This is a genomic window from Chondromyces crocatus (assembly GCF_001189295.1).
GTDB classification, from domain to species: Bacteria; Myxococcota_A; Polyangia; order Polyangiales; family Polyangiaceae; genus Chondromyces; species Chondromyces crocatus.
On sequence record NZ_CP012159.1, the window covers coordinates 10,022,504 to 10,080,174 of the forward strand.

The window sequence follows — 57,671 nt, forward strand, 5'->3', positions numbered from 1 at the left end:
GCCGGACCTGAAGCACCACCTGCGAAGGGCGCGCCTCCCGCAAAGGGAGCCACGCCCGTCTCGCCAGGGCGCGGATGCTGCCCGAAGCCCGCCACCGGCGACGGACCGAGCAGGCCCCCCTGAGGAGGCATCGCGCCAGGGAAACCCACCGGAGGCGCTGCGCCTCCGGAGAACCCCACGCCACCATGCCCACCGAAGCCGGGCGGTGGCCCTCCCCCCTTCGAGGGATCACCAGGAGAGCCCCCTGCCGCCCCTGGTCCCCCAGGCGCGACCCCGCCGTACCCTCCAGGTTGTGGTGTCGGCCCGCCGTACCCTCCAAGTTGTGGTGTCGGCCCGCCGTACCCTCCAGGCGACGGTGAAGCGTTGGGGGCCACGCCTCCATAGCCCCCTGGTGCGCCGTACGGTGCCGAGCGCGGAAAGGCCCCACCAGCAGCGGGGCCCGGGCCCGGGAATGCCCCCGCACCGCCCCCCTGCGGAGACGGCGCGAACGCCGCCGCAGCACCGAAACTTGCGTGACCCGTCGCCGCTGACGAAGCACCGAGCCCCGGCATCGCGCGCTGCAAGCCCGCAGCGAGCGAGGCATCGGGCGACCCGTCACGCATGACGGTGCGCACATCGTCGTCGTCGTCTTCCGCGTACGAGGCGGGGAGCCCCTGCATCGGAGAGAGTCCCGCGCCGCGGCTCGCCCACGGCGCATCAGGCATCCCCGGCGAAGCCGACATGTCGAGCGCGACGGTGCTCCCCAGGTGCGCGCTCGCCGACGCTGGCAATGGCAATCCCGGCCTCGCCGCGGACGGGCCCGCCCCAGGTCCCCCACCACCTCGTGACGAAGGCGCTGGCGCAGGGATGTTCACATGGCCGCTGTTCTCCAGGAGCCGCTGCACGGGGTACTCGCGCATCACGGTCGCGGCGCTGTCGTCGTCGTCGTCGTCCGCGAGGGGCTGCGCAACGCGAGGGAGAGCGTGAGGCGCAGCGCCGAACGCCGGCAGCCCCCCGGGCTGCCCTGGTGGCGCGGCGGGCTGACCGAAATGCCCCGCAGGGACACCTGCGGCTGGACGCTGCATGGGCTGCCCCGCAGCAGGTCGCACCCCGTGCCCTCCAGCGCGCGTGTGCTCGGACGCGTCCGTCGATCGCATCACGGTGCGGACGTCGTCGTCGTCATCCTCGTCGTTGGTGGCGTCTTCGTCTTCGAGCGGTCCCAGCGAGCGTACGGTCATGTCCGGATGCCATTCCTCCAGGGCGCGCCGCAGCGAAGCTGCATTGCGAATGCGATGCTCGGGTTCTCGCTGGAAGGCGCTGTCGAGGATGTGCTGGAGATCGTCATCCCCGACGTCGAACACGGCGAGGGGTGCCGGCGAAGCGGCAGCGAGGCGCTGCCTGGTCTCCACATCATTCGCGCCACCGAACGCCGAGGTCGCGGTGAGCATCTCGTAGAGCGTGGCGGCGATGGCCCACACGTCGTCCACGACAGAGAGATCGCCTCCAGCAGAGCGCTCGGGCGACTGATACGCGAGCCGCCCAGGGATCCTACGTACATCGACGAGTATCCCCTTCGATGAGCGGTCGACCGCGCTGGTGACGACACAGGCTGGCGAGATGCTGCCGTGGGCCACGCCCAGCGCATGCAGCGCCTCGACGCGCTTCGCGAGACGGATCGCCCAGCCCACCGCGTCGAGCTCGTTGAGCGGTCCATCGCGCGAGATTCGGTCGGCGAGCGTTTCCACGGAAGGCCCGAGCCTAGTACCGCTCACGCGAAGTTTGTATCAGGAAGCGCGCTCTTCGCGTCAGTCGAGCGACTGTGCCCGCGGCGTTCCATCGGGCAAGGATCCTGATACAAAGCAGAGGATGGGTTCCTCTACCCTCACGACGAGAGGTCACTCCACGGGTCAAAAACCCCGCAATTTGCCCTCTCCGCGTCTGCCCTCGAAGACACACGCGTCCACCGACGCGAGCGCACCGAACGGCGTGAAAAGCGGGCTCAACCAGCGTCGAGCCGCAGTGCCGAAGCGCACGAGATGGGTGCTCTTGGCCGCCGTGACCGTCTTTCCGCTCGGCTGCGGACACACGCTGGTCATGAAAGAAACCCGCGACCCCGAGCAGCCGGCAACCACGGTTCGCTACCTTGGCGTACGCGGGGGGACACGGCTTTACCCGGACTACAGCGCCCTGAAGGCCAGCATCCTCGCGCCCCCCGGAACTCCCTCTGCCTCCGGAAGCACCATGCCAGCAGGTGCGCCCGCACGACCTTCCACTGGAGTCACGCGATGAGGCAGCGCGTCATGACGCTCCTGGTCGTGTTCACCGCAGGGTGCGTCAGCAAGCAAGCGCTCACGGACCGCCTGGTCTCCGCCGCCCAGCCAGCACATCTCCCGCTCGTCGTCGCGTGCTGGGAGAAGCAAATCGAGACCGACGGCTTCCAGAGCGACTACACCGCCAGCCTGGATTTCACGGTCGAGAAGAAGACATCCCGCATCCTCCGAGCCCGTACCCGCAGCGTCGAACCGGATGACGCACAAGGGCGAGCGCTCGCCGCGTGCGTCGAGGAAGCCCTGGCCAGGACGACACTTCCCCGCGAGGCCGACGCCGAAGGACCAGGGTTCGTGATGGCCTCCGATGTCGAGGTCCGAGGCTATCGGATCGCGTTCGTCGGGCCGAAGGCAGAGACGCGGGAGCGCGCCGCAGAGCGTCAAGCGCACGTGCTCCTCGGCCCGCGCGCCGACCGCTGCCAGGGGCTTTACCAGTATGCCCCCCCCCGGGACGCCGCCACGCTGTCTGCCGAGCTGTCCGAGCGGGAGCGAAAGGTCGACGCCACCGCGAGCGGCGATCGCGACCAGCACGCGCGCGAGCTCCAGAAGACCTACGACACCCAGCTCGAACTGCGGGAACGCCTGCGGCTCGACGCGGCCCACCCCGACGTCCCCTTGCCGAGCCAGAAGCGCCTCCTCGAGGCGATGCAGCAAGTCGAGCAGGATGCCCGCCGTACCGGTGCGTTGATCCGCTGTGAGCCCCCCCTGTCGCGTCGCTGAACGTCACTCCTTGGGCGGCGGCGCTGCCTCTGCTTCGGTCGGCACGATGCGCACCCGGCGCACTCGGCGCCCCGCGACGTCGATCGCCACCAGCGTGTACCCATCACACTCGACGCGCTCCCCGGCCTCCGGAGGGTGCTCAAGGCGCGCGATCATGTACCCGCCGACCGTCTCCACGCTCTTCATCTCGGGCAGCAGCACGATGTGCGCATCCCTCTCCAGATCGGCCAGGAGCACCCGCCCATCGACATCGACGATGCCACCACCCCGCCGGTGGATCGGCGGCACCTCCTCGTCATTCTCGTCACGGATCTCGCCGACGATCTCCTCGAGCAGATCCTCCATCGTGACGAGACCGATGAACTCCCCCGTGGCCGAGGTGATGATCGCCACGGGGACCTGGCGCGCCTGCATCTCCAGACGCAGCCGCTCCACGGTGGTGTTCTCTCGCGCGAAGATGGGCTTCCGCAACAGCTCCGCCACGCGCGACGCGCGGCGCCGCCCGCTCAGCACGTCGAACAGATCGCGCAGGTGCAGGTAACCGAGCACCGTCTTGCCCGTCTCGTCGAGCACCGGGTAGCGCGAGTAGCCCGCGTCCCCGGCAAGCTTGACCGCCTCGTCGATCGTCATGTTCCCGCGCAACGTGGCCGCGTCCGTGCGCAGCGACATCACGTTACGCGCCGTACGACGACGCAGATCGAAGATCCGGACCAGCATGCTGCGGAGCGCCGGATCGAGGCCTGCGGGGCTCCGCGTGAGCAACAACCGCAACTCCTCGGAGGTGTGCGCGATCTCTTCCTCCTTCGCAGGCTGGAGCCCGAGGAGGCGGACGAATGCATTCGCCAGTGAGTTCAGAACCCAGATGATCGGCCAGGCGAAGAGGAAGAAGCCGTGCAGCGGCCAGGCAGCGAACAGGGTGACTTGCTCGGTTCGCTGGATGGCGAGCGACTTCGGCGCCAGCTCTCCGATCACGGTGTGCAGCGCGGTGATCACGATGAACGAGATCGCGATCGCAATTCCGTGCGCACCGATGCCGGACCAGCTCCCGAGCGGCTCCAGGAACGGCTCGATGAGGTGCGCGATGGCCGGCTCGCCGAGCCAGCCGAGACCCAGAGAGGCGAGGGTGATGCCCAGCTGGTTTGCCGAGAGATACGCGTCGAGTCGCTGCGAGATGCGCAGGGCCAGCCGCGCACGCGCATTCCCTTCGCGCACCAGCTGCTCCAGCCGCGTCGGACGCATCTTCACGATCGCGAACTCCGACGCGACGAAGAAGGCGTTCAACAGCACGAGGAGCGCGGTGGCCAGGAGATAAACGATCGTCATGACGGGGGTGCTCTCCCCTGACGCCGCGTCACCTCGGGGGCTTCGCGGCGCAGAGGCGGGAGCGTGTCAGATCTTGGCCAGCTCGAGGATACGGCGCCTGGGGTCGAGGCCACCGCTGCCGAACTGCTCGAGGAGAGCGTCTGCGGGCGACTGACCACGCGAGACCAGAGAGCTGAGCCGCTCCAGGTGCACGCGCTCGTCTTTCCCGTTCTTGTTCAGACGATTCCGACGCTCCAGTCCCCCCGACGCGATGTCGAGCAACCGCTCGGCGTACACGGCGAGCTTCTCGCCTCGGAAGGTCGCCGTGAGCGCCTGCTCGGCGATCGCCGGTCGGAGCGCCATCAGCTCGTCGTACGTGAAGCTCTCCGAGAAGGCGTCGGCCGCATCGAGCGCACGCTCGTCGTACAGGATGCCCGCCCAGAGCGCGGGCAGCGCGCAGATGAGGTTCGTCGGCAGCGAGTCGGCGCCACGCACCTCGATGGTCCGCTTCAAGCGCACCTCGGGGAACATGGAGTTGAGGTGCGTCTCCCAGTCGGTCCGCGTCGCCCGGTAGCCGCGGTGGCCTTGAGCCATGAACTGGCGGAACGTCTGGCTAGTGTTGTCGATGACGTGCCCATCCCTCTTGATGAGGAACATCGGTGCATCGAGCGCCCACTCGACGTAGTCGACGAAGCCTCGTCCTCCCTCCAGCACGCGCTGGATCAACCCTTGCCGCGAAGGATCCACGTCGAGCCACACGCGCGCGCGGTAGCTCCTGCCTCCCCACGCCTTGCCCTCGTAGAAGGGAGAGTTCGCGAACATCGCGGTCACCAGCGGCGACAAGCGGAGCGACACCCGCAAGGCGCGCATGGCCTTCTCCTCGCTCGCGTAGTCGAAGTTGGCCTGCACGGTACACGTCCGGCGCATCATGTCGTGCCCGTACTGCCCTCGCGTGGGCAGGTAGCTGCGCATGATCGGATAGCGCCCCTTGGGCACCCAGGTGAGATCCTCTTGCCGTGCGAGCGGATGGAACCCGATCCCCAACCAGATCAGGTTCAGCTCGGCCGAGATGTCGCGCAGCTCGGCCAGGTGGCCGCTCATCTCCAGACAGATCTGGTGAACGTTTTCCAGCGGAGCACCGGACAGCTCGAGCTGCCCTCCCGGCTCCAGGGTCACCGACGCGCCACCGCGGTGGAGCGCGAGCAGCGGACCACCAGGCACCTCGGGCTCCGGCGACCAGCCGTGCCGCTCGATCAGAGCCTCGAGCACCGTGACGACGCTGCGCGCGCCGTCGTACGGGAGCGCTGCTCCCGTCGTCGAATCTACGCCGAACTTTTCTGCTTCTGCACCGATCCGGTGAAATTCCTCGGGCTTCATCGCCTCGAAGAACGGAGTGAGGAGTTCGTCCCGCGAGCTCAGGACCTGCTCATTGGAATCGCTCGCCAGGCTACCTTCGGCCATCTTCAACCTTGCTCTGGTGCATCTTTGTGCGGCTGGTAGTCCCTCTCGGGCAAGTACGCCGCTCAGACCGTTCGTCGCCAGACAGGCGCACGCCGGGATTCGCGGAGGACTTTCGAGAGCGACGCGAGGTGCTCCACCGTCGTCCCAGGACCACCGCCAACGATGCGCGCACCCGCATCGATCAGCCGCATCGCGGCCGCAACCCACGCTTCGAGAGAGATCGGATCGTTCAGCAAGGCCGAACCAGCCGACCCATCCGGGAGGCTCACAGGATGAGCTCCCTGAGCGTTCGAAACCGTTTCGAGCGGCTGTTTCATCCCGACCGATGCATTCAGCAAGAAACCGATCTGTCCGTCGTACTGGACGTGCTTCAGCCGATCCATGGCGCCGATGGCAAGCTCGGCCGAGTCCACATCGAACACGATCGAGTCCGCCCCACCCTCGATCGCCGACCTGACGGCGTCTTCCAGCGACTCACCATCCGCGGTCCGGTAGCCCGACGTGAGCTCGAGGTGAACCCAGGTTGCCAGCTGGGTCGCGTTCGCGCTGACCATGGCCGCACGTCGCGCCAGCTTCGCCAGCCCGGACGGCACCGCCGAACTCGCGTCGAAGCCGCATGCCAACAAGATCTCACACCCGGCCGCGGCCATCCGCGTGGCGTGGGTAGCGTAATCTTCCGCGAGTCGCTCCGCCTCGGCGCTCGACAAGCTCGACGGGAAACGCCCGAGCACCCCTGCAACGGCCACCCGCCGGGAGACCGTCGCGGTCGCTTCCAGCGCGAGGTCGACGGCCGCCCCCGTCAACGCGGCAGCTCGAAAGGCCATGCCGATCGGCGCGAGTGCCCGCGGCGCAGTCCCCCACGTCAGCGCGCAGAGCACGTCGACGCCGGCCTCGATCTGCGCCTCGTAGAGGTCGCGAACCACCTCCGGTGTCTCGCGGATCAACCGTCCCAGCGGTGCAGCCGGGTCGAGCCGGACCCCGAGCGCACGCAGCGCAGCCAGCGCATCACAGCTCATCAACAGCGGACGCATGCTTGATGGACGAACGGCCGACGCTTCGTCCGCGCTGACGCTGCTGGTCGCTTGTCCGGGCTCCCCGATCACCTGAGCTACTCGGGAAACTAGCCCAAGACGGCTCCCGCGCATCGCGAAATGGTGCACACGGAGCCCCGGACCGCGCAGGGCCCCCCACCCGACGAGCGGTCCGTACGCCCGGACCTGATGAAAGTCGGGCCTGGTGGCCGGCGTGACCGGTGCAGCGCGCCGGACATCACCCGACCCACCCCTCCTCGCAGGACCTCACGACGCCAGGCGCGTTTTGCGGCCGGCGCCGTCCGTCCGCACCCGCCGTGCTACAAATTTCCGGTCGAACAGCCGCACCCGCCGCACCAGCAGATCCAGCAGGAACACCACGATGGCCGCGTAGATGAAGCGACGCCACAGCTCCTCGTGGAAGGTGACCTTCTCTCCACCTGGATCGAACACCGCTGCCACGCTTGCAGGATCGACGCTCCCTCCCGTCGCGGCCGCCGCCTTCTCCAGCGAGAGCACGTCCGGCTCGAAGCTCGCGTACTCGCGCGGGTACGGGTTCGACACGTGACCGTAGCTCACCGCCGCTTGCTTCATCGAGCCGTCGGCCGCCTCGCGCATGTGCTCCGCGCGCAGCAAGAACGAGCCGAACTTCTCGAGCGGCACCGCCACCTCGTACCGCCCTGGCGCCGTCTGCCGCATGTCGACGACACGCGTCTCTCCGCCGGGCTCCGGCCCGATGATGCTCAGCTTCGAGCTGAGGTTGTTCTCGAACCGCTCATCGACCGCGAACGCATCGACGGAAGCACGCAGCTCGCCGCCGACGATCTCCGCCTTCATGTCCAGCTCACGCCGGTGCTTCTGCCGCATGTGCTCGTGGACGAGCTGCCCCCAGAACCGCTCGAACCCTGGCCAGCGCAGCCACTCGACCGCCCAGCGCGCCTTCACGTCGCTGGTCCACGCCAGCGTCCACCCGAGTCCGATCCTCCAGCGCGCCAGGATCGGCTCCCCCGTATCGCTGCTCAACAGCTCCTGCGCCGGCGTCGGTTTCATCTTCGTTGAGACATAGCCGTGCAGGTACGGCGCCGTGCGCACGTCGATGCCACGCAGGAACGCCGCGTCCCCTACCTGCGTCACCGGGAACCATTCCTCGACCGCGGCCGCGCGCGCGATCATCTCCGTCTCCTTCGTGAAGATGCGCGGCAGGTTGTTCGGGTCCGCGACCGCGTGGTAACGCCCGCCACTCGTGTCGGCGATCATTTTCAGGAGCTGCTCGTCGACATCGCTCCCGAGGCCCACCGTGGTGACCGTGATCGACTCGGCCGTCATCGCCGAGACGAGGTCGCGGATGCCACCCGTGGGTGCCTTGCCGTCCGTCAGCAGGATGACGTGCTTCTTCCGCGCCTGGGTGACCGTCATGTCCTGGTAGGCCGCGTCGAGCGCAGAGAAGATCTCCGTCCCGCCACCAGGCTGGATGCGCGCAATCTCGCCGACGATGCGCGACCGGTTGCGCGCCGGCTGCATCTTCACGTAGCGCGTCGGTGACGTGTCGAACGCGACCACCTCGATCAGATCATCGGAGCCCAGCACCCCCGCCGTCGCCTTGGCTGCGGCCTTCGCCATCTCCAGCGGCAGGCCGGTCATCGACCCCGAGCGATCGATGACCAGCGACAACGCCACGCTCGGCATCTCCTTCTTGCGCTCGTTGTCCATCCGGACCGGCAGGATCCGCTCCATCGTCGTGCGGTACCACCCGCCGAGCCCGTAGCCGCTCTCGCCTCCTGCGAAGAGGAAGCCTCCGCCGAGATCCCGCACATACGTCTCGATCAGCTCCTGCGCCTGAAGACTCATCGCCTCCTTCGGCGTGTCGGAGACGATCAGAAAGTCATAGCGCTCCAGCTCCTTGATCGACCCCGGGAACCCGGCCGGCGGACGCACGTCGACATCCAGCTGCTGCGCCGTGAGCGCGCTCGACAGCGGCCCCGCATGCTGCGGCGTCCCCTCGACGTAGAGCACCGCAGGACGACCGGGCACATCGATCGTCGTCGCCCAGCGGTTGTTCTCCTTGAACGTGTCGTCCTTGATGTCCTCCAGATCGAGCGCGTACGTCACCTGACCCGCGACGCGCACGACGCTCTTGAACACCACGTCGTTCGGGCCCGCCTTCAGCTCGAGCTGCTTCACGCCCTCCAGGCCATTCAGCATCTCGCCCTGCTTGAGCTTCGCTCGCGCCGTCGTCGCCCGGCTCGCGTAGATGTCCGCGTGGATCTCGAAGGTCTCCCCCACCTTCACCCGGTCCGGCATCCGCAGATCGCGCAGCGCCACCTCGGGCGGAGCCGGCCTCCGGTACGGGATCGTGTGAAGTCGCACCCCGAAGTCGCGCGCCCGGTTCGCCTCCGCGATCACATCGCCGTCGGTCTGCACGCCATCCGACAGCAGCACCGCACGCTTCAAATACCCGGGCGGATACAGACCGTACGCGAGCTGAAGCGCCGCCTGCAGGTTCGACCCTGCACCGAGGTCCGCCTGCGCACCGCTCGCGTCGACATGACGCGCGATCGGCGGCAGCTGCTTCTCTGCGTCCTCCGTCGCCTCTGCATGCTCCACCAGACGCGGCCTGCGCGCGAACGTGATCACCTTGATCACCGCGTCCTCGGGCTTCTCCGCGTACGCGCGTGCGAGCGCCGCCCGCGCATCCACGAGCGACTCCTCGGTCACCGAGTCGGAGACGTCGACGAGGTACACCGTCGCCACCTTCTCCGTCGTCGCCGTGCGCGCCAGCCGCGAGAGACCGAGCGCGATGAGCGCCACGAACGCGATCCGCAAGAACACCGACAGGATGCGCTGCTGCCACGGCAGATCTGCGAGCGACGCCCCCAGCACCGCCACGAACCACGGCGCCAGGAGGACGGCGCCGAGCATCCGCGGATTCAAAAGCTCGTACTTCACCCCGCTCCGCTCCCACGTGAGCGTGGGATCGGGGTGCAGCAGCACGTACCTTCGGTACGCCCAGAAGAGCAACCCCGCGAGGGCGACGCAGGTGATCGTCCACGCGATGATCCGGAAGCGACGGCTCATGAACGCGCTCACACCGTCACCCTCCTGTGATAGGTCAGCCACTCGATCGCCGTCATCAGCAGCACCGCCGCGAGCAGGTACACCCAGATCTCGCGCCGCACGCCGATCTTGAACTCCCCCACCTCGCCCGCCGTGCGCCCCTGGACCTTCAGCTCTGGCACCGGCGTGATCGAACTCTCCGTCGGCGACGAGAGGTTCGCGGCGAACATGCTCTTCTCTTCGGCCCCTGGCTCACCGACCGCCAGCGTGTAGAACCCCGCCTGTTGCCCGAGGAACACCGCCCGCCCTTCCTTGATCGGCACCGACCGCTTCGTTCCGTCCGGCAGCTCCAGCATCCCTGACTCGGCATTCGAGGGTGCCGGGATGTGCCACACCAACCCGGTGCGGAACGACGAGACGTAGCCCGTGTCCTCCTCGACGAAGTCGTTGATCGTGTTGAGGAGCATGAGCGGCCACGAGATGCGGAGCGGCAGATCGCTCTCTCGCACATCGAACCCGAGCGCGACGAACTTCACTCCCGCACGACGCCCCTGGATCAGCAGCGGCCCCTTGTAGCTGCTGCCGATGACCTTGTCTTCCTTCTCTCCCTTGAGCACGCGAGCACGCGCGATGTTCACATCGCTCAGCGCCGTGTACCGCACGATGGGATGCTTCGCGTCCAGCTCGTCGAAACCCAGACGGTAGTTCGCGTCGGTGTCCTCGATCTCCTTGCTCACCTCGAACGGCACGTTCGTGCCCGTCGGGTTCAGGTAGAGCAAGCTCCCGCTCCCTGGCGCCACGTTCGGGGTCACACCATCGAAGATCGTCACATCGAAGTTGCCGTTTCCCGGGTATCGCTGCGGATCGATGACGGTGACGTCGAGGTACTCGTCGAGCAGCAGCGCCGCCTCCAGGTACATGTTCCCCGTCGACACCACCTGCACCCGCGCGCGCCTCCGCTCCGGCAAGAGCGCGTACGCCCTGTCGTCGGCGGGAAGATCGTCCGCCCCCCCGTCGGCGAGCGCGAGCTTCGCCTCCAGCGTGCGCGAAGCGCCCGACAGGTTCGGATAGAACCGAGGCAGCCTCTCCTGCGGCTGCAGCTTGAGCCGCGTCAGATCCGTGAGCTGACCGTCACCGAAGAGGCTCAGCTCCAGATCCAGCGCCTCGTCGCTGGTGTTGGTCACCTCGAGCATCACCTCGTAGCGGCTCTTGTCGAGCGGGTAGCGCCGCACCGAGAACTGCGTGATCGCCGCGTTACGACCGCCCTTGCCCACCGGCACGAACGCGAGCTTCGTCTCCCCCAGCTCCACGGGCCCCGCGGCGTCCGACGCCTCCCCCAGCGCGCCATCACTCACCACGATGATCTCGGGCGACGACATCCCCCGCAGTGTGTCCGTCGCGAACCGCAGCGCGCGAGCGAAATCCGCCGTCGCGTCCGTCGCCTTCACCTCGGCGACCGCAGCCTCCAGATCGGAGACCTCGCTCGTCAGCGTCGACAGCGGCGTCACCGCGGCGTCCATCTGCGCGATCAGCATGCGATCGCTACCGGACAGACCGCGGACCATCTTCTTCACCTCCTCCTTCGCCACGTCGATGCGGGAGGCAGGCACGTCCGACGCCTTCATGCTGGCGCTCGCGTCGATGAGCACCACGATGTTCCGCCCCTCGATCGTGTTCGCCGCCGTGCGCGGATCACCGAGCGCGAACAGCAGGAGCGCGAGCAGCGCGAGCTGGAGGAGCAGCGACAGGAAGCGCTTGAGCTGAGAGAAGAGGCTCGTCGCCTCCTTGTCGCGGAGGATGCGCTCCCAGATCCGCGAGAACGGGACCGGGACGGGCCGCCGCTTGAGCTTGAGGATGTAGAACGCCACCACGAGCGCGCCGGCGAGGGCGCCGATCTGCAGCAGGGTCGCGAGAGGCAAACCGGTGAGGTGCATCGTCCTTTACCGCAGGAACCCGCCGCGCCGGAACACGCGCAGGATCAGCTCGTCGAAGGGCACGGACACGTCGGCGCGGAAGTAGCTCACCTGCCGCCCCGTGCAGAAGCGCTGCACCTCTTCCAGGTACTCCTCGTAAGCCTGGCCGTAGCGCTCCAGCACCTTCGCGGTCACCGTCACCTCGCGCTCCTCCCCCGTCTCGCAGTCGTACACCCGCACGTCGCCGCGCAGATCCGGCCGGGCCTCACGCGGATCGACCACGTGCAGCACGAAGGGCTCGAACTTGTTGTACCGGAGCACGTTGATCCCGCGCTCGAACCCGGCCGGGTCGTACAGATCGCTCACGATCACCGCCAGGCCCCGCCGCTTGTGCTGGGCCACGAACGTCTTCATCGCCTCGCCGAGATCCGTCTCACCCTCGGCGCCCGCGCCGCGCAGGAAGCGAAAGATCCGGAAGATCCTCGCCTTGCCGCGCGTCGACGGCATCCGCCCGCTGATCTCATCGGTCGCGGTGACCACCGTGATCCGATCGAGGTTCGCGAGCCCCACGTACGCCAGCGCCGCGCACAGGCGCTTCGCGTGCCGCAGCTTCTCCCCGTCGCCGAACGCCATCGACGCCGAGGTGTCGAGGATGAAGTAGATCGCCAGATCTTCTTCTTCCTCGTACAGCCGGATCAGCAGCCGATCGAAACGCTGGTACGCCGCCCAGTCGAGGTAACGAATGTCGTCACCCGGCGCGTAATCGCGGTGATCGGCGAACTCCACGCCGGAGCCGGTCTTCTTGGTGCGGCGCTCTGCGCGCATCGCCCCCGAGAAGACGCGGCGGCTCACCATCGCCAGGTAGTCGAGCTTCCGCTGAAACTCGTCGTCGAAGAGGTCGTCGTCGACGTTGACCGACGCGCCCTTCCGCGCCAGCGGCGCCGTGGCCTTCTTGAAAACGTCGAGCAGACCCATGGCCGCGCGGGACCGTTACTTGGTGCTCTCGGGGAGCTGCTTCAGGATCTCCTGCAGCACCTCGTCCGTCTTGATGCCTTCCGCCTCGCCCTCGAAGTTGAGCAGCACGCGGTGACGCAGCGCCGGCAGCGCGCTCGCCTTCACGTCATCGATCGACGGCGCGAACCGCCCCTCGAACAGCGCCCGGATCTTCGACGCGAGCAGCAGCGCCTGCGCACCACGTGGCGAGGCACCGAACTTCACGAAGCGCTTCACCGTCCCCGAGCTGTCGTCCACCGTCGGGTGCGTCGCCTGCAGCAGCCGCACCACGTAGTCCTGCACGTGCTTCGACGCGGGCACCTCGCGCACCAGGCGCTGCATCTCCAGGATCCGCGCCCGGTTGAGCACCGGCTGCACCGTCGGCGTCTCCGCACCCGTCGTTCGCTCCAGGATCGCGTTCAGCTCCTCTCGCCCCGGGAAGGCCACGTGCAGCTTGAAGAAGAAGCGATCCAGCTGCGCCTCCGGCAGCGGATACGTCCCCTCGCTCTCCAGCGGGTTCTGCGTCGCGAGCACGAAGAACGGCTGCTCCAGCGTGTGGCTCTGCCGCGCGATCGTCACCCGGTGCTCCTGCATCGCCTCCAGCAGCGCGCTCTGCGTCTTCGGCGTCGCGCGGTTCACCTCGTCGGCGAGCACGATGTTCGCGAACAGCGGCCCCTTGCGGAACGAGAAGTTCCGCTGCCCGCCGGCGCCTTCCTCGATCAGCGTCGTGCCGATGATGTCGGCCGGCATCATGTCGGGGGTGAACTGGATACGGGAAAACTGAAGCTCCAGCGCCTCGGCGACCGTGCGCACCAGCATCGTCTTCCCGAGCCCGGGCACACCTTCGAGCAGCGCGTGCGAACCTGCGAGCATGCAGGTGAGCACCCCGTCGATGATCTCCCGGTTCCCGACGATGACCTTGCCGACCTCCTCGCGGAGCTCTCCGATGCTCCGCTGGAAGTCCCCCACCTCGGCCCGCGCTCCCTCTTTCGTCTTCTCGGCCATGATGTCCTGCTTCCGGATCCGCCTGCGCGGTCCTCGCTAAAGCGCGCTCGCGAGCGGGCTACCGCTACTCGCGCGGCCTGATGAGCTGGAAGTAACGGTTCACGTAGAACCGATAGCCGTCGGGGATCTGCTCCTTGTTGATCTGCTCTTCCGCGACGGTCTTGTACTGCGTGAACACCTTCTTGTAGGGCCCGCCCTTGAAGCCACGCTCCGCGGCGCTGAGGATCACCTCGCTGTTCGACGGGCCCTGCTGCGTGTCGACGCCCTGCGCCTGCACGTCCTGCGTCCCCATCTTGGGATCGGTGCGCTTGCCCGCGACTTCAGGCCCTCGCCCCGTCCCTGCGCCCTTTCCCCCGGGCTGGTTCCCTTCGCCACCACCCTGCTGCCCTTGGCCTTCGCCGCCAGGCTGACCCTGGCCTTGCCCACCGGGCATCAAGATCTTCTTCCCCCCAGGCCCGAGCACCCAGACCTGCCCCTCACCCGGCTTGCGGCCCTGCCCCTGGCCTTGCCCCTGCTGGCCGTTCTGCCCCTCTTGCCCGTCCTCGCCTTCCTCGCCGTCCTGCCCCTCGCCCTGCTGCCCCTGCCCTTGCTGGTCCTGCCCCTGCCCTTGCTGACCGCTCCCGCCGCGGGCTCGCTTCCCGAAGCGCATCATCCGCGTCATGCGCTGCTTGCCGCCTTGCCCCTGCTGACGAAGCAGCTCCCGCAGCTCTTCGAGCCGCTGACGAAGCTCCTCCTTCTCCTTCTGGGACATCTCCTCTTCCTGGAGACGGTTCAGGTCCTCGGCAGCCTGCTCGAGATCGTCGGCCGACATCCCGAGCTCACGCATCAGATCCTGCGCAGCTTTGGAGAGTTCCCGGTCGAGCCGATCGAGCTGCCTTCCGGTCCGCTCCTTCTGCTCGGCCTCGCGGTCGAGGCGTTCCAGCTCGCGCTCTTTCTTCTTGAGCAGCCGCTCTTCTTCTTCCCGCTTCTGGGCGTCCTCACTCTTCGGCTTCTGCTTCTGCTTGAGGAGCTGCTCCTGGGCCTCGGCGCGCTTCTCGTTCAGCGCCTGCATCGCCTCCTTGCGCCGCGCCGCCGCGCGCTCGAGCGCCTTCTGGAGCCGCTCCAGCTCCGCCTTGTCGGGCTTCTTCTTGTCGCGGAGGCGCTCGGCGAGATCCTTGAGATCCTTCTTCGCCTTCTCGAGATCGTTCTTCTCCAGCGACTCGCCGACCTGCTTCGCGAGGTCGCTCTTCTTGAGATCGATCCCCGTCTCGCGCAGCTCCTCTTCGAGGGCCTTGAGGTCCGCCTCGGCGCCCTTGAGCAGCTCGCGCTCCAGCGCTTCCATCCGTCGGAAGGCCTCGGTGCGGTCGAGCCGCTTGTTGGCGATGTCGTCGATGAGCTGGTTGAACCGCTCCACGGCGGCCTTCGTCTCGGGGCTCTGATCCTGCCGGTCCAGCGCACGCGCAGCGTCGCGGAACAGCTCCAGATCGTCAGGCGCCATGGTCAGCGCGTCGATGGTCTGCGCGACCGGCATCTCCCGGCGCGGGATCCGCACCTCCAGCAGCGCCACCCCGAGCAACCCCACCCCGGCGAGCGCAGGCGCCCAGAGGTGCTCCGGGAGCGGCAGCGGCGCGGCCTTGGCAGGCCGGAGGGTCGTGGAGAGGGCACAGGCGTCGTCGATCGCCGCATCCATCAGCGGCGTCCGCTTCGCTTCCGGGAGGGCCTCGAAGGCCACGGCGTTCGTCAACCGATCATGCAGGTCGTGATGCCGATCGAGCCGCATCGTCCCCGCCCGAGGTGGCAGCCGACGCAGCATCGACACGACCACCACGATCACCACCAGCGCCGCCGCGCCAATCAGGATCTGCCAGGTACGCTGCTCGGAGAGCAGCGACGGCATCACCTTCCTGGCGGCGAGCGCCCCGGCGGCCAGGGCGAACGCGGCGGTCGACACCGGCGGGAGCGCCTGGAGCGCCCGAGCGAGGCGCAGCCTCAGCTCGACCAGCCGTGCGGCGCGATGAATACGACCCAGGTGCTTGATGCGGGAATCGCTCACGATGCTCGGCTATCCGGGCGGGATCGCCCGTTTCTGGGGGAGTTGCATGGCGGGGTTGCCACACGAAGCCCGCCAGGAAAGGACACCTCGACGCACGAACAGGGCGCCATTGTACCTGCTGACGCGCGTCATGCCCGAAAGTTCCTCGGATGAACGCGCTGTCTGCAGAGACCTTACGCCCTGCGGTGCGGTGCTATTCCCGATGGCGGGCCCCCCGGGGGCGGAGCCTTACCCCCTGGAGCGCTTCTTCGCGGTCCGTCGAGCGGCAGGCTTCCGGCCCGACGCCCTCGTCGAGGCGTTCCTGGCGCCCGTCGCCTTGCGCGCGGGTGCCTTCTTGGTGGCCCGGGTGGTGCGCTTCGCGGCCGTCGTCTTCGTGGCCTTCCTGCCAGTCTTCTTGGCAGCGCCACGCTTCGCCGTCGTCTTGGCAGCGCCGCGCTTCGCCGTCGTCTTCTTCGCAGCGCCGCGCTTCGCCGTCGTCTTCTTCGCAGCACCGCGCTTCGCCGTCGTCTTCTTCGCAGCGCCGCGCTTTGCCGTCGTCTTCTTCGCAGCGCCGGTCTTCTTGGCAGCACCGCGCTTCGCCGTCGTCTTCTTCGCAGCGCCGCGCTTCGCCGTCGTCTTCTTCGCAGCGCCGGTCTTCTTGGCAGCACCGCGCTTTGCCGTCGTCTTCTTCGCAGCGCCGCGCTTCGCGGGAGCTGCCTTCTTCGTCACCCGGCGCTTCGCCGCGCCAGCCTTCTTCGATGCCCGGCGCCTGGCCGTCTTGGGCTCTGAATCGCTCTCCATGGATCCCTCTGCGTCGGACTCTTCGTCCGCTTCGTCAGCGTCTTGGGCTTCGTCGCCGTTGGCCTCGACGTCGTCGTCGTCGCCGCCGCGATCTTCCTCGGCGTCGTCGTCCTCGTCGTCTCCGCCCCCGTCGTCCTCATCGTCGACGTCGTCCTCGTCGTCTTGGTCCTCGACGTCGTCGTCCTCGTCGCCTTGGTCTTCGGCATCGTCGTCCTCGTCGTCTCCGCCCTCGTCACGGGCATCGTCGTCTCGGTCCGATTCCGCCTCGTCCTCGGCGCCTTGGTCCGTGCCGCCGTCGTCCTCGACTGCCGAATCCTCGCCTTCGCGATCCTCGGTGTCCAGGTCTCCGTCGTCACGGTCCTCGATGTCTTGGTCCTCCACGTCTTGGTCCTCCACGTCTTGCTCCTCGGCGTCTTGGCCCTCGTCGATGCCCGAGGTCCCAGGCTCCTTGTTGTATCGGCGCAGGGTTTCCCGCACCCGATCGTCCAGATCGGCGAACTCGAACGGCTTGTTCAGCCAAGCGTCCGCCGAGAAGAGGGGCGAGGTCATCTCGTTCAGGTTCTCGCCGATCCCGGTCAGCATGATGACGCCGGTCCGGGCGAAGGGTTTGCCCTCGCCGGCCTCCCCCTTGATCCGCCTGCAGACCTCCCACCCACTCATTCCAGGCATCATCACGTCGAGCAGGATGAGATCGGGCAGGTGCTCCTGCGCCAATCTCCATGCGACGTCTCCCTCGGAGGCTTCCACGACTGAGAAGCCCATGTTCTTGAGGTGACGAGAAACGAGGCTCAGCATTGCCGGCTCGTCCTCGGCTACCAGTACGCGAAGCGGCGCGGTGCTCGCAGCAGACATGATGGGCGGATGAGAGTACGTGGCGGCGGCTCGGTCAAGAGGGACGATTCCCCATCGATGCCGGGGTGAGCCTGCGCAGGTCACCGGGCAGGACCCGAACGGCGAGCGTGAAGAGCGCGCGTTCGGCGCTACATCAAGGCGATATGCTCGATGAATGAGCGAGATCGTCGCCGTCAGCGGAGCGTCTGGTTTCATCGGCTCGGCGCTCGTCAGGAAAATCATCGAGGGTGGTCGCGCGGTGCGAGCCCTGGTCGAGCCAGGCACGAGCACGCGAAACCTGGACGGACTCCCTCCGCACCAGATCGAGCTGGTTCCCGTGGATGTATGCGATCACGTGGGAATGGCCCGAGCCCTCGACGGCTGCGCAGCCTTTCATCACCTCGCCGCCGTCTACAAGACGTGGATGCCCGACCCGCGCCCGCTGTACCGGGTCAACGTCGAGGGCACCACGACCGCGCTGAACGCTGCGCGTGCAGCCCGCATTCCCCGCGTGGTGTTCACTTCTTCGATCGCAGCGATCGGCCTCCGCGACGATGGTGAGCCGAGCGACGAAACCGTGGCCTGGAACCTCCACACCATCGCCAGCGACTACGTGCTCACCAAGCACCTCTCCGAGCGCATCGCGCTGAGCTTCGCCGAAGCTGGCCTGCCCCTGGTCGTGGTGAACCCCGGCTTCCCCTTCGGCGCTGGCGACATCGGCCCCACGCCCACCGGCAGGTTCCTGCTGTCGCTCCTCCGTCACGAGACGCCCGCCCTGGGCGCCGGAGGCATCGCCGCCATCGACGTGGACGACGTCGCGGTCGGACACCTCACCGCAGAGACGCGCGGCCGCATCGGCGAGCGGTACATCCTCGCCAACCACAACGTGAGCTTCATCGAGCTGGCGCGCCTCGTCGAGGAGGTGGCTGGCGTCCCCGCGCCTCGGCTGCGCATCCCTGGGTGGGCGGGCCGTGGCGCCGCGCTCGCGATGGAGCTGTGGGCCGACCACGTGAGCCACACCGAGCCCCAGGCGACCTACCGCAGCATCCAGTACATCCAGCGCGCCGCCTACTTCGACGCCTCCAAGGCGCGTCGAGAACTCGACCTCCCCTGCACGCCCCTTCGCACCTCGATCGAGCGCGCCGTCACCTGGTTCCGCGCCCAGGGCATGGCCTGATCCCGAGCGCGCCTCCCTCCGGCCCCTCACCAGTCCCACCCCGCTCCACGACTCCCCGAAACGATCCGCTCGCCATTCCCTGTGCTCGACGAGACCTCGGAGCGTTCCGACCGTCGGTTTCCTGCGCTCGACGAGTCCTCGGAACGTTTCGACCGTCGGTTTCCTGCGCTCGACGAGTCCTCGGAACGTTTCGACCGTCGGTTTCCTGCGCTCGACGAGTCCTCGGAGCGTTCCGACCGTCGGTTTCCTGCACTCGACGAGTCCTCGGAACGTTTCGACCGTCGGTTTCCTGCGCTCGACGAGACCTCGGAGCGTTCCGACCGTCGGTTTCCTGCGCTCGACGAGACCTCGGAGCGTTCCGACCGTCGGTTTCCTGCGCTCGACGAGACCTCGGAGCGTTCCGATCGTCGGTTCCCTGCGCCTCACGACCCCTCGGAGCGTTCCGATCGTCGGTTCCCTGCGCCTCACGACCCCTCGGATGGCTCCCTCTCCGCAGGTGGCTCCCCGACCCCAAGCGAAGGGGCCCGCTCCCCTCACCCCATGAGGAAAGCCCGTCCCGTCCTCGGGGCCCCTGCCGCCATCCTGGCCACCCCCCTCCTTCCCTCGAGGAGCGAACCACGCTCCGGCTCGCGGGAAGATGTCCCTCGGAGCGGTCCAGGATGGCAGGAAACCTTTGCGATTTCGGTAACTTGTCGGATCCGTCAGAAATCCGCAGGGGGCTCCGCTTGACAGCCCCCCTCCACTGACTAAGTTGCCGGCGCTCGCTAGCACTCGCCCATGACGAGTGCTAGCAGCCCACTCAGAACGTAGTCACAACGAGGCGTCATGTCCGCCGGAGCACTCCGGCCGATGGGCGACCACCTCGTCCAGACATTTGGGGAGACGTCGGGATCGTCGTCCCCGGAGGGTTCCTATCATGAAGATCCGTCCGCTCCAGGACCGCGTGATCGTCAAGCGCATCAAGGAAGAAGAGAAGACCAAGGGGGGCATCATCATCCCCGACTCCGCCAAGGAGAAGCCGATCGAGGGCACCGTCGTGGCCGTCGGTAACGGCAAGGTCCTCGAGGACGGCTCGACTCGGAAGCTCGACCTGAAGGAGGGCGACCGCGTCCTCTTCGGCAAGTACTCGGGCACCGAGGTGAAGGTCGAAGGCGAGGAGCACCTGATCCTCCGCGAGGACGACATCCTCGGCGTCCTCGAGCAGTGATCCACGCGACCGACAAGGACTAGCAGGAGAGAACGACAATGGCTGCCAAGGAAATTTTCTACAACGAGTCGGCTCGCAGCTTGATCCTCGCTGGCGTGAACGCGCTGGCTGACGCGGTCAAGGTCACCCTCGGCCCCAAGGGCCGTAACGTGGTCATCGAGAAGAGCTTCGGCTCGCCCACGGTCACCAAGGACGGCGTCACCGTCGCCAAGGAGATCGAACTCGAGAACCGCTTCGAGAACATGGGCGCGCAGATGGTGCGCGAGGTCGCGTCGAAGACCAGCGACATCGCGGGCGACGGCACCACGACCGCCACCGTGCTCGCTCAGGCGATCTACCGCGAGGGCTCCAAGCTCGTCGCCGCCGGGCACAACCCGATGGAGATCAAGCGCGGCATCGACAAGGCCGTGGCCGCGATCGTCGAGCACCTGAAGAGTGTCTCCAAGCAGACCAAGGACGCGAAGGAGATCGCGCAGGTCGGCACGATCAGCGCCAACGGCGACGAGACGATCGGCAAGCTCCTCGCCGACGCGATGGAGAAGGTCGGCAAGGAAGGCGTGATCACGGTCGAGGAGGCGAAGAGCGCCGAGACGACGCTCGACGTGGTCGAGGGCATGCAGTTCGACCGTGGCTACCTCAGCCCCTACTTCGTGACCGATCCCGAGGCCATGAAGACGGTGATGGAGGACTGCTTCATCCTCATCTCGGAGAAGAAGATCTCCAACATGAAGGACCTCCTCCCGGTCCTCGAGGCGATTGCGAAGAGCCAGAAGCAGCTCCTCATCATCGCCGAGGACATCGAGGGCGAGGCGCTCGCGACGCTGGTCGTGAACAAGCTCCGCGGCACGCTGCACTGCGCGGCCGTGAAGGCCCCCGGCTTCGGTGATCGCCGCAAGGAGATGCTGAAGGACATCGCGATCCTGACCGACGGCCAGGTGATCGCGGAGGAGCTCGGCCTCAAGCTCGAGAACGTCACCATCAGCGATCTCGGCAAGGCCAAGACCGTCCTGATCGACAAGGACAACACCACGATCGTGGGCGGCGCTGGCAAGAAGGAGAAGCTCAAGGCTCGCCAGCAGGAGATCCGCGCTCAGATCGAGAACACCACCAGCGACTACGATCGCGAGAAGCTGCAGGAGCGCCTCGCCAAGCTCGTGGGCGGCGTGGCGGTGGTCAAGGTCGGCGCCGCGACCGAGACCGAGATGAAGGAGAAGAAGGCACGCGTCGAGGACGCGCTGCACGCGACCCGCGCTGCCGTCGAAGAGGGCATCGTGGCCGGCGGCGGCGTGGCGCTCATCCGCGCTCAGACCTCGCTCGAGGGCATCAAGCTCACCGACGAGCAGCGGTTCGGGGTGAACATCATCCGCCGCGCGATCGAGGAGCCCCTCCGCCAGATCACCACCAACGCGGGCGAGGAAGGCTCGATCGTGGTCCAGAAGGTCCGCGAGGGGAAAGACTCGTTCGGCTACAACGCGGCGACCGGCGAGTACGGCGACCTGCTGGCCATGGGCGTCATCGACCCGGTGAAGGTCGTGCGCTCCGCACTGCAGAACGCGGCGAGCGTCGCCAGCCTGATGCTGACCACCGAGGCGCTCATCGCCGAGCGGCCGAAGGACGAGAAGGCGCCGGCAGCTGGTGGCCACGGCGGCCACAGCCACGACTTCTGATCGTCGGCTGACTCGTCAGCGATGACGTAGAGAGGGGATCGCCACGGCGGTCCCCTCTTTCTTTTTGTTGGTGCGCTGGCACATCGGCTTGTTGGTGCGCCGGCACATCGGCTTGTTGGTGCGCCGGCACATCGGCGCACACTGCGACCACAGTGAGCGCTGCGAGCCGATGGCGATGGCGCTGCGATCTGGAGTGAGTGCGTGGAGCGCGCTCAGCCCCCGCCGCGAGGATCGTTCCGCCGGGCCCACTCGCACATCACCATGCCCGCAGCGATCGCCACGGGGTACGAGTGGTTGATGCCGTACATGGGGATGGCGATGACGTCGTGGCAGGCCGCCAGCAGCGCCGGCGGGATGCCGTCGTTCTCGCTGCCGAGCAGGAAGACCAGGCCAGAGGGAAAGGACGCTTCCCATAGCGTCTGCTTGGCGTGGTCGCGCTCCACGCCGATGAGGTGGCGGCCCTCGATGGCGGAGAGGAACGAGTCCTCGTCCGGGTGCTCGACGATGTTCTCGTACTTCTGCATGCCCATGGCGGCGCGCTCGTAATACGGCTCGCTGCCGATCAGGATGATCTCCCGCGCGAGAAACGAGTGCGCGGTGCGGATGATCGCGCCGATGTTGAAGGGGTTCTTGGCGCGGCAGATGGCGATGGAGAAGTCGCTGCGCAGCGGGGCGAGCTCGTCGCGGATCTCGGCGGTGGTGAGGCCGAAGGGGGTGACCTTCACGGTGCAGGGTTACTCCAGCGCTTCGGTCTGATCGAAGGTCGGGTAGATCGGCCCTTCGGTGACGGTCACCGTCTCGGTCGTGCCGGTTGGGTGCTGCACCAGGAGGACGACGCCGGTGATGGGGACGCCGTTGAAGGCGCTGCGTATCTCGTTGGTGGACATGCGGCGGACTTCGCGGCCACCGATGGCGAGGATCTGGTCGCCGACCTTGATGCCGACGCGCTCCGCCGGGCCGCTCGGCGCGGTGCGGGTGATGTAGATGGAGCTGGTGCGCAGCTCGTACCAAAGGCCGAGGCCGATCCGGGCGTGGGCAGGCTCGAAGGCGAGCTCGATCTGTCCCCCGCCCTCGAGGTCGAGGTTGAGCCGGCCCTGCGCGCGCTGGTCTTCGGAGGGGCGGAGCTCGCGGATGCCGATGGGCTTGTCGTTGAAAGCGTTCGAGTCCCACATCTCGACGCGCAGGCGCGCTTCCCGCTCGATCACGAAGTTGCCCGAGGGGCTGCCCGGCCAGGTCGGGGTGAAGGTGTTCGACTGGATGTGGGTGCGGAGGACTTCCTTGCCGTTGACGAGCAGGCGCGCGTACGGGTCGGGCTCTCCGCCCTTGCCGCGGCTCCAGGTCCGGCCGTCACGGGTGCGCTCCGGGACGGTGCCGGAGACGAACTTGATGAACCGGAGGTTCTCCGGGGGAGGTGGCTCGAGGACCTGTCCGGGGGCGGGCTCCCTGAGGCGTGTACCCAGCTCTGGATAGATCGCCGGGCAGCCAGAAGCGCTGAGCAGAAAGAGAGAGAGGAGCGAAGCGAGGGACAGCCGCTCGCGGACGGTTCTGGTGAGAAGCACGGTGCGCCCATTTTTGGCCGGTGCGCGCATCGTCCGCAACAAATCCGTGCTATTCGCGGGCCATGCAGGATGCTCCCGCGATCGACACCAGCGCTTTGTCAGAGCATGTTGGCCAGCAGGTCACCCTCCGCGGCTGGCTGTACAACCGGCGCTCCAGCGGCAAGGTCCACTTCCTGGAGCTGCGTGACGGCGCTGGCTCGGTCCAGTGCGTGATGGGGAAGAACGACGTCAGCGAGGAGCTCTTCGCTTCGGCCGATCGTGTCGCTCAGGAGAGCTCGATCGAGATCCGGGGTGAGGTGAAGGCGCACCCCAAGCGCCCGGGCGTCTTCGAGGTCGCAGTGAAGGACTTCCAGGTGATCGCGCCGACGGTGGGCGAGTATCCCATCTCGCCGAAGGAGCACGGGACCGACTTCCTGATGGACCACCGGCACCTCTGGCTCCGGTCGCGTCGTCAGCACGCGATCGTGCGGGTGCGTCACACGATCATCCAGGCGATCCGCGACTTCTTCGACGGGCGAGGGTTCACGCTGGTGGACGCACCGATCTTCACGCCCAACGCGTGTGAAGGGACGAGCACGCTCTTCGAGACGGACTACCACGGCGACAAGGCGTACCTGACGCAGTCAGGGCAGCTCTACATGGAGGCGGCCGCCGCGGCGTTCGGGAAGGCGTACTGCTTCGGGCCGACGTTCCGCGCCGAGAAGTCGAAGACGCGGCGGCACCTGTCGGAGTTCTGGATGGTCGAGCCCGAGGTGGCCTTCCTCGATCTCCAGGGAGACATGGACCTCGCCGAGGACTTCATTTGCTTCATCGTGGAGCGGGTGCTCGAACACCGCCGTCCAGAGCTGGCCATCCTGGAGCGGGACGTGAGCAAGCTCGAGGCGATCAAGAAGCCGTTCCCCCGCATCCGCTACGACGAGGCCGTCGCCATCCTCAACGAGGCGCGGGCGGCGAAGCGGACGTCCGGCGAGCCCGACGCCGAGTCGACGCCTGACTTCCCGTGGGGAGAAGATCTCGGCGCCGAGGACGAGACGGTGATCTCGAGCCGGTACGATCGTCCGGTCATGATCCACCGCTACCCGGCCCAGGTGAAGGCCTTCTACATGAAGCGAGATCCCGAGGACGCGCGGTTGGCGCTGTGCGTCGACGTGCTGGCGCCCGAGGGATACGGCGAGGTCATCGGCGGCGGTCAGCGCGAGGACGACCTGACCACGGTGGAGCGGGGCATCGAAGCGCACAAGCTGCCTCGCGAGGCGTTCGAGTGGTACCTCGACCTGCGACGGTACGGGACGTTCCCTCACGCAGGCTTCGGGCTGGGGGTAGAGCGGACGGTTGCTTGGCTTTGCGGCCTGCCCCACGTGAGAGAGACGATACCGTTCCCACGGATGCTCAACCGGCTGGCGCCCTGACGCGCTGCGCGTCGCCCGAGGCCAGGGCTTCCTTTTTGCTTTGGCCTCGGAGCGGTTGCACACTGGCTCTGGCGCGTCCAAAAAGATGGTCAGGAGCGGACTCTTCTCACCTGACCGCTGGAGTTTCTCACCCACTCACCTCCCGCCCCCCACCGAGGACATCATGGCTCGTCTCGTCGGCTTCATCGGTAACCGCCCAGATCTCGGCGCGCGTGCCCTCAACGCGGAGGGGCGTCCGTTCGCCGTCCGCAAGAAAGCCGGCGCCGTCCCCAGCTGGGGCGTCGGGTTCTACCAGGGTGGCGAGATCCTCCTGAAGCGTCGGCCCGTCGACGATCGCCCCGAGATCAGCCTGGTCGAGATGACCGCGAATCTCCGCGCGGACATCCTGATCGCGCATGTCCGGACGGCGACCGTGGGGAGCCAGCGGACGGAGAACACCCACCCGTTCCGCTACCGCCAGTGGCTGTTCGCCCACACGGGGACGCTGGAGGCCTTCGCGAAGCTACGGAGCCGGATGCGCGAGTCGTTGCCCGTGTTCCTCCAGCGCGACGTGCAGGGAGAGACGGACAGTGAGCTCCTGTTCCACCTCTTTCTCTCGTTCCTTCACGACACGGGTCAGCTCGACAGGCCGAGCGTGGATGCACCGAGCGCGCGCGCTGCGCTCCGGTCGAGCCTCGCGCTGGTCGATCGTCTGTGCGCGGAGGAGGGCGCCAGCGCCGGTGAGATGAACATCCTGGTGTCCAATCCGGAGTACTTGCTCGCGGTACACCGCGGTCCCCCCATGGCGTACCGGGTCTATGAGGGGCGACAGGATCTGGAGCGCCTCTTCGGGGGTGAAGGGGGTCCCGGTCGGATGCGCATCCCCGATCTGGCGGGGAGCCGGCTGACGGTGGTGGGGTCGGACTTCGAGGATGATCAAGCGCCGGCCGGGTGGACCGCGGTGGACGAGCGTGCGATCGTGACGTTCACCCGCGGCGATGCCCCAGAAGTCGAGCCGATATAGTCCTGCGCTGGCGGCTGCGCCTCGACGCTCGGTCGTCGTGGCCGCTTTGCTCGCGCTGACGTCCGGTGGCTGCGGGCACGCAGCCTCGGGAGCCTTTCCCACCTCAGCCTCGCTGTCCGAAGCGCGTCGCAAACCCGACGGGGTCGCGATCGATCCGGCGACCTCACCGCCTTCGCCCGTGGCGCGCGCCGAAGCGGACGAGGGATTGATCACGTTGCTGACGCCGCTGGGCGTGGACGTGGCGATCAACACGGTGGGTGATTTCTTCCGCCGTGTGGTGCTGGAGGACAGCGACGGGCTGGGGGCGCTGTTGACACGAGACGCCCAGGCCATCGTCCCCAGCAGCGGAGGGCAGGCGCAGTCCCCGAGCATCGGCCTGTGGTGGGAGCAGCGCTTCCGGAGGCTCGACTACGGCAAGCTCGCCGGCGAACCGCTCTACCGCGTCTCGGAGCTGGAGGTGTACCGGGCAGAAGACGCGATCGAGGCGCCGCTGCACCCCGCGATTCAGACCCAGACGCTGGACGACGACGACGTGCTGGTGCGGGTGCCGATCATCACCGCGCGGGTGGGCGCCGATCGGCTCCTCGGAGACCAGATGCTGTTCTGGCTTCGCCGCGATGGGGCGCGATTCCGCGTCTACAGGGTGCTGGAGGAGTTTCAGCTCCAGTAGGCTTTGCCACGCGAGGACAACTCCATCATGCTCGCCCTTCCATGAGCCGCCACAAGGTTGCGTTCGTGAGTTCGGGAGGCGCCGCGAGGGGTCTCGCGCATCTCGGGGTGCTGAAGGCTTGCGAGGAGCTGGGCATCCACCCGGAGATCTACGTGGGCGCCGGCGCGGGCGCGCTGATCTCGGCAACGTACGGGCAAGACATCCCACTCGACGTGCTGCTGGATGCCTATCGTCTCCCCTGGCGACGTCGCCATCAGGGCCCGCGGCTGTATGCGTCGACGTTCCTCGGGATCCCGCAGCTCAAGGACATCCTCGATCCGAGCTACCTGCTCTCGGGCATGTTCTCGATCGACAAGCTGGAGCGCTACGTGCGGCGGACGCTGCCCACCAACGACTTCCGGCAGCTCTCTCACGCGGTGTACGTGACCGCGGTCGACGTCGACACGGCCGAGCGCGTGGTGTTCGGTCCCGGCTACGAGGACGCGGTGCCCATCAGCCAGGCGGTGGCGGCGAGCTGCTGCATCCCTGGCCTCTTCAGGCCCTACCGCATCGGGGGGCGCTACTACCTGAGCGGTGAGGTGATCCGCACCCTGTCCGCCGATCTCGCCGTCGCCGCAGGGGCGCGGGTGGTGATCATCTCGAACATCTACCGTCCAGAGGATCGGTCCGAGGCAGAGCGCTCGCTGGCGCGGAGTGGGCCGCTCGGTGTGCTGCGGCAGTCGATGAACATCCTGCTCGCCGAGAAGGAACGGCGCGGGGTCGAGCTGCTGTCGAAGCTGTACCCGAACGTGACCTTCCTGGACGTGGCGCCATCGGTGGGCGGGTACGGCTACATGAACCGGTTCGCGGCGAGGCCGCTCGTGCTCCGCGGCTACCGGACGGCGCTGCGCGTGCTCGCGGCGGCGAAGGAGCGGGGCGTCTTCGAGAACCCGCTCTCGCCAGGGCGATCGCCACTGAACTAGCGCTGAGTGGCAGGAGCCGGGGGCAGCTTGCCCTTTGCGCGCCGGTGGGCATCACGCTGCGTTGTTCGCAGCATGCCCGCCTGACGAAGAAACGAGACGAACGCGGGAAGCACCGCGCTGGCGTCGCTCCAGCGGCGGGCTACATGCCGGCGACGATGCGGAAGTCGTCCTGGTGGGGCACGAGCTCGAGGCGGTTGTCGTCGACCTTGTGCCGCCACTCGTCCCCCTTCTCGCCGGGGATCCGGTAGCTGGCGCTGAAGGTATAGTCGACGAACACCGCGTTCTCTTGCTTCACCACGCGGCGGTAGCGGATCTCGTAGCGGATCGCGCGGGCGTCCTGGAACTTGCCCGAGAGGTAGTGGCGGAGGCCGGCGTAGTCGAGGTCGTCGGAGGCGTCGACGTTGCCGCCGTCCTCGTAGTAGTCGGGTGACGCGAGCTGCAGCAGGGCTCCGACGTTCTTCGTCTCGACGGCGCGTCGGTACTTCTCGCAGAACGTGATGATCTTGCGGTTGTCCTCCGTGTCCTCGACGTCGGTGTTGGGGATGTAGCGCGTTGCGCATCCGCCAAGGCCGACGGAGGTGACTCCGAGGGAGGCGAGGAGGAGGAGCGGTGCGACGACCTTGGGGAGACGGTGGCTCATACGCGGCAATCGGAACCTTCGAGGGAGCTGACAGATTCCTGGGAAGACCTTGCCAGATGGATCCCAGGGGCGGCAAGGGAACGAGGAAGGAAGGTGGACGGTCAATGCCCTTCTTCGAGCCATCGGAGGAGGGCGAGGTGGCCGACAGGCCCCTGGTGGTCGACGGGGAGGTCGAGGTCGACCCGTCGGAGAGGGGTGGGCCCCTGCGACTCCGCCTGGATCAGAAGGGCGACGGCGCCCTGGCTGGGACGGCGCTGCTGGGGGTCGGTGAGCTCGAGGAGGCGTCTGCCCACCGGGCCATCGTCGTCGGCCGCGACGACGACCATGCGATCGGCGTCGCCGGCGGCCACCAGCTCGCTGGCGGCGAGGAGGGCTTCCAGGCTCCCACCCAGTCCGGAGCTGGTGGCGAAGCCTGGTCCCGTGAGCTGATATACAATGGCGCACTCGCCTGCGATGGCGTTCGGGGAGGTCGCGGGGAAGAGGCGGGGCTCGACGAAGCGGGCGCCTCGCTGGCGTCGGCGGGCGTCGTAGAGGTCGTTGGTGTCGATGGTGGCGAGGGCATGACCCGCGACGATGCCCGCTCCGCGGAGGGTTTCTCGTCCGATCTGCGCGGCGAGCGCGGCGACCGCGGCGAGTCCGAGGCGAGAGAGGTCGTCTAGGCGCGCCAGGCGATCGCGGGCGACGCCAGTGGCCGATGAGAGGGCGTCGCGGTCGTACCCGGTGATGTGGGCATGGCCGCGGAGATGGACCGGGCGGCGAGGGGGTGGACGGCGCGTGGTCGGGGAGGCCGTGAGCAGGAGCGCGGCGTTCGCTCCGCCGAACGCGGCCGAGAGCTTGAGGGCGGCGTCGAGGGGGCGCGGCTCGGCGCGGTCGAGGAGCAAGGCCGGTGCGTCGGGGTCGAGGTCGCCCGGGGATGCGGCGGCGGGGGCCACCGAGGCGGCGAGTGCGTCGGCGGCAGCGAGGGTCTCGAGGGCGCCAGCCGCGCCGAGGGTGTGGCCGATCTGGGATTTGAAGGGGTGGACGATGGGGGGAGGCGCGGGAGGATCGCAGCGCAGCGCGGAGGCGATGGCGCGGGACTCCATCGCGTCGTTGTAAGGGGTCGCGGTCCCGTGGGCGCTGACGAGCCCCACGCGGGCGGGCGAGCAGGCCGCATCGGCGAGGGCGCGGGTCGCGGCGCGCGCGAGGCCAGCGCCGGTCCGGTCCGGCGCGGTGATGTGCACGGCGTCCGTGGAGGCGCCGAACCCGGCGATGCGGGCCAGGACGGGAGCCCCGCGGGTTTCGCGCTCGGGGACCAGGGCGAGGATGGCCGCACCTTCGCCGAGAGACATGCCGTCACGGCCCAGGCGGAAGGGGCGAGGGCGGGTGGGGGTGGTGGCGCGGAGCGCTTCGAAGCCGGCGGCGACGAAAAGGCTCAGGGCGTCGTAGCCGCCAGCCAGGACGAGGTCGCAGGCGCCGCGATCGAGCCACCGGAGGGCCATCCCGAGAGCGATGGTCGAGGCGGCGCAGGCGGCGAGGATCTGGGTCTTCCTGGCGATGCGGGGGAGGGCGAGGTGGTCGAGGGCGGCGTCGAACGGTGCGTGGTAGGTCGCGCCGCGAGCCAGCGAGGAGAGGTCCGCGGGCGGGGTCTCGGCTGCCAGGGCCGCGAAGTACCGTTCGGCGGTGAGCATGCCTCCGCTGGACGTGCCGAGGACGAAGCCGATGCGTTCGTCTCGCCAGGCCGGCCGGATGACGTCGAGCGCAGTGGAGGTCTGCGTGAGGGCGGCGAGCAGCAGGTCCGTCGCTCGGTCCGACCCCGGACGACCGCCGAGTTCGGCAGGAGCCCGGGCCGCTGAAGGTCGGAGCAAACCCGCGGCTGCGAGCAGCGGATCCTCGTGGATGGCGACCCGCGCAGGTTCGCCGGGTCGAGGTGCGGCGTAAGCGTCGCGTCCGAGGCCGAGCGCGGAGACCGCGCCGGTGGCGATGGCGCAGATCCCGCTCACGGCGCGTCACTCGCGGCGGGAGGCGAGGTCTCCTCGGCGGGGCTCGACGCCGGCGCGTCGGGATCGTCGAAGGCGCGCTGGCTGGGTGGGGTGCGCTCCTCGGCTTCGCAGCGCACCGTGACGAGGAGGCCCGTCGAGGACTGCGCGTAACGGATGGTGCCGCACCCCAGGCGGTCGGCGATGACCACTTCTTCGTCACGGAGCTGTTCGCGTCGGGCGTCGGTCCAGGTCCGTCGGCGCGCGGCGATGGGACCGGGGGTGCGTGTGGCGAGCTCGATGCGCGCGTCACCGTCCTGGAGCACGAAGACGTTGGTGCCGTCGGCGTGCTGGTAGCCGCGCAGCTCTCCGGAGGCCGGGCGGAGGAGCCACCAGCGCAGGAAGTCGACGGGGAGGCCACGGGGGGAGGAGGAGGGGGTAGAGGACGAAGGCGCGCCATCGCTCCGATGCAGGAGGTCCAGCGCAGGTACCGCGAAGCGCGAGCGACGACCCCTCGCCCACAGGTCCAGGGCTGTCGTCCCTCCAGGACCGAGGAGGATCATGCGCAGCGCCCCCGGGGGTTCCCCAGGGATGCCCGGATCGAGCCGGGGAGCGATGGCCACGGCACCGCGGGCCTCGAGGAGGCGTCCAAAGCGAGGCTCGCGGAGCGCGAAGCTCACGCGGAGGGTCCGCGCGCCGAGGCCATCCGCTTCTTTGCGGAAGGCTTCGAGGCGCTGGAGGCCGCGTCGCTGGTCCTCCACAGAGAGGGGCTCGCCCGCGTCCGCGGAGGCGAGCGCGCCGGGCGGGAGCAGGGCGGAGAACTCCTCGTCGAGTGGCGTGCGAGTCCCATGCGCTGGAGCACACGCAGTCATGGAGGCGAGGGTGACTCCCAGGACGCCGAGAAGGACGACCCTGCGACGCGGCAGGAGCGCGGCGCGATCCAGCATCACACCTGTCCAGGGGCAACGAGCAAGATCGCGTACCCGCGGTCCGGAGCGCCTCCCAGGATCAAGGCGCAGGAGAGATCGCCGGTCAGGATCGCGGCCACGGCGGTCGCAGCGGCGAACCCACCAGCGCCCTCGTGGTCGCCGACGCGAGGGGCGACGGCTCGACGCGGAACCTCGGCCCAGGCGGATCCCTGGAGCGCGACATCATTCCGGATCTCTTCGCGTCCGATGAAGACGCGGGCGTTCCCTGGCCGCGGCGCCGGAGCGTCCTCGAGGGCGCGCGCGCCCTCCCCCCGCCAGGCCTTCCACCATGCGACGCGGGCGAGAGGGCGTCCCCCCCGCTCCTCGGCGTGCGACGCACTCTCGAAGAGCAACACGGATGCGCCTTCGCTGCGCACGCCGCGATCGACGATCTCCGAGCACACAGGGCCGAGGCAGCGCTCGATCATGGGGCTGGCCTCTTCGACGCTCCCCGCAACCATGATGTCGGCTTCGCCGGCGGCGATGAGCTCGATGGCCGAACTCATCGCCGACTCCGCCGTCGCACCGAGATCGGTCGTTGCAAACACCGGCCCACGCAGGCCGAGGTAGATCGAAGCGTGGCCGACGGGCGAGGAGGGAACCAGGTTGGGGAAGTCGGCAGGACTCGCGTACTTCACGCCCTTGTCGTAGATGCGCCGCATGTACGCCGTCGACGCGTCGACACTCCCGAAGGAAGCCCCCACGATGGCGCCCACCTGAACGGTCGCCGGTGTCGCCGGTGTCGCCGGTGCGGTGGGCGCAGTGCGGGACTCGGGAATCACGGCGGCGTCGGAGAGCGCTGCCTGGATGGCCACCGTTGCCAGCCTCCCTGCCCGGTCGAGGCGCCTCGCGCGCGCGAGATCCAGGTGGTCGGCAGGCTTGAAGTCGATGCCACGCTCGGAAGGCGGTGGCCCCGGCTCGAGATAAGCGCCAGCGTCCTTCGCTCCGAGCACCCCCAAGGGCCCGACCGTGGCGGCCGCCGTCACCACGACGGAGCGCGAAGGTTCGATCCCAGGCGGAGAAGGTTCGATCCCAGGCGGAGCAGGAAAGCGGTGTGGATCCGTGAAGATCAGCACGCTGTCGGTCCCACCGAAGCCGAACGAATTGGACATCGCGGCGTGGACCTTCGCCTCACGGGCGCTCAGCACGTGCGCGAGTCGACACTCGGGATCGACCTCTTCGAGTCCCACCGTCGGCGGGAGAATGCCGCGTGCGACGGACATGACGGCAATGGCAGCCTCGATCGCACCCGCGGCACCGAGCGTATGCCCTATCTGCCCTTTGCACGACGAGACCGGCACGCGCTCCACCTCGGGACCGAGACACCGTCGAAGCGCAGCGGTCTCCATCGCGTCGTTGAGCGGCGTCGCGGTGCCGTGAGCGTTCACGTAGTCGATGTCGCTCGGCGTGAGCCCTGCCCGTCGCAGGGCGTCCTGCATCACGCGAGCGGCGGTGGTCCCCTGGCGCTCGGGGTTGGTGATGTGGTTGGCTTCTGCGCCGACCGCCCACCCTCGCAGTTCCGCGATGGGTTGCGCTCCGCGGGCGCGAGCGGCCGCTTCTGATTCGAGGACGACGAAGCCAGCTCCCTCGCCCAGGTTCAAGCCGGCCCGTCGCCGATCGAAGGGGCGACAGGGAGCAGCGTCGAGCGCGTTGAGCGCGCCGAACCCTGTGTAAGTCAACCTGCAGAGACCATCGGCTCCCCCTGCGAGGACGCGGTCCGAGAGCCCCGCGCGGATCCAGGCAGCGCCGAGGAGGATCGCGTTCGCTCCGCTGGAACAGGCGCTGCAAATGCTGCGGACGCGACGGAAAGCGCCCAGCGACGCGCGGAGGTGATCGGCCGTCGATGAGAGCGGGTGCGAGAGCATCCGCTTGAGCGGCGTGATTGCCGCGGGATCACGCGAGAGCCAGGCGAGCAGCTCCTCGGTCTCGAACATGCCCGCGGTCGTTCCCCCCACGGCCAGATCGATGGCGCTGCTGCCCGGCTCGACGCCTGCGTGGAGCAGGGCTTCGCGCGCGGCGATGACGGCCATGGCGTCGGTGCGGGACCAGCCCTCGGCCTCCCCCGGAGGGGCGACCTCTTCAGCCCGGAGATCCGCTACCTCTGCAGCAATCCGAGTACGCGCCTCGGGGATGTCGAAGCACGAGAGCGGCGCGAACGCCCGGTCTCCCGCGATGAGCCGATCCATGGTCGCCGCCGCGCCCCGAGCGAGCGGCGACACCACACCGATTCCAGTCACCCAGATGCGCACCGCCGCCTGGCTTTCCTCGGTCTCCCGTTCAGGCCGAAGACTTGGACTTCAAAATGTGCTCCACGAGGGCGTTCACCGACGCGAAGATGGGTCGAGCCTCGTCTCCCTCGGGGATACGAACTCCGAAGCGCTCCTCGATGGACATCGCGAGCTGCAGGGCATCGAGAGAGTCGAGCCCGAGTCCCTCCCCGAACAGGGGAAGAGCATCGTCGATGTCGTCGGGGGTCTTTCCTTCCAGGTTCAGCTCCGAGACCATGAGTTGCTTGAGCTGCAGCCGCACTTCCTGGTCATTCATGAGCACTTTCCCCGCGAGGTATCACAGTTTCCGACCCCCTCGCCAGAGGGGAGCACTTTTTCCTGCGCTTTGGTAAGAGTCGGTCATGGCCCTCGTCGATTACTCCGCCTTGGGGGGCGTCGCGCTCCTGACGCTCAACGATCCACCGGCCAACGCTTACACCCACGAGATGATGAAGGACCTCGATGCGGCCATCCTCGCCGCGCGCTTCGATGCCGAGGTCCAGGTGATCGTCATCACCGGAGCGGGGGACAAGTTCTTCTGCGCTGGCGCGAAGATCGGAATGCTCCGCGACGCGGATCCCACCTTCAAATATTACTTCTGCCTCCACGCGAACGAGACGCTGAGCAGGTTGGAGCACACACCGAAGCTCTGCATCGCGGCGCTGAATGGACACACCGTTGGCGGCGGTCTCGAGATCGCGCTCGCGTGCGACATTCGCATCGCGAGAAAGAACGCTGGCAAGATCGGGCTGCCCGAGGTCGCGCTGGGGGTACTCCCTGGCACGGGAGGGACGCAGCGACTCGCCCGGCTCGTCGGTGGGTCACGGGCCATCCAACTCATGTGTGAAGGCAAGACCTTCGACTTTGAGACGGGCCATCAGCTCGGGCTGGTCAACGAGATCTATGAGGCTCCATCGCATCAGGAGTACCTCGAGCGCGTCATCGCGTACGCGCGTGGGTTCACGCTCCCGAACAGGGCCGCCCTGGCAGTGGGGCGCATCAAGCGCGCGGTACAGACGGGCCTGGAGGTCGGCCTCGAACAGGGGCTGGCCCTCGAGCGCGAGCTCCAGGCCGAGCTCTTTGCGTCGGATGACGCGAGAGAAGGGCTCGCTGCCTACATGGAAAAGCGAAAACCAATCTTTCGGGGCAAGTAGCCGTCACCAGCAGCTATTTCGTTGTGATCACCAGCAGGAGGGTTCGCGATGACAGAAGAGCGACGGATCGAGAACTTCGAGGAATTCTGGCCTTTCTACGTACGGGAACACGCCAAGAGAGATACCCGCCGCCTTCACTTCGTGGGAACGACGGTCGCGATGGGATGCCTCGCCGCTGGTCTTCTCGCGAAGAAGCCAGGCCTCCTGGCGCTGGTCCCTCTGGTCGGTTACGGGCCTGCGTGGATCGCGCATTTCTTTGTCGAGAACAACCGCCCGGCTTCTTTCAAGTACCCAGGCTGGTCTTTCAAGGCCGATCTGGTGATGTGGTCCAAAATGGTGCGCGGCAGGATGGATGAGGAAGTGAGCCGTGTCGTTGGCACGAGCGACCCGCAACCGTCCAACTCGATTTCGGGCTGAATGCTCGAAAACCTCTGTCTCGACGCTCCCGAACGTCATCGCCCTGAAACGCACAAAAAGACGACCTACTCGCGCCTCAACCGAATCGAATGAGGCATGAGCGAAAAGACGGGGTGAGAGGATTGTAAGGGGGAGACAAGGCCAGCTGGCCCGTGTTAACTGAACATCAGTTCAACCATGGACTGCTTTCCACTCGCCTCACCTCAGGTCCCACTCATCCCCTCTTTCGAGCAGCTCTATGCAGCGAGCTTGCCATTTCTTCGTCAGAGTTTGCGGTGGCTGGGTGTCGAAAAGCACGACCTTGACGACGTTCTCCAGGAGGTGATGCTCGCCACGTACAGGGCTCTACCTCGCTTCGATCCGAGCCGTGGTCTCATCACCGATGACTCCCGCTCCGACATGGAGCCGAAACAGCTCATGGAAGCGCAGCAAGCTCCCGCGGGCTCAGTGCTGAATGCACCATTGAAGCGATGGCTCTTCGGCATCGCCTGGCGTCAAGCAAGCCACTATCGCGAGCGCGCGTACAGACGGCGCGAGGTCGTTGTGGGAGCAGGCTCCAGCTGGCCAGTACCCACGCCTGATGACGGTCTGAACTCCGAGCAGCTGCTCGCGAACGAGCAGCGAGCCGAGCTTGTCTCCGTCTTGCTGGATCGGCTCGAGCAGAACCGCAAGACGGTCTTGATCATGTATGATCTGCTCGAGATTCCTGTGGACGAGATTGCCCATGAGCTTCAATGGAGCGAGGGGACCGTGCGTACACGTCTTCGCCTCGCCCGCCAGGACTTCCGCACGGCGGTGAAACGGCTGAGCGCCGAAGAACGGCGAGCGCTGTCTCCAAGCGGCCTCCTCAGCGCGTCGGAGCTTCGTCGTGCAATGTCCCCGGAGGCGCTGCTTTGGAGCGCTCGTGCCATCCCGCAGCTGCCAGCAGCGCTACGTTCCAGGATCTGGATCGCTGTGGAAGCTGCGATCGCTCAGGGAAGCTCGCCCTGGCTCATCCCGTCGTCCCAGTTGGTCGGGGAAGCCCAATCCAGCAGCACGTTCACGTGTTGAGAATATGCGCGTAATGGTCGGTCAAGGTCTGACTGCACAGACCTGAGAAGAAGGACGAGCAGCATAGCCAGATGGCGAGGCCATTCAGATCCCTGAACGGTGCAGGGATGTACGCCGGCGGCCGGATGATGCCGTCGGCTACATGGTCATGAAGCACAGAGATGTCCTCATGAGCGACCTTTCCTACGAAGAGGTAGGGGACGAGCGCGGCCCGGCCTTGCTGAATAGCGGCGTTCATGAAGGCGTAATTGAGGATGATACCTTTGCAGTAGCACGCATCCTTGGTGAATGGCGCAGTGCCCTCGAGCAGTCCTCCACGGAACACGCGTCTCGCGCTCTGGAAACACTCCTGCTCCGTGTAACCCTCCGTTCGATACCACTCGAAGACATCGATGAAGGAAGCACCGTCTTCCGCGCGATCGACAGCGAGGAGTCGGTCATTGAGTCTTTTGGCGCGTCGAGGAGTGCTCCTGAAGGTGAGGATCTCGATCAGCGACGCGAGCCCTTCCTGGACGGTCGTCGTCCGTGGTGGGCCTTTCGCGAGCCATCGCGCGATTGGCTGCTCCTGCCCGTTCAGGCTGGTGGCAACGTGGACCCATCCTTCGTGTGCCTCCAGGATATCGATGTCACTGCTCGAGAACGTCGCTCCGCTGCGAATCTTGACATAGTCGCTTCCCGCCGTGGCGTCGGCGAGGAGGGCATCGTCCACTTCGACACGAATCGAGGCTCCACCAAAGAAGCGGTCGAGACGCAGGTTCAACTCCAGTGCGGCCTGGTGGGCTGGGATGTCGCGCGGCTCCTCGGGACCGAGGCGCTCGCCGCAGACGGAGGTCAGCCTCGCTTGAAATGCACTTCCCATCTCCCGCACAGTGGTCTTCCCATCGGGAAGCACATCTTTCGGGGAGCCGAACAGACGGCGCGAGTACTCATGAAATGCCTTTGTGCCTCTGTGCGTGAGCATCTGCACCAGGGCTCGGTAATCATCAGCCGTCTCCCGGAGAATGGTTCCCAGCCGATCGTTGGGCCCAAGCTGGCGCTCGATGTCACGAAGCAGTCCTTCGAGTTCCTCGATCTTGGCATCAGGCTGAAAACCGAGGTCGTTCGTGTAGGTAACGCTGGGGAGCTCACGGAACCCGGATCGGAAGAACTGCTCTTCAACCTCCCCGCTCCAGCGCAATGCCTGGAGGACGCGGATGGGCCTCTGCGCATCAAGGACGCGCTGAGACAGCGTCGCCAGGGTTTCCTGGTACGAAGTTCGGGAAGCATCGGGTGCCGCCGGCTTGAAGCCGGGCGCGTCCGTGGTCGAGGGATGTTCGTCCGAAGGTCGGCATGGTTCGACGGAGCTCGCGGGAGTCGCGCTCATCGGCGTCGCATCTGCATCGAGTTCGGTGAGTTGCTCAGCTGAGGACTGCGTACAGGGGTCGGGAAGAGAACAGGGCTCATACATGCCCTGGTCCGTTCGCTCTCTGCGCTCGATATCCTTGTCGGCCCATACGGCGCTCCAGGATGTCGTTGTCTCGACGAGGTCGTTCCGGGGAGCCATTCGCCGAGTGCTAACACCACGGGGAGGACTGGATCAAACGCGAGTTCGGCCCGTTGTCACGCTCACTGCGCTTGTCGGGAGACCAAGTGCAGGGTACGCGTGCAGCTCGCATGAGCGATTCCTCGCCCCCGATGATCAGCGCGGGCTCGACCGACGATGCGGTCACGCCTTCGGACGCAGAACTCCTGGAACACACGGCCGAAGCGGCACATCGACTCCGTAACGCCGTGGCAGCTGCCGTGGTGGGGCAGGATGAGGTGGTCGAAGCGATGCTGATCACCCTCGCCGCACGGGGTCATGCCCTCCTCGTCGGGGTGCCAGGACTGGCGAAGACGCTGCTGGTCTCTTCGCTGGCGAAGGCGCTGGACCTCAGCTTCGGACGTGTGCAGTTCACACCTGACCTGCTGCCAGCCGACATCACTGGGACCGACGTCCTCCACGAGCAACACGGCACAAGGAGCCTCCGCTTCCAGCCCGGCCCCATCTTCCACAACCTGGTGCTCGCGGACGAGGTGAACAGGACGCCGCCGAAGACACAGGCCGCTTTGCTCGAGGCGATGCAAGAGCGCAAGGTCACTGTAGGGACGACGACGCATTCCCTGCCCGATCCTTTTCAGGTCTTCGCCACACGAAATCCAATCGAGCAGGAGGGCACGTATCCTCTCCCCGAAGCCCAGCTCGATCGCTTCTTGCTCGAGATCCATGTGAGCTACCCAAGCGAGATCGAAGAGCGTGAGGTCGCGCGCCGGACGACGTCCGGAAAACCACCAGCCATCACCCCTGTCCTTCGAGCCGGTGAAGTGCGTGCCATCGGCCAGCTGGTGCCTCGGATCCCGGTGACTGACGAGGCCGTCGAACTAGCAGTACGCGTTGTTCGTGCGACTCGGCCAACGTCCGATCGAGTGGCTCCGGAGGTGCGTGACTACGTCCGCTACGGCGCTGGTCCTCGGGGAAGTCAGGCGCTGGTACTGGCCGCAAAGGCACGCGCGGCGCTGCGAGGTGAAGCCGCAGCTGACGTCGACGATGTGCGCGCGCTGCTGATTCCCGCGTTGCGGCACCGCATCGTCCTGTCCTACCGCGCCGAGGCGGATGGTGTCCGCGACATCGATGTGCTCCGCGCCGTGGAGCGGGCCGCTGGATAGAGCGAGTGACGTCACGGCTCGTCCGAGAAGTCGCTCCCACGTGATACGTCGTGCTTTGTTTTGGCGGCCCTCTTTCGAGTCGAAGAAGAAATGGTCATCCCTCGGGAGGACATACCCAGCTTCATCTCCTTGGGGTCGAGGACGAAATGTAGCTGGGCTGGCGCACGCTGATCCCAGACGAGGGCAACAATACCACTCTTCTTGAGCTTCGGTCGCGGCTCGGCCTTCCCACCGCTCACGACACCTGACCAGTTGGCGTGACCCAGCAGCGCCGTGATCAACGCCGACAGCAGAGGCTCGTGCCCGACGAGGACGAGAGGTCCAGCATCCCCGTGGAGGGAGAGCAGCCGGATCAGTGCGGTAGGATCAAGGCCGGGAGAAAGCTCTGCGGCGACCGACACCTCGGTGAGGCCTGCCGCCTCCGCGAGGATCTCCGCCGTCTGAACTGCGCGCACGAGCTGACTCGTCCAGATGGCAACCGGGCGCCGTTCTTTTCGCTTGGAGAGCCATCGAGCAACCCGGCGTGTGAGCTTGCGACCTCTGGCCGTCAACCAACGGCCGCCATCTCCCAGCCCTGGCGCGTCGTCCACTGCCTGCCCATGACGCACGATCAGGATCTCCATGGCGCCAGAACGTAGCCCAGACGCAGCCCTGGCGGGAGCAAGGAGGACCCTTCATTCAAAACTCACACTGGCCCGTCACCGCGCTGCAGAATGATCCAGGCGCCACGAAGGGACAGATTTCGCCGAAATAAGACTGGCAGGGGATGCCACACGCGTGAGCCGTATGCGTGTAACAGATCTGACCGCTGGGGCAGTCTGCATTGGAGACACATCGGCAGTTGAAATCATCAGGAATGCCGTTTCCGTTCTCGTCCACCCCGTTGCAGCATTCAGTGATGTAGTAGTCGCTCGCGCTGCAATCATCGTCTGCACAATCGATCTTGCCATCGCAATCGTTGTCCAGACCATCCGTGCAGGCAGCGATGCCGAACTCTGGCGCGGGCGGGAGACCGTTGGCGCAGTTCAGACAAGGGCCTATCCCTGCACAGTCGGGATCAGCACAGTCCACGTAAATATCACCATCATTGTCGATCCCATCGTTGCAGATCTCGGGAGGATTGGGGGTGATGACGACATTGAGCACAAAAGGCCCCTCGTTGGCTCCACCAACTGGGTCGACCGTGTAGCCATCGAGGAAAACGAAGTAAGTCCCCGGATAGAGGAGGTTGAACACCAGCCTCGCTGCCCAGCTGCTACCGGCACTGTCGTCGTCACAGCCGATCTCTGCGCCCGAGTTACAGGCCCCCGTCCGCACGTAAAGGGTGGAATCGAAGCTCGTCCCGATGGAATCGAGCACGACACGGGAGGGTTGCGAGAGCGTGAAATAGAAGACGGCTTCCCCTGCATCACCACCGCAAACTCCTCGTGTCTCGCTGATGTGTCCCGTGGTGTCTCCTGTATAGGTCCCGCTTCCCGTGATGAGCTTGGGAGAGAGGCAATTCGCCTGCTGAAGAACACAATATGGATTGTTCGCGCAGTCCGGATCCTGGCAATCAATCAGCGTGTCGTTGTCATCGTCGATGCCGTTGTTGCACTGCTCCGGCACAGCCACGCAATTTGGCGCGAAGAAGCAAGCAGTATCCGCACAATCGATTCTGCCGTCGCAGTTGTTGTCGATGCCGTCATTGCAGATCTCCGGCATGCAGTGCTGGCATGACGGCGACGAGAAGCACTGAGAATCAGCACAGTCGACACGGCCGTCACAGTCGTTGTCCACGTTATCCGAGCAGATCTCCGGAGATCCGGGGGGTACACAGGCACAGGGGAAGATCCCTCGACAGTCGGGATCGGCGCAGTCGATGAGCAGATCGCAGTCATCGTCGGTTCCGTTTCCGCAGTTCTCGGTCCGAGCCCGACACTGGCAGAGTGGGTCCGAGGAGCAATCCGCATCGTCGCAGTCGAAGGCCCCGTCGCAGTCATCGTCGAAACCGTTGCCGCACTTGCCCGCCTCCGATGCTGAACAACCGCACGCAGGCGTCCCCGCGCAGTCACTGTCGAAGCAGTCGACGATGGTGTCGCAGTCGTCATCGATCCCATTGGTGCAGTTCTCCCCCGTGGGAGACGGTGTGCATCCGCACAGGGGGGCACCATCACAGGCCGGGTCGAAACAATCCGCAACTCCGTTGCAATCGTTGTCTGCAGCATCGGTGCAGTTCTCGATGGCCCCTGGGTATACCGAGGGATTGAAGTCGTTGCAGTCATCCCCCCCGCAGCTCAGGGGCGCGTGCCCGTCGCCGTCATCGTCACGTGGGCGATGCCGGCAAACCCCATCACTGCAGGTGTCGGTCGTGCAGGCATCACGGTCATCACAGTCCGTCGGCCCACTGCAGGGGGTCCCCCCCCCACCGCCCAGCCCGCCTTCACCGCCTGGCCCGCTGTGGGAGCTGGTGGAGGTCGCGCCACCGGCACCTCCGGCGTTCACATCGAACTCGTTCAAGCCGGAGCGACCGCAGGCGCCCATCGCAAGGCTGAGTCCAGCGAGGGCGCTCAAGCCCAGCATCGCGAACTTCATCGTAGCGTCCGACATGATCCCACCTCTGCCGTCTTGGCAGGTCCCTCCAAGCCAGAGGCTCGGTGCTGCGAAGCGTACTGAGTTGGCCGCTGCAACACGGAGAAGGACGCGCTTCGGATGGCCGCTCGCGTGATGAGACCTTGTCTTTCAGAACGAGCGCAAGAGCAAGTTTCAGACCGACACGCCCCCCGCGCATCAATCCTACGAATCAACGGGCAAGCAGGGACACCATGACAAGTTGCCGGTCATGGCGGCAGCGTGTAACCACTGAGCGCCTTGATGCTCCGTCAGCTCGAGCAAGACCGGCCCCCGGAGGGGCTCCAGCGTGGGCGTTACCCGGCCCCAGCGTGGACGATCGCCGCGCTCGGGATGGCACTCCTGCTCGGGGCTGTGCTCTTCCTGAGCTGGCGTGCGCGTCGCGCCTCGAAGCGTTCGCGAGGCTCCAGGTGAGAGCATGGCTCACGCGCAGAGGTGTTCCGAAGTTCGCAGCTGAGCGCGGCGCAGGTAACCGTCGGAAAACAACGTGAGCAAGCTCGGCCGGCGGCTGGTTCTCGTGATGCTCTTGGGCGTCGCCGTCTACGGGGCCATCATCCTCTCACGGGGGTTCGCCCAGATCAGCGCAAGCCTTCGAGACTACGCTTGGTGGACCTTTGCAGCAGCTTGTGGGCTGGCGTTCACGAACTATCTGCTCCGCTTTCTGAAGTGGGAGTACTACCTCGCCCACCTCGAGGTGCGTGGGATCCCCAAAGGGGAGAGCCTGCTGACTTTCCTGTCCGGGTTCGTGCTGACGGTGACCCCCGGAAAGGTGGGCGAGGTCTTCAAGTCGGTGATCCTGTATCAGACGCGTCGCGTCCCGATCTCGCGGACGGCACCGATCGTGTTCGCCGAGCGAATCACCGATCTGATCGGGGTGATCGTGATCATCTCCCTGGGGAGCATCAGTTTTCCTGGTGGAGCGATCTGGGCAACGCTCGGTGCGCTCGTGGTGGTTGCGCTCCTCTTGCTGGTCGCGTGGCCGCGCTTCTCCGACCAGCTGCTGCGCGCCTTGACGCTTCTTCCTGGAGTGCTCGGGAAGGCCGCGACGCGGATCGGTCCGAAGGTCGCGGTCGCCCTGCATGGGATGAAAGGTCTCACGACCCCTTCGAAGCTGATTTTGCCCACGATCCTTTCCATCGGCGCCTGGGGGCTCGAGGGGTTCGGTCTGTGGGTCATCCTGCATGGCTTCGCTGAAAAGCCAGCGCTGCCACTGACGGCGTTCTTCTACTCGACCGCCACGCTGGCCGGAGCGCTCGTTCCAGTCCCGGGTGGGCTGGGCGTGACGGACAAATTGCTCGAAGAACAGCTCGCACGACTCGGTGGCGTGCCGAATGGGACAGCCACGGCGGCCATGTTGCTTGTTCGGTTTGCGACGCTGTGGTTTGCTGTCGTCGTGGGCTTCGCAGCCCTCGGTGTACTTCGGTTGCGCTACCCGCAGATGGTCGCTGAAGCCGACGACCCGACTGGCGGAGACGCTGGACACTGAGAGAGGGCGTCCAGTTCGATCTGGGCACCTCGACCCGAGGAAGTGGATTGTCAGAAAAGACGCTTTCCTCACGGGCTGATATAGAGTGCGGCAAGAGCGGGATGACCCTGCTCGATCAGGCCGCGCGGTCGTCGCGCGCCCACGGCCAGAAAGATTGCGGAACCCCGCGGCCCCTTACCACATGGCAACGATCGAACGAGGCGTCGAACTAGTACGGCGCGTTATCACGCACCTGAAACAGCGGCCCCAGAGCAAGGATGTATCCGGCGCGAGCCCAGCAGCCCTCGACGCGCTCGAGTCTCGGCTGATGGTGGAGTTGCCGCCAACGCTCAGGGTTTTTCTGGAGTTCGACTTCCGCTTTGACAGCCTGGGCAAACGCTTCAAGGGCCGTCATCGGTTCGGCATGGATCCGACCGCTCCTACGCCCAAGATGACCTCGGTGCGCAAGCTCGCAGAGGCGATGGTCGAGCTTGGATGGACCGACTCGCGGATCCGTAACAAGGTCGTCCGTCTACCCAACCTCGCCGGGCAACCGTGGAACGCGCTTTACCTGGGAGAGGCTCGACGTGACGGTGAGCTCTTGATCCTCGGGCTGGACAACGAAGACACCAGTGTTCGGGTGTTTCCCCGATACACGGCGTTCGACTTGTACCTGGCGCATCAGACAGGGCTCGTGCGGCTCACCGAAGGCCAACGTCTTGAGGATCTCGAGTCCTACATCGCCCTCAACCCCGATCTACGAACCGGGGACGATGATGATGAAGGAGATTCCGACTACTGATCTGCCACAAGCGTAGATCGGCATCACGACGAACGAGCAGGCGCGCGCTGTGAGCGAAGAGCGGGACGCCGAGAGTCCTCTACGGTTCGAGGTGAGTCAGGACGATCCCCGCGATCGTCTCGACAAACTCCTGGTCTCCCTGCTCACCCGCGCCGGTCGTGATGCTTCACGCGCCGTGATACAGCGCTGGATCGCCGAAGGGCGTGTACGCGTCGACGGGTCACTCCACCGCGCCTCTTCTGCCGTGCGGAGTGGTGCCACCGTGGAGGTGAGCCCCTCGCCCCATTCCCATCTTCCCCCCAGTCACACTGCCGCCGACGCTCGTGTCGTCGTCCCGGTGGTTTACGAGGACGAGCACCTCTTGGTGGTCGACAAGCCTGCAGGGATGGTCGTCCATCCTGCCCAGGGGCATGCGACGGGGACGCTCGTCAACGGCCTGCTCGCCAGACCAGGGTTCGTGGGAGCGAGCAGCGATCCCAGAGATCCGGCAGGTCACCTTCGCCCGGGCATCGTCCACCGCCTCGACAAAGGCACGAGCGGACTGCTGGTCGTCGCCAAAGATCCAGCGAGCCGAGAGGCGTTGAAGAGCCTCTTCTCCCGTCACGCCGTTGAACGGGAGTATCTGGCCATCGTCGTTGGCGCTGGTCGCGATGCCACCTACGACACCCTGCATGGGCGGCACACGACGGACCGCCTTCGCTTCACGACACGCGTGCAAACTGGACGTCGCGCGGTCACCCATACCCGCGTCGTAGAACGATTCGGGACGCTCGCCACGTTGATGGCATGCACCCTGGAGACGGGCAGGACGCATCAGATCCGCGTCCATCTCGCTGAGCGAGGTGGGACGCCGGTGCTGGCGGATCCGATTTACGGTAGCTCACCTCGACACCGACAGGTGCGCGCCCTGGCAGAGCAGCTCGGTCACCAGGCGCTGCACGCGAGGGTCCTCGGGTTCATTCACCCCGCGACGGGTGCCACGATGCGGTGGGAGAGCTCGCTCCCACCGGACCTGGAGCAAGCGCTCACCCGGTTGCGAGCGCTCGCTACCACATCTTCGACTTAACGTGCCCCTTGGACTTGATGAGGATGTCCACGATGGCGCGGTCGTAGAAGTTCTTCTGGTAGAGGTCGGGGGAGACGCGGCTCTTGTAGAGCGCCCTGCCCTCCTCGATCTCCTCCGAGAGCACGTTGAAGAGATCGTCCTGCTGGACCCCCTGGACGATCTTTTCCTCGTTGTAGAGCGAAAGGTCGCTCGCGATGGCACGTGCCAGGCGGCGCGCCGCCTCTTCGGTTTCGATCAGGGGCATTCGTCTGCTCCGGGATGGGTCTCGTTGCCCCGGGACCGCCTCTCCGGCGTTCGGGGTCCCTAGGATGCAGCACTCGCCGCCGGGCTGTCAAAGTCGCAGCTCACGACGGCGGCAGAACGAGCCTGTGGCCGATGGTCTCATCCCCGGCTTGCCCCCGCTTCATCCCCAGAGCGGCAAGGCCCGAGAGGAGCGGAAAGGTCACGAGAGCGTACCGTCCGGCTCCAAAAAAAGCGGCATGCGTGAGCAACGTCGCTGCGAGCACGGAAAGTGTGACGAGGGGTAGAACGGATGCCCTTCGTAGAACGGAGCCTCTCATCAGGCTCATGCCGAGCAGGGATACGTATCCCACCCAGGCCTGAACGTGAAGCGTTGCCATGACGCCGACGATCAGCAGAGCCCCCGTCACCACCTGGCTCCATCGGCTCCGCTTCGAAACACCCTGCCGCGCCGCCCACACGAGGCACAGGAGAAGAACTCCGCGCTCGTAGATGGTCTCCACGACCCCCAGCGCGATCTTGCTCTTCTCTGAAAACTCTTCCGGGTTCGCTTCTCGGAGATACCACCCGGCAGCGCCGCAGTAGTTGAGGGTTGCTCCAAGCTTTTGCGGGATCAAACCCAGCCACTCGACGGGATGTTGGAGGATTTTTCGGCGCGCTTCCTGGGCAAAACAAGCATCCTTCCCGGCTTCATCGAAGATCTCTCGGCACCCATCCGGTACCTGCAGCGGTGCCCATGCGCCTCGCGCTTCGGGATCAGTGCCGATGAGGAGGTTCCACCCACCATTCATGCTGACGAGCGCGCAGCGCCCCATGCGCTCGCAGTTGCGCACAGTCCATGGCATGCAGACAGCAAGCGCCGTCATCGTCACCACCAGCATCGGAAGCGCATGGGACGCCATGGCCCTCCAAGCGGAACGTGTAACAGGGGCGAGCCGTGGTTGAGCACTGACGCTCTGGCTTGTTCCTTGGGACGCCTCCATCACCTCTGATGCCCCCGGTCGTCGAGCTGCAATCCAGCCGAAGACTGGAGCAAGCAACAGCGCCTGCGGGCGCATCAGGGTGGCCACGCCGAGAACCAGACCCACGATCACGAAGGGGATCGGTGTCCGCGATGGAGCGGGGTGCTGTGCTGCGCGTGCCACGGCCCAGCCTGCGCAGGCCAGGAGTGCACCCGTCACACCTTCGGTCATCAGAGCGGGTGTGTACGCGACCAGACCGGGGTGCACTGCCACGAGCGCTCCTGCAAGGAACGCGATGGCCCGGTGGGGGGTCGCATGGGCAGCGAGCCGGTGCACCGCAAGCGCAGCGAACGAGCCCAGCACCGCATTGAGCATCATGGCTGCGACCGGATGTGGACCAGCGACGGCATAGAGTGCTGCGATCGCGCCGGGGTAGCCGACCGGATAATGTGCGGCATACGTGACGACGCCGTCAGGCCAGCGCCACGTGTAGCCCTGCCCCTCGGCCAGCCGAAGGGCCAGTTGATGGTAGTAAGCCCCGTCGGCAGCCGGCGCGAAACGCGTCGCAGCCCACTCGACAGCCGCAAGACGGGCGATGAGGGCGATGACGAAAACAACGGCTGCGTCGCGTCGCCACCCTCGCAAGACGACAGAGGTCACGCGCCCGGCTCTGAGATGCGTCCCCGCATGCCCAGTCGACTCTCGACGATGGGAAAATGGGGCAGCAAGCCTGTACGACGCAACGCCAGGATCACTTCGCAAGCGGGTAGGCCGACCACATTCATGTAGGAGCCCTCGATCCTCTCCACCACGAACGCTCCCACCCCCTGAATGGCATAGGCGCCAGCCTTGTCCAACCCCTCCCCCAAGGCCGAATAGCTGGCGATCTCTTCATCCGCGAGGTGTCGGAAGAGCACCCGCGTCCTCACCGTCTCGAGATGAAGGGATTGACAAGGCTCGTCATGTCGCGAGCCGGCGATGGCAAAGCACGTCCAGACTTCGTGAGCGCGTCCTGACAGGGACCGGAGCATGAGCCGTCCGTCCGCTTCATCACGAGGTTTTCCCAGCACCTGGCCGTCGAGAATCACCTCGGTGTCAGCGACCAGAACGGCTCCGGTACCTGCCGCTCCCGGAAGTTCGACGGCAGCTTCGAGCTTCGCCAGAACGATCCTCTCCTGGTAGGCTTCCGCACTTTCCCCCTCGTCACGCACCTCCGCGACCGCGGCTCCGATGGCTCGAAACGGGATGCCCAGCGTCGTCAGGATATCCCGCCGGCGTGGAGACGAAGAACCGAGCAGAAGGGGGTGCGCGTGGTCGATCATGGCGCGAAATCGCTCCTCAGCGCGCGTGGTTTGGCGAGTCCCAACCTCGCGCGGAGGCCCTTGCTACCACGTACGACGCAGCGGTGAGCAGCGATCGGCGTATTTGGGCTGTTGACCCTGCCACAGGCAGTAGTAAGGGTCCTGCGCGATGCGCTCGAACCCGACGAGGCAGCCGGCACGGCCCCGAACGCTGTTGCTCTTCGCCTCCGGGGCGCTCGCGCTGTGTCTCGCGGGGAGTCCCGCTCACGCTGAGCCGTGCGCGCCGGCGAGCGGGTTGTCGACCTGCATCGATGCCGACAACTTGTGGCTCCGTCCTGGGAGTGGGCCGTTCTTCTCGATCGCGGACACCAGCACCGCACCGGCAGGAAACGCCTCGTTCGCCCTGGGCTTGAGCTATCAGTCGCGTCCGATCGGCTTGCTCGTCCCTGGACCGAACCGTGACGGGACGACCATCCATGTCGTCGACAACATGCTCAACGCGACCTTTCTGTGGTCCCTTGGGCTTACAGAACGACTCGAGCTGACCTTCGCCGCCCCGATAACGCTCTACCAAGATGGCGCTGGGCTCGGCGGCGTTCTCAACACGGATGAGCCTCTGCAGCGGAGCGCGATACGAGATCCTCGACTGGGTCTTGCGTTTGCCATCCTTCCGCAGCCTCGTGTCGGTCCTTCACAGGGATTCTCCCTCACGGCTCGCCTCGATCTCGGTCTCCCTGCGGGTGATGAGACCCTCTTCGCAGGGTCGTCGATGGCGACTGCGGTACCGAGCCTCGTCAGTGCAATTCGCGTCGGTCGCTTCGGCCTGGCTGCAGAGGCTGGTGCCCGCATCCGAGAGTCCACCAGCATCGCCGGCTCCGTCATCGGCTCACAGCTCACGGGCGCGGTGGGCGCATCGTACGACGTGCTCGCGCAACGCCGGCTCACGGTGGGGGCAGAGGTGTTCGCGCTCTACACACTCGCAACCCAGCCATCCTCGCCGCTGATCCCGGCAGAGTGGATCCTCTCAGCAAGTACGGCCCCCTTCCTTGCCGGGGACGTCTCCTTCTCTCTGGGTGGAGGAGGCACGATCCCGTTCGCGGATGAACATGCCGTCACATCTCCGCGCTTTCGCTTCACCTTTGCCGCACGCTACGCGCCCGGCGGGAGAGACACCGACGGAGATGGGGTCCTCGACCGCGACGATGCGTGCCCCGACGTCCCGGAAGATCGCGATGGCTTCCAGGACAGTGACGGGTGCCCCGATCCCGACAATGACGGAGACGGCATCCCCGATGCCCTGGATCGTTGCCGTGACGCCCCGGAGGATCGCGACGGCTTCCAGGATGAAGACGGCTGTCCGGACCTCGACGATGATGGGGATGGCATCCCAGACGACACCGACCAATGTCGAAATCAACCTGAAGATCGGGATGGGTTCCAGGACGAAGATGGTTGCCCTGACCCCGACAACGACGGCGATGGCATTCCAGACGAGCACGACCTGTGCCCCAACGGTGCCGAAGATTTCGACGGGTTCAAAGATGAAGATGGCTGTCCAGATCCGGACAATGACCTCGATCAGATCCCAGACGAACGCGATCTCTGCCCGGACGCGAAGGAAGATCTGGACGGATTCCAGGACGACGACGGTTGTCCGGACCTGGATAACGATGAGGATGGAGTCCCGGATCTGGAGGATGCTTGTCCCCTGCATCCCGAGACCATCAACGGCCAGCAAGACGAGGATGGCTGTCCCGAGCCAGGGGCGACAGCCACCGTTCGCTGGGAAAAAGACCAGGTCATCGTGGACGGCCTGGTCCCGTTCACGCCAGGGGGCGCTCGGATGCCCCCCGCACTGGAAGCCCAGCTCCGCATGGCGGCTCAGTTGATGCGAGGCCGTATGCCGCTCACATCCGTCATCATCGAGGCCTACCCCGATCGCCCCGGAGATGGCTCTGCGCGAGGATTGGAGCTGGCGGCCACGCGAGCCGACGCCGTCAAGGCGCGCCTTGTGGCAGGTGGCATCCCTGCAGAGTTGATCACGCCTGCTGCAGGAGACCCGACCCTGCGCCGCCCTCCCCGCGCACCGCAGATAGAAATCACCGTGAGCCGCCCTCCTCGGCCCAAGGCGCCCCCTGCTGCACTCACGCCAGAAAAGAGAGCGCCTTCCCCGGCTCCACAATCCCCGTCACCGCCTTCGAAACCTTCTCCGCCTGCAGAGGAATCGCATCGATGAATGTCATCGAGGCTCGTCGCCCACGTCATCTAATTGTTCGCGTCGATCGCGGCGAGGAACTTCCCGCCGCCCTGACACATGCTCTCGATGAGATCGAAGCACGCGCAGGCTGGATTCAAGGAACCGGCACACTCGAGGCCGCCGAACTTGCACCAGCCGATCCCACCACCCCTGCCCAGACGCAATCCCGTCGTATCGACAGCCCGTGTGAGGTCGTCTCACTCAGCGGCAGCATCGCCTCCCAGAATGGTGTCAGCACCGCTCGCCTCTGGGCGACGCTTGCACGGGAAAGCGAACTCGGCCTGCAACTCGCAGCAGGCGAGCTGCTCTGGGCACGCGCTCACTCGCTCGAGCTGCTCGTCACAGCGTTCGACGATGTGATCCTGGCCCGGGTCCCCGATGGCCACTCTCGCAACACTGTCCTGGCGGCGCAGACCGGAGCGCTCAGCACGCCAGCCACATCAGGGTACGTGTCGATGAGTGAGGTGGCATCGACGCCCCATGAAGGAGCCACGCAACTGGCAGCGGAGCCGGCGCGTCGTCAAACTCCCATCCCCACCAGGACGGTCGTCGACCCCAGCCCCGCGCAAGCAGCTCAAGGTCCGGCGATTCCCCAGCGTCTCCCACGCCAGGCGCAACAGCCTGAGGAAGTGTATCCAGAGGTCGGAGACCTGGTGACTCACTTCCACTTTGGAGATTGTGAGGTCATCGAGTCCGACGGCGAGAGAATCCGTCTTCGCCAGGAGCGAGATGGTCGCGTGCGAGAAGTCGCTTTGACCATGCTCAAAATCGAGGCCCCGACCATCGATCCCACCACCAGCAAGCATCGATTCAAGCTCTCCCGCAAGCACTGAGCTCCCGGCGACGAGCGACTGAAGGCGAAAACCGCCAAGACCTCAGCTCGTCGTCAGAACACCCGCTGCTTCACATCAATCGAATCACCTGCTTGTAGCGGGATATCTGGGATCCGGTTGTCGGAGATGTCATCGGCCGACACCGTGTCCACCACCGTCTTTCCGTCCTTCGACCGTCTCCGGATGGTGATCTTGTCGCGGTTGGCAACGCTGTTGAACCCGCCAGCGAGCGAGATGGCACGAAGAAGCGTCATGCCGGATTCGAGTGGAAACGAGCCCGGCTTCTGCACCTGACCCAGCACCTCGATTCGCTTCGACTTGTACGCTTTGACACTCACGGACACGCTCGGATCGATGAAGTATTGCTCCTCCATCAACCGGGCGCGCACCAGCGCAGCGATCTCTTGAGGCTCCAGTCCGGCCACCTTGATCCGTTTGATGTAAGGCACATCGACCGTCCCATCGGGAGCGACCGTGAACACCGTCGGCAGTTTCTCTTCTCCGACCACCCGAAGTTCGAACTCGTCACCCTCTTCGATGGATGTTGTCTCCATCGGTGCAGGCAGATTCGCTGGTCGCGCTGGCGCTCTCGTGCAACCCACCAGCAACAAGGTCATCACCAGCCCGCTGGAGAGACCCAGCCGCTTCACATGAACCAGCGGGCGCCCAGATAGGCTTCGAACTGTTGCCACTGCAGTGAGTTTACCCCCTCGGAGACGACCAATGACGTCTGGCTGATGTTCGCATTATAACGTATCGTAGCGTTGATTCCGATCGAGTCCATCACCCGGTATTCCCCCAGTGCGGTCGCGTCCACCCTGATATCGGTCCATCCAGAATGGGCCGCGAAGAAGCCATTCGAAGGGATGTCCGGGTAGATGATGGCCGCCACACCGCCCTCGATATCCAGCAGCATCCGGCCTCCAAAGAAGTACGTCAGCTTTGCATAGCCACGATCACGCTCGAAATAAGTCCCGATCAGGCTGTCCTGGAAGTCACGGATGAAACCGGCAGAGATGGATGGCAGAGGCAGATTGGCCACGGGATCCTGCGACTGCGGTGTCGAGAGGTAATACTTCACCTCGAGCTGACCGATGACGCTATCGAAGTCGCTCCCATCGACGGGCTCGGAATAGAAGCTGGCTCCCCAGCCAGCAAGGGCCGTCACTCTCAACGATGGCGTGAGCAAACCATTCAGCCCCATCCGGACACGCAGCGGATGCCCCGATTTGTTGCCATCGGGATAGCTCAGGAAGCCCAGGGAAGCGTCATAGACTGCCGCGGTCCGAGGCAAGAAACGCCAGCGTCCACGAGTCTCCACATTATGTACCAGGTTGGTCAGATTCTGGAACTGACCCGACTCGAATATCATTCCGTTGAAATGATAGCCGAGGCGCCAATCCAGCAGCCCGCCACCAGGAGTCCAGATGATATCGCCACCAGCGGCAGCGTTGATGCGGTTGAAGCTCTCCTCGGTGAACCCTTGATCGGTAGGCGCGATGGTTCGTCCAAATGACGCGTCGAGGTTCCCTGACCATGGCCGCTGCGGCATGATCGCCAGCTGCAAGTCGAGCAATCCGCCGACATTACGCTGACCACTCATCAGCTCTTTCCCTGCATCCGGACCGGAGACGGGGATGAACTCGTTGTAGGTCGCCGAGATACCAGCTCGAAATGCGAAGTCAGGAGGAGGAGTGTCCGGACTTGCATGACTACGCTGAGGGCCCAGCGTCGATAGAGAGAACGACGGGGTAATCCGGAACCGCAACGAGCCTACGGGGTCTTCGCTATCTGCTCGTCGAAAAAAGTTGCTGTCGTAGCCGAACTCGGCCGCGCCGCCCGGATGCAGCTCGAAATCTCCGACCCGAATACCGATTCCTTCGGTGTACTGACGATCGGTCAACCAAGGCTGGTCCTGCGCTCCCGCTACCCATGGAAGGACCATGACGAAAACGAACGCGGGAAACGACGCAGCGATTGATGCGCAAGATTTCATCGCCTGTGCAGTCGCTGCCCCGTACCCGAAGGAAGACGCCTACCTGAAACAGCTACTGCAAGAAGGCGGCTCGACGATGGTCGTGGTGGTTGGTTTATTGGAAGCATCTTCAGGAGGGAGATTCGGATCGACGGATGACGAGACTGCGCTATCGCCGATGAACCCTGCTTCCTTCCCGATACATTGGTTGGCCTCTGCGGAAAGCTGTTCAGCACGCTGGCGGAGCACGGTCAGAATTGTGAATTCATGGCTCGCCAGCTCGGCATCGTTGCGATTGACGGCCAGCTCGAGCCCTTGCTTCCGCTCTCGTGCAGACCGGAGAGCCACATCGACCTGATTGAGCTTGTCGTTCAGACACAACGTCTTGACAACATCTCTCTCGTTGCGGGCGCTCTCGAGCTGTTTCCTGACCGTCGTCCGTAGACTCTCCATGCGGGCCAGAAAGCCTTCGCACTGAGCGAGCTGCTCCGCAGGTGATGTCGGCGTCTGGCGACCAGACCCGTCCATTGCACCAGGCGGCGGTGGAGCGAGGCTCTGTGCCTGAGCTGCTGCGATGCCGTGCCCAATGATGAGCGCGATCACGGCCGCTGCGGAGAAGCCGAGAAGACTGTCTCGCCTCATCCAGACCTCCGAGAACCCCAGCTCACGAGCGAAGTATAGAAGCCGCCGTCCGGGGTTGTCAAAACGCAACCAGGTCGACGCCCCGGACCAGAAGCTGCTCTGGCCTGGGCGCATGGTGTACCGGATTGGTTGCGCCTCGGCTTCGGAGCATTCAACTACTGACTCACGAATGTGACCGGAATGACGACGGTCGCGCCGCCCCCTTCCGGCGGAGCAAACTGGGCGCTCATCACCCGAGCAACGACGCACGACACGACGGTTCCGGAGAGACCGCCCCCCGACGGCGTGGCCGAGAGCACCTCACCGTTGGGACCGATCCGTGCGGTTATACGCACGGAACCTTTCATCGTCGGATCTTCTTGAAGACCTCGGTTATAGCAGCGTCGGAACCCTGCGCCCATGCCAGCCACCACCGACGAGGCGTTCGCGACATTGCCCCCCGACACTGCGGCGCCCCCCACCTGAGCGCTCCCGACAGGGCCCTTCACTTTCTGCGTCGATCCCGCAGTTGCCGGGCCCGCACTCGACGTGTCGCCGATTCCAGCCAGACCGCTACCCCCGACGGCTCCGGGACGTACCGTCCCGCTGCCTCCGCTCGACAAGTTGAGACCCGCAACCCCGCCCCGACCTACCCCCGAGTTGCTCGACGCAGCTCCTTCGAGCAGCTCCAGGGAAACATCACCCGAGGTGAGGACATTGGCCGTTGCGTTGCCAGTCGAGCTGAGAGCACCGAGCATCTGCATCTCGAGTTGCTGAAGCTCGTTCACGATCGCTGCAGCGCGAGCATCGCTCACCTTGCCAGGAGCGGAGGCCCCCTTCGAGGCCCCGGAAGCCTTGGGCGCCTCTGCGGCAGCCTGTGCCGTCTGAGCCGTGGCGGTCTCGGTCTCCTTCGGTTGCTCCACCGGAGGTGGAGGGGGGAGCTGCTTCACGGACTCGATGAGCGCAGCGACGTTGCTCTCGTCGTCAATGACCGGATCCATCCAGTCCGAGTAGATGGACCCCACCACACCGAAATGAATCAGGAACGAGAACGCCGCGATGATCGTCGTCGTCCAGTCGACCTGCTCGACGAGACTCGACCTGACGGCTGTCGGATGCAGCGACCGAGCCTCTACGGGAGGAGGTGCAATGAACTGAAACAGGAACGCCGTCTCACCGAGTACGATTTTTCCTCGTGCGTCGTCCGTGATCGGCACCTGATAGGCGTGCAGGTTGCCATGCTGAACGCGCTTCGCTGAAGCCTTGAGCGTGTCGAGCTCCACCACACCGCGCGTCGACGCGATGCGCCCCTTCATGCCATCGAGGAACGTGAGCTGGTATTCGCTCCCGACGCTCTCGAACAGTTTGAAGCTGGGTGGAAGAGCCCTGTTCACGAGCACGAACATGCTCTTCTCGCTCGGCCCGATGGTCACGTCCGCACGTTCTTTGAGGACGCGCTCCTCGAGCACCCTGCCCCCCTGTACCAATCCGATTCGCAGCACCTTCGGACCAGAAGGCGGCGGCGTCGCCGCACGCATGCTGGCAGTGATCTGCCCAGGGCTGTGGGAGGAGGAGGGCGAAGACAGCTGCTGGGTCATGCCGCGGAGTTCCAGAAGGCCGGGAGCGAACGCCCGCCGACCGTGAGGGTACACGGCCCCCCACGGCGGGTCCAGGCAGGTGCCCTCAAAGGTCGCGGCGACGAGCCAGCGTCCTTACCCCCTACCATCAACGCTTCCATCTCCGTGAGCGGCGCTCCGATGCTCCGGGTGGCTCGACGACATCTCCCATCACCGCGGAGACGAGAGCATCCACGATCTCCCGCTGCTTCACTGCCTCGACACGCGCCCTGGATCCGAGCGCCGCAGCCCACACGGCAGAAGCCGCCCCCGTGCCAAGGACCACAACTACCGTCCTCGGAGGAGCACCCATCAGGTATGCGCTCGTCGCGAGCAGGAGGCCCCCCAGTGCGGCAAGTCGCGACGCCGTTTGCGACCAGGCGGAGCCGAGCTCCGTCTCATGTCCGACTTCGGCCAGAAGTTCGTTTACGATCGCAACTCGAGCACCGGCGCCAGAAACGTCCATCAATGCCCGGGCAAGCCTGCCCTCGAAACTCCCGGGCGCTGCCTCTCTGGATAGAACAGCCAGCCGTTCCTTCTCGGGCATCCTTCGAAGCAGCCGGGTCATTCCTGCGATATCAGGCGCCGTGACAGCTCCAACACGCGCGCGGTATCGCCACACACCCACGACGCAGAAGAAACTGAGGAACAGCGAAAGCGTGAGAACGAACGCTTCGCCCATCCTTCTAAAACGGATCCTTGTAAATCGCCTGCTCGATGCGATCGAGGAAAGGTTGCCTCAACTCCGCCAGCGTCAGCTTTGGCTGGATTCGCGCCACATCCACAGCGGCGATCGGCTTCTGGATACGTCCGGTGATGGTTACCTCCGACAAGGTGATCACACCGCGCTGCTTGGCCCGCTCCTGCGCTGAAGCCTCGCCGCTCAGACTCGTCAATGTCCAGGCCGCTGCGAGCGCACCGAGCCCCCACCTCAACCATCGAGACACCGTCGACCTCATTGGTTCGTACCTCCAGACTCCGGAGTTGGCCCCTGGGGGGCTGAACTCTCGACAGGTGGCGATTCATTGGGAGGCGAAGCACCGCCAGGGCCAGGCCCGCTGGGCACTGTCGACCCTGGCGAAGTCCCCCCTGCTTCCTGGGACGGCTGCACCGCGGGAGCGGCAGAAACCGCAGCGGCCGAGGCAGCAAGCTCACTCTCCTTGAGCTTTGCCCGATTCAACAGCTCGTCCGAATCGTCACGCGCCCCTTTGCGGCGAAGCTCCTGAAAGCGTTTCAACGAATTCTGCGCCTCGGCCACTTGCTGAGCAGGGGTCATCCCCGGAACAACAGAAGCAAACAGATAGAGCAGGCCCAGGTTGTAGTGAACCTCGGGCACATTCGGATTCCGCGAGATCACCCACTCGAGTTCACGCTTCGCATCCAGGTAGCGCTCGAGGAGCCGGTACGCATCCCCGAGCGCCAGATGCGCAGGAAGCTGATCGGCATCAAAGCGGATTGCACCTTCGAGGAGCGGCAGTGCTTCCTGAGCATTGCCTGCCTCGAGGAGCATCGTCGCAAGCTGCACGCGAGCCTCCACCATGTCTGGACGCCTCGCCACTGCCCGCTGGAACTGTTCCATCGCTTCGCGCCGCTGTCCCTGCTCTCGAAAGATCAGTCCACGGATGAGGAGCGCCTCCGGGTTGTCCTTGTCTCGTGGCGGATTCTCTGCGACGGGCTCGAAACCGTCCAGAATCGCTTGCAGGGCGTACAGAGCGAGATCGAGTCGACGACTGCGGTAGTGGTCGCGCGCAATGACCACCATCGCTGGTCGGTAGTCCGGGTTCAGCTTGAGCGCCTCCTGAGCAATACGTTGAGCAGAACCCGTGTCGCGCTGCAGCGACTTGATCTCCGCCAGCGTGGCAGCGATCGCTGCCGACTTCGGCATCTGCCCACGCTTCTCATTGAGAATGCGCTCCGCTTCTCCGAGCTGTCCTTGCTTCGCGAGCAGCATCGCGTAGCCCACGATCGCCGGCTCGTAATCGGGAGCGATCGAGAACGCCTGACGATAGCTCGCTCCGGCTGCAGTGTCACGAAGGCGCTCCTGTGCGACACCGAGCGAGTAGAACGCAGGGGCCGCGCGCGGGTCCGCTTGCGTTGCCTGCAAGAAGAGAGTTCGAGCGCTCCCGAGATCCCCTTGGGCGAACGCTGCAAGGCCCTGCTGGTAGGCCATCACCGCTTGCGGATTCATCACCGAAGGCACCACCGCCCCCGGAGGCTCCACAGCTGAAGGAGCTGGTCCCCCCCAGGCGGGCATTGCCGGCGGCGGCATCTGGCCTGTTCCCATGCTCTGGGGCGCTCGGGGGGGGATCTTCGCATCCTCCGCGCAGCCGCTCAGAACGATTGGGAGCAGCAGCAGTCCCCAAATGGCGACCAGGATCGACGTACCGCTCTCGACGCACCTCACGGGATCACCGGCGCTGGCTCGGGAAGACCATCTGGCATCAACGAGGGCAAGATGCCCGGTCGACTCCGCAGGAACACCCCGTCCTTGTAGTCGAACGGAGATTGGCTCTCCGGGTCCATGATCCCAGACGTCCATTCGCGGATCTTCGCATCGCCAAGGATGTCGGTGAAGAACGCCAGGCGCTGGAGCGCATGATCCACTGCGGCGTTGCGGATGTTCCATGCCCTCGACCAGACGACCGCTTCGGCATAGAATTTCACCATGGCCTGGTCTGCGTCGTTCAATGAGCGCTCACGCGCTGCGCGCCACTCCTCGCGCCGGCGTTGACGAAGCGCATCCGCGACCTCTTGCAGATCTTCACGGTTGCTCGTCTCCGCCGCCTTCAGCAGCTTCTCCTCGCGATCGTTATAGAGCTTCAAGCCCGGAGGACGAGCATTGTAGAGCCCCGTCCGACAGGAGTCGTACAGCGATCCCTGCCGAGCCCGCGCTGCAACCGACCAGGTCCGCGACTGGAACGTGGTGATCACCTCCTGCAGCTCTTTGAAGTAGATGTCGTTCGCCTTCGCGAGATCACCTTCAAAAGACTTTTTGACCTTGTCGATGACACCTTCATAGCGATGGTGTCCAGTCTCGTAGTCGAAGCTCTGCCGCAGCTTCTCGTCGATGGTCGTATACGCACACTCGGCCGCCATATCGGACTGGATCGTGCCCTTGACCTTGCCGTCGACAGAGCGACGGAAGGCGATGAAAGCATTCACCGTGTTACGGCACCAGTCGCGCGCCTGCGGCTCCCCCGCAGCTCTCCGTAGTTTCGCCGTGTGATAGGCGGCCTGTACGAGATAGGGGGTCGCAGCGGCATTCACTCGATAAATGTTGAAGTAGCTCTCCATCGCGACGAGCGCCTTCATCCTGGCTGCCCGATTCCCACCTTCGTCGGGGCCTCGTTCGTCCCAACCCCGGAGCTCGGTCGAGGCGACCAGAAAGTCGATGTCCGCTCTCTGCGCAGGGTCCGGCTTGAGCTCCAGGAACGTGGCTCTCGCGGCGTCCACCCGATCCCTGTCGCCGGCGTTCGCATAGAGCAGCACCGCGTTCCGGGCAGCTGCGCGACGGTCTTCCTGCTCGAATCGATCCTTCTTCGCAATTGTCTCGAACGTCTCTGCTGCAGAGCGATAGTTGAAGAAGAGCACGTAGGCGGCAGACAGCGCGTCATAAGCCTGCTTCAGATACTTGACACGCTCCTCGTATCGCTTCGGATCCGACGGCTTTGGTGGGCTGGCACTGGCATCTCCTTTTTCCAGGAG

Annotated in this window: 48 protein-coding genes (2 of these 48 running past the window's edge); 18 read left to right on the forward strand and 30 right to left on the reverse strand. The window is 65.9% G+C overall.

The genetic code is table 11. The features are described 5' to 3' along the window. A protein-coding gene (locus tag CMC5_RS36240; RefSeq protein ID WP_050434686.1) for a HEAT repeat domain-containing protein crosses the window boundary here: on the forward strand, positions 1–11 show its 3' end. 1,981 nt of this gene lie to the left of the window's left edge; the window shows 11 of its 1,992 coding nt (coding positions 1,982–1,992); its start codon lies off the left edge, out of view; the stop codon is at positions 9–11. 2,268 nt (positions 12–2,279) lie between these two features. Beyond that, a complete protein-coding gene (locus CMC5_RS36250; RefSeq protein ID WP_050434688.1) occupies positions 2,280–3,026 on the forward strand; it encodes a hypothetical protein in 747 nt (248 codons plus the stop codon). Positions 3,027–3,029: 3 nt separating this feature from the next. Here CMC5_RS36250 and CMC5_RS36255 read toward each other — a convergent pair whose 3' ends face one another. The 9 genes from CMC5_RS36255 to CMC5_RS48150 all read right to left on the reverse strand — a co-directional run bounded on the left by CMC5_RS36255 (position 3,030) and on the right by CMC5_RS48150 (position 17,671). Continuing rightward, complete coding sequence (locus tag CMC5_RS36255) at positions 3,030–4,349, reverse strand: hemolysin family protein (protein WP_050434689.1); 1,320 nt, start codon at positions 4,347–4,349, stop codon at positions 3,030–3,032. Positions 4,350–4,415: 66 nt separating this feature from the next. Further along, the gene (locus tag CMC5_RS36260; protein WP_063796409.1) at positions 4,416–5,789 is read right to left on the reverse strand and encodes a glutamate--cysteine ligase; all 1,374 of its coding nucleotides are present in this window, start codon (positions 5,787–5,789) and stop codon (positions 4,416–4,418) included. A gap of 62 nt (positions 5,790–5,851) precedes the next feature. Continuing rightward, positions 5,852–6,934, reverse strand: a complete 1,083-nt coding sequence (locus CMC5_RS36265) for a homocysteine S-methyltransferase family protein (RefSeq protein ID WP_245678023.1) — start codon at positions 6,932–6,934, stop codon at positions 5,852–5,854. Positions 6,935–7,087: 153 nt separating this feature from the next. Next, positions 7,088–9,895 (reverse strand): VWA domain-containing protein, encoded by a 2,808-nt coding sequence (locus tag CMC5_RS36270; protein WP_245678024.1) that lies wholly within the window; start codon positions 9,893–9,895, stop codon positions 7,088–7,090. Between the two features lie 8 nt (positions 9,896–9,903). Further along, positions 9,904–11,793 carry a vWA domain-containing protein gene (locus CMC5_RS36275; RefSeq protein ID WP_245678025.1) on the reverse strand — a complete coding sequence of 630 codons (1,890 nt, stop codon included), beginning with the start codon at positions 11,791–11,793 and terminating at the stop codon, positions 9,904–9,906. Between the two features lie 21 nt (positions 11,794–11,814). After that, positions 11,815–12,762 carry a DUF58 domain-containing protein gene (locus CMC5_RS36280; protein ID WP_050434693.1) on the reverse strand — a complete coding sequence of 316 codons (948 nt, stop codon included), beginning with the start codon at positions 12,760–12,762 and terminating at the stop codon, positions 11,815–11,817. 15 nt (positions 12,763–12,777) lie between these two features. After that, positions 12,778–13,785, reverse strand: coding sequence for an AAA family ATPase (locus CMC5_RS36285; RefSeq protein ID WP_050434694.1), 1,008 nt, complete (start codon positions 13,783–13,785; stop codon positions 12,778–12,780). 64 nt (positions 13,786–13,849) lie between these two features. Next, a complete protein-coding gene (locus CMC5_RS36290) occupies positions 13,850–15,817 on the reverse strand; it encodes a hypothetical protein (RefSeq protein WP_050434695.1) in 1,968 nt (655 codons plus the stop codon). 228 nt (positions 15,818–16,045) lie between these two features. After that, on the reverse strand, positions 16,046–17,671 hold the full coding sequence (locus tag CMC5_RS48150) for a response regulator (protein ID WP_342673912.1): 1,626 nt from the start codon (positions 17,669–17,671) through the stop codon (positions 16,046–16,048). On the opposite strand from CMC5_RS48150, the gene CMC5_RS36300 reads away from it, so the two are divergent. The 3 genes from CMC5_RS36300 (at position 17,604) to groL (ending at position 21,479) form a co-directional block, all read left to right on the forward strand. Next, positions 17,604–18,605 carry an NAD-dependent epimerase/dehydratase family protein gene (locus CMC5_RS36300; protein WP_050434696.1) on the forward strand — a complete coding sequence of 334 codons (1,002 nt, stop codon included), beginning with the start codon at positions 17,604–17,606 and terminating at the stop codon, positions 18,603–18,605. The genes CMC5_RS48150 and CMC5_RS36300 overlap by 68 nt on opposite strands. A gap of 916 nt (positions 18,606–19,521) precedes the next feature. Beyond that, on the forward strand, positions 19,522–19,812 hold the full coding sequence (groES, locus tag CMC5_RS36310; protein ID WP_050434698.1) for a co-chaperone GroES: 291 nt from the start codon (positions 19,522–19,524) through the stop codon (positions 19,810–19,812). A 38-nt stretch (positions 19,813–19,850) separates the two neighbouring features. Further along, positions 19,851–21,479 (forward strand): chaperonin GroEL, encoded by a 1,629-nt coding sequence (gene groL / locus CMC5_RS36315; RefSeq protein WP_050434699.1) that lies wholly within the window; start codon positions 19,851–19,853, stop codon positions 21,477–21,479. A gap of 212 nt (positions 21,480–21,691) precedes the next feature. Here groL and CMC5_RS36320 read toward each other — a convergent pair whose 3' ends face one another. Beyond that, the gene (locus tag CMC5_RS36320) at positions 21,692–22,204 is read right to left on the reverse strand and encodes a TrmH family RNA methyltransferase (protein WP_050434700.1); all 513 of its coding nucleotides are present in this window, start codon (positions 22,202–22,204) and stop codon (positions 21,692–21,694) included. A 9-nt stretch (positions 22,205–22,213) separates the two neighbouring features. Next, a complete protein-coding gene (locus CMC5_RS36325) occupies positions 22,214–23,038 on the reverse strand; it encodes a PDZ domain-containing protein (protein WP_245678029.1) in 825 nt (274 codons plus the stop codon). Between the two features lie 62 nt (positions 23,039–23,100). On the opposite strand from CMC5_RS36325, the gene asnS reads away from it, so the two are divergent. The 4 genes from asnS to CMC5_RS36345 all read left to right on the forward strand — a co-directional run bounded on the left by asnS (position 23,101) and on the right by CMC5_RS36345 (position 27,082). After that, positions 23,101–24,447, forward strand: coding sequence for an asparagine--tRNA ligase (asnS, locus tag CMC5_RS36330; RefSeq protein ID WP_050434702.1), 1,347 nt, complete (start codon positions 23,101–23,103; stop codon positions 24,445–24,447). Positions 24,448–24,610: 163 nt separating this feature from the next. Continuing rightward, positions 24,611–25,450 (forward strand): class II glutamine amidotransferase, encoded by an 840-nt coding sequence (locus tag CMC5_RS36335; RefSeq protein WP_050434703.1) that lies wholly within the window; start codon positions 24,611–24,613, stop codon positions 25,448–25,450. Between the two features lie 37 nt (positions 25,451–25,487). Beyond that, a complete protein-coding gene (locus CMC5_RS36340) occupies positions 25,488–26,120 on the forward strand; it encodes a hypothetical protein (protein WP_050434704.1) in 633 nt (210 codons plus the stop codon). 41 nt (positions 26,121–26,161) lie between these two features. Beyond that, positions 26,162–27,082, forward strand: a complete 921-nt coding sequence (locus CMC5_RS36345) for a patatin-like phospholipase family protein (RefSeq protein WP_050434705.1) — start codon at positions 26,162–26,164, stop codon at positions 27,080–27,082. 139 nt (positions 27,083–27,221) lie between these two features. On the opposite strand, the gene CMC5_RS36350 is transcribed toward CMC5_RS36345, so the two are convergent. The 5 genes from CMC5_RS36350 to CMC5_RS36370 form a co-directional block, all read right to left on the reverse strand. Beyond that, positions 27,222–27,722 carry a hypothetical protein gene (locus tag CMC5_RS36350; protein WP_050434706.1) on the reverse strand — a complete coding sequence of 167 codons (501 nt, stop codon included), beginning with the start codon at positions 27,720–27,722 and terminating at the stop codon, positions 27,222–27,224. Positions 27,723–27,823: 101 nt separating this feature from the next. Then, positions 27,824–29,701 carry a beta-ketoacyl synthase N-terminal-like domain-containing protein gene (locus CMC5_RS36355; RefSeq protein WP_050434707.1) on the reverse strand — a complete coding sequence of 626 codons (1,878 nt, stop codon included), beginning with the start codon at positions 29,699–29,701 and terminating at the stop codon, positions 27,824–27,826. Next, a complete protein-coding gene (locus CMC5_RS36360; RefSeq protein ID WP_050434708.1) occupies positions 29,698–30,624 on the reverse strand; it encodes a hypothetical protein in 927 nt (308 codons plus the stop codon). Before CMC5_RS36360 ends, CMC5_RS36355 begins: the two co-directional genes overlap by 4 nt. Continuing rightward, positions 30,624–32,894: a beta-ketoacyl-[acyl-carrier-protein] synthase family protein gene (locus CMC5_RS36365; protein WP_082363119.1), complete on the reverse strand. Its 2,271-nt coding sequence runs from the start codon at positions 32,892–32,894 to the stop codon at positions 30,624–30,626. The genes CMC5_RS36360 and CMC5_RS36365 overlap by 1 nt, the downstream gene beginning before the upstream one ends. Positions 32,895–32,922: 28 nt before the next feature. Further along, entirely contained in the window at positions 32,923–33,189 is a 267-nt protein-coding gene (locus tag CMC5_RS36370) for a phosphopantetheine-binding protein (protein ID WP_050436342.1), read from the reverse strand. Positions 33,190–33,274: 85 nt separating this feature from the next. Here CMC5_RS36370 and CMC5_RS36375 point away from each other — a divergent pair, with 85 nt between their 5' ends. The 3 genes from CMC5_RS36375 (at position 33,275) to CMC5_RS36385 (ending at position 35,533) form a co-directional block, all read left to right on the forward strand. Beyond that, positions 33,275–34,066 carry an enoyl-CoA hydratase/isomerase family protein gene (locus CMC5_RS36375; RefSeq protein ID WP_050434709.1) on the forward strand — a complete coding sequence of 264 codons (792 nt, stop codon included), beginning with the start codon at positions 33,275–33,277 and terminating at the stop codon, positions 34,064–34,066. A gap of 48 nt (positions 34,067–34,114) precedes the next feature. Continuing rightward, complete coding sequence (locus CMC5_RS36380; protein WP_050434710.1) at positions 34,115–34,483, forward strand: Mpo1-like protein; 369 nt, start codon at positions 34,115–34,117, stop codon at positions 34,481–34,483. A 177-nt stretch (positions 34,484–34,660) separates the two neighbouring features. Continuing rightward, the gene (locus tag CMC5_RS36385; protein ID WP_050434711.1) at positions 34,661–35,533 is read left to right on the forward strand and encodes an RNA polymerase sigma factor; all 873 of its coding nucleotides are present in this window, start codon (positions 34,661–34,663) and stop codon (positions 35,531–35,533) included. On the opposite strand, the gene CMC5_RS36390 is transcribed toward CMC5_RS36385, so the two are convergent. Further along, entirely contained in the window at positions 35,523–37,076 is a 1,554-nt protein-coding gene (locus CMC5_RS36390) for a peptidase MATCAP family protein (RefSeq protein WP_245678043.1), read from the reverse strand. The genes CMC5_RS36385 and CMC5_RS36390 overlap by 11 nt on opposite strands. A 110-nt stretch (positions 37,077–37,186) precedes the next feature. On the opposite strand from CMC5_RS36390, the gene CMC5_RS36395 reads away from it, so the two are divergent. Beyond that, the gene (locus tag CMC5_RS36395; protein WP_050434712.1) at positions 37,187–38,218 is read left to right on the forward strand and encodes an AAA family ATPase; all 1,032 of its coding nucleotides are present in this window, start codon (positions 37,187–37,189) and stop codon (positions 38,216–38,218) included. An 11-nt stretch (positions 38,219–38,229) separates the two neighbouring features. Here the strand turns inward: CMC5_RS36395 and sixA are convergent, their stop codons facing one another. Further along, the gene (gene sixA, locus CMC5_RS36400) at positions 38,230–38,841 is read right to left on the reverse strand and encodes a phosphohistidine phosphatase SixA (RefSeq protein ID WP_063796410.1); all 612 of its coding nucleotides are present in this window, start codon (positions 38,839–38,841) and stop codon (positions 38,230–38,232) included. A 55-nt stretch (positions 38,842–38,896) separates the two neighbouring features. After that, positions 38,897–40,807: a MopE-related protein gene (locus CMC5_RS36405; RefSeq protein ID WP_050434713.1), complete on the reverse strand. Its 1,911-nt coding sequence runs from the start codon at positions 40,805–40,807 to the stop codon at positions 38,897–38,899. Between the two features lie 508 nt (positions 40,808–41,315). Between CMC5_RS36405 and CMC5_RS36410 the strand changes: the two genes are divergently transcribed. The 3 genes from CMC5_RS36410 (at position 41,316) to CMC5_RS36420 (ending at position 44,161) form a co-directional block, all read left to right on the forward strand. Continuing rightward, the gene (locus CMC5_RS36410; RefSeq protein ID WP_050434714.1) at positions 41,316–42,314 is read left to right on the forward strand and encodes a lysylphosphatidylglycerol synthase transmembrane domain-containing protein; all 999 of its coding nucleotides are present in this window, start codon (positions 41,316–41,318) and stop codon (positions 42,312–42,314) included. Positions 42,315–42,495: 181 nt separating this feature from the next. Beyond that, on the forward strand, positions 42,496–43,095 hold the full coding sequence (locus CMC5_RS36415; RefSeq protein ID WP_050434715.1) for an SMI1/KNR4 family protein: 600 nt from the start codon (positions 42,496–42,498) through the stop codon (positions 43,093–43,095). A gap of 49 nt (positions 43,096–43,144) precedes the next feature. Continuing rightward, positions 43,145–44,161, forward strand: a complete 1,017-nt coding sequence (locus tag CMC5_RS36420; RefSeq protein WP_050434716.1) for an RluA family pseudouridine synthase — start codon at positions 43,145–43,147, stop codon at positions 44,159–44,161. Here the strand turns inward: CMC5_RS36420 and CMC5_RS36425 are convergent. From CMC5_RS36425 to CMC5_RS36435, 3 genes are all read right to left on the reverse strand, one after another. Next, complete coding sequence (locus CMC5_RS36425) at positions 44,142–44,405, reverse strand: hypothetical protein (RefSeq protein ID WP_050434717.1); 264 nt, start codon at positions 44,403–44,405, stop codon at positions 44,142–44,144. The two genes, CMC5_RS36420 and CMC5_RS36425, sit on opposite strands and share 20 nt — an antisense overlap. 100 nt (positions 44,406–44,505) lie before the next feature. Next, positions 44,506–46,023, reverse strand: coding sequence for a glycosyltransferase family 39 protein (locus CMC5_RS36430; protein ID WP_050434718.1), 1,518 nt, complete (start codon positions 46,021–46,023; stop codon positions 44,506–44,508). After that, entirely contained in the window at positions 46,020–46,685 is a 666-nt protein-coding gene (locus CMC5_RS36435) for a Maf family protein (RefSeq protein WP_050434719.1), read from the reverse strand. Before CMC5_RS36435 ends, CMC5_RS36430 begins: the two co-directional genes overlap by 4 nt. Positions 46,686–46,833: 148 nt before the next feature. Here CMC5_RS36435 and CMC5_RS36440 point away from each other — a divergent pair, with 148 nt between their 5' ends. Next, positions 46,834–48,900 carry an OmpA family protein gene (locus tag CMC5_RS36440; RefSeq protein WP_082363120.1) on the forward strand — a complete coding sequence of 689 codons (2,067 nt, stop codon included), beginning with the start codon at positions 46,834–46,836 and terminating at the stop codon, positions 48,898–48,900. Continuing rightward, positions 48,897–49,754: a PPC domain-containing DNA-binding protein gene (locus CMC5_RS43565; protein ID WP_082363121.1), complete on the forward strand. Its 858-nt coding sequence runs from the start codon at positions 48,897–48,899 to the stop codon at positions 49,752–49,754. Before CMC5_RS36440 ends, CMC5_RS43565 begins: the two co-directional genes overlap by 4 nt. 53 nt (positions 49,755–49,807) lie before the next feature. Here CMC5_RS43565 and CMC5_RS36455 read toward each other — a convergent pair whose 3' ends face one another. The 8 genes from CMC5_RS36455 to CMC5_RS48155 form a co-directional block, all read right to left on the reverse strand. Continuing rightward, on the reverse strand, positions 49,808–50,404 hold the full coding sequence (locus CMC5_RS36455) for a polysaccharide biosynthesis/export family protein (RefSeq protein WP_245678044.1): 597 nt from the start codon (positions 50,402–50,404) through the stop codon (positions 49,808–49,810). Next, positions 50,401–51,657, reverse strand: coding sequence for a hypothetical protein (locus tag CMC5_RS36460; RefSeq protein WP_245678045.1), 1,257 nt, complete (start codon positions 51,655–51,657; stop codon positions 50,401–50,403). The genes CMC5_RS36455 and CMC5_RS36460 overlap by 4 nt, the downstream gene beginning before the upstream one ends. A gap of 132 nt (positions 51,658–51,789) precedes the next feature. Continuing rightward, entirely contained in the window at positions 51,790–52,371 is a 582-nt protein-coding gene (locus CMC5_RS43570) for a hypothetical protein (RefSeq protein ID WP_082363122.1), read from the reverse strand. Positions 52,372–52,526: 155 nt separating this feature from the next. Next, positions 52,527–53,948, reverse strand: coding sequence for an AgmX/PglI C-terminal domain-containing protein (locus CMC5_RS36470; protein WP_050434724.1), 1,422 nt, complete (start codon positions 53,946–53,948; stop codon positions 52,527–52,529). Positions 53,949–54,075: 127 nt separating this feature from the next. Next, positions 54,076–54,648 carry a hypothetical protein gene (locus CMC5_RS45355; protein WP_156339126.1) on the reverse strand — a complete coding sequence of 191 codons (573 nt, stop codon included), beginning with the start codon at positions 54,646–54,648 and terminating at the stop codon, positions 54,076–54,078. Between the two features lie 4 nt (positions 54,649–54,652). Then, on the reverse strand, positions 54,653–54,808 hold the full coding sequence (locus CMC5_RS36475) for a hypothetical protein (RefSeq protein WP_245678047.1): 156 nt from the start codon (positions 54,806–54,808) through the stop codon (positions 54,653–54,655). 113 nt (positions 54,809–54,921) lie between these two features. Continuing rightward, complete coding sequence (locus tag CMC5_RS36480; protein WP_342673913.1) at positions 54,922–56,250, reverse strand: tetratricopeptide repeat protein; 1,329 nt, start codon at positions 56,248–56,250, stop codon at positions 54,922–54,924. A gap of 116 nt (positions 56,251–56,366) precedes the next feature. Then, positions 56,367–57,671: the final stretch of a tetratricopeptide repeat protein gene (locus CMC5_RS48155; protein ID WP_245678048.1), read on the reverse strand. The gene runs 2,796 nt beyond the window's last position; only the last 1,305 of its 4,101 coding nucleotides appear in the window; its start codon lies off the right edge, out of view — the gene reads right to left on this strand; its stop codon occupies positions 56,367–56,369.

What these genes read in the sequence shown, in the direction of transcription:
- CMC5_RS36250 (WP_050434688.1), top strand. Translation starts at nt 2,280, where the DNA reads ATGACGCTCCTGGTCGTGTTCACCGCAGGGTGCGTCAGCAAGCAAGCG.
- CMC5_RS36255 (WP_050434689.1), bottom strand. Translation starts at nt 4,349, where the DNA reads ATGACGATCGTTTATCTCCTGGCCACCGCGCTCCTCGTGCTGTTGAAC.
- CMC5_RS36260 (WP_063796409.1), bottom strand. Translation starts at nt 5,789, where the DNA reads ATGGCCGAAGGTAGCCTGGCGAGCGATTCCAATGAGCAGGTCCTGAGC.
- CMC5_RS36265 (WP_245678023.1), bottom strand. Translation starts at nt 6,934, where the DNA reads ATGCGCGGGAGCCGTCTTGGGCTAGTTTCCCGAGTAGCTCAGGTGATC.
- CMC5_RS36270 (WP_245678024.1), bottom strand. Translation starts at nt 9,895, where the DNA reads ATGAGCCGTCGCTTCCGGATCATCGCGTGGACGATCACCTGCGTCGCC.
- CMC5_RS36280 (WP_050434693.1), bottom strand. Translation starts at nt 12,762, where the DNA reads ATGGGTCTGCTCGACGTTTTCAAGAAGGCCACGGCGCCGCTGGCGCGG.
- CMC5_RS36285 (WP_050434694.1), bottom strand. Translation starts at nt 13,785, where the DNA reads ATGGCCGAGAAGACGAAAGAGGGAGCGCGGGCCGAGGTGGGGGACTTC.
- CMC5_RS36300 (WP_050434696.1), top strand. Translation starts at nt 17,604, where the DNA reads ATGAGCGAGATCGTCGCCGTCAGCGGAGCGTCTGGTTTCATCGGCTCG.
- CMC5_RS48150 (WP_342673912.1), bottom strand. Translation starts at nt 17,671, where the DNA reads ATGATTTTCCTGACGAGCGCCGAGCCGATGAAACCAGACGCTCCGCTG.
- groES (WP_050434698.1), top strand. Translation starts at nt 19,522, where the DNA reads ATGAAGATCCGTCCGCTCCAGGACCGCGTGATCGTCAAGCGCATCAAG.
- groL (WP_050434699.1), top strand. Translation starts at nt 19,851, where the DNA reads ATGGCTGCCAAGGAAATTTTCTACAACGAGTCGGCTCGCAGCTTGATC.
- asnS (WP_050434702.1), top strand. Translation starts at nt 23,101, where the DNA reads ATGCAGGATGCTCCCGCGATCGACACCAGCGCTTTGTCAGAGCATGTT.
- CMC5_RS36335 (WP_050434703.1), top strand. Translation starts at nt 24,611, where the DNA reads ATGGCTCGTCTCGTCGGCTTCATCGGTAACCGCCCAGATCTCGGCGCG.
- CMC5_RS36345 (WP_050434705.1), top strand. Translation starts at nt 26,162, where the DNA reads ATGAGCCGCCACAAGGTTGCGTTCGTGAGTTCGGGAGGCGCCGCGAGG.
- CMC5_RS36350 (WP_050434706.1), bottom strand. Translation starts at nt 27,722, where the DNA reads ATGAGCCACCGTCTCCCCAAGGTCGTCGCACCGCTCCTCCTCCTCGCC.
- CMC5_RS36360 (WP_050434708.1), bottom strand. Translation starts at nt 30,624, where the DNA reads ATGCTGGATCGCGCCGCGCTCCTGCCGCGTCGCAGGGTCGTCCTTCTC.
- CMC5_RS36370 (WP_050436342.1), bottom strand. Translation starts at nt 33,189, where the DNA reads ATGAATGACCAGGAAGTGCGGCTGCAGCTCAAGCAACTCATGGTCTCG.
- CMC5_RS36375 (WP_050434709.1), top strand. Translation starts at nt 33,275, where the DNA reads ATGGCCCTCGTCGATTACTCCGCCTTGGGGGGCGTCGCGCTCCTGACG.
- CMC5_RS36380 (WP_050434710.1), top strand. Translation starts at nt 34,115, where the DNA reads ATGACAGAAGAGCGACGGATCGAGAACTTCGAGGAATTCTGGCCTTTC.
- CMC5_RS36385 (WP_050434711.1), top strand. Translation starts at nt 34,661, where the DNA reads ATGGACTGCTTTCCACTCGCCTCACCTCAGGTCCCACTCATCCCCTCT.
- CMC5_RS36390 (WP_245678043.1), bottom strand. Translation starts at nt 37,076, where the DNA reads ATGGCTCCCCGGAACGACCTCGTCGAGACAACGACATCCTGGAGCGCC.
- CMC5_RS36395 (WP_050434712.1), top strand. Translation starts at nt 37,187, where the DNA reads ATGAGCGATTCCTCGCCCCCGATGATCAGCGCGGGCTCGACCGACGAT.
- sixA (WP_063796410.1), bottom strand. Translation starts at nt 38,841, where the DNA reads ATGGAGATCCTGATCGTGCGTCATGGGCAGGCAGTGGACGACGCGCCA.
- CMC5_RS36405 (WP_050434713.1), bottom strand. Translation starts at nt 40,807, where the DNA reads ATGTCGGACGCTACGATGAAGTTCGCGATGCTGGGCTTGAGCGCCCTC.
- CMC5_RS36415 (WP_050434715.1), top strand. Translation starts at nt 42,496, where the DNA reads ATGGCAACGATCGAACGAGGCGTCGAACTAGTACGGCGCGTTATCACG.
- CMC5_RS36425 (WP_050434717.1), bottom strand. Translation starts at nt 44,405, where the DNA reads ATGCCCCTGATCGAAACCGAAGAGGCGGCGCGCCGCCTGGCACGTGCC.
- CMC5_RS36435 (WP_050434719.1), bottom strand. Translation starts at nt 46,685, where the DNA reads ATGATCGACCACGCGCACCCCCTTCTGCTCGGTTCTTCGTCTCCACGC.
- CMC5_RS36440 (WP_082363120.1), top strand. Translation starts at nt 46,834, where the DNA reads ATGCGCTCGAACCCGACGAGGCAGCCGGCACGGCCCCGAACGCTGTTG.
- CMC5_RS43565 (WP_082363121.1), top strand. Translation starts at nt 48,897, where the DNA reads ATGAATGTCATCGAGGCTCGTCGCCCACGTCATCTAATTGTTCGCGTC.
- CMC5_RS43570 (WP_082363122.1), bottom strand. Translation starts at nt 52,371, where the DNA reads ATGAGGCGAGACAGTCTTCTCGGCTTCTCCGCAGCGGCCGTGATCGCG.
- CMC5_RS36470 (WP_050434724.1), bottom strand. Translation starts at nt 53,948, where the DNA reads ATGACCCAGCAGCTGTCTTCGCCCTCCTCCTCCCACAGCCCTGGGCAG.
- CMC5_RS45355 (WP_156339126.1), bottom strand. Translation starts at nt 54,648, where the DNA reads ATGGGCGAAGCGTTCGTTCTCACGCTTTCGCTGTTCCTCAGTTTCTTC.
- CMC5_RS36480 (WP_342673913.1), bottom strand. Translation starts at nt 56,250, where the DNA reads ATGGGAACAGGCCAGATGCCGCCGCCGGCAATGCCCGCCTGGGGGGGA.